This window comes from Vibrio sp. V08_P9A1T1, assembly GCF_963874405.1.
Taxonomy (GTDB): domain Bacteria; phylum Pseudomonadota; class Gammaproteobacteria; order Enterobacterales; family Vibrionaceae; genus Vibrio; species Vibrio anguillarum.
In genome coordinates this window covers 1-57671 of record NZ_CAWNIB010000222.1, presented here as the reverse complement: position 1 = coordinate 57671, position 57671 = coordinate 1, and the positions used below count along the sequence as shown (strand labels likewise).

General features: G+C 45.2%; 51 protein-coding genes and 2 tRNA genes (1 of these 53 running past the window's edge). 36 read left to right on the top strand and 17 right to left on the bottom strand.

What is annotated here, in order from left to right; genetic code table 11:
- From ribBA to pgpA, 5 genes are all read left to right on the top strand, one after another.
- Nucleotides 1-833, top strand: the 3' portion of a protein-coding gene (ribBA, locus tag AACT21_RS09210; protein ID WP_013856195.1) for a bifunctional 3,4-dihydroxy-2-butanone-4-phosphate synthase/GTP cyclohydrolase II. Its footprint begins 277 nt before the window's first position; the window shows 833 of its 1110 coding nt (coding positions 278-1110); the start codon falls outside the window, past its left edge; it ends in the stop codon at nt 831-833.
- A 208-nt stretch (nt 834-1041) separates the two neighbouring features.
- A complete protein-coding gene (gene ribH / locus AACT21_RS09205) occupies nt 1042-1512 on the top strand; it encodes a 6,7-dimethyl-8-ribityllumazine synthase (protein ID WP_026027639.1) in 471 nt (156 codons plus the stop codon).
- On the top strand, nt 1512-1979 hold the full coding sequence (gene nusB / locus AACT21_RS09200) for a transcription antitermination factor NusB (RefSeq protein WP_013856197.1): 468 nt from the start codon (nt 1512-1514) through the stop codon (nt 1977-1979). Before ribH ends, nusB begins: the two co-directional genes overlap by 1 nt.
- Nucleotides 1980-2102: 123 nt before the next feature.
- Nucleotides 2103-3077, top strand: coding sequence for a thiamine-phosphate kinase (gene thiL / locus AACT21_RS09195; protein ID WP_026027917.1), 975 nt, complete (start codon nt 2103-2105; stop codon nt 3075-3077).
- Nucleotides 3074-3577, top strand: coding sequence for a phosphatidylglycerophosphatase A (pgpA, locus tag AACT21_RS09190; RefSeq protein WP_094163821.1), 504 nt, complete (start codon nt 3074-3076; stop codon nt 3575-3577). Before thiL ends, pgpA begins: the two co-directional genes overlap by 4 nt.
- A gap of 144 nt (nt 3578-3721) precedes the next feature.
- Here the strand turns inward: pgpA and AACT21_RS09185 are convergent, their stop codons facing one another.
- The 3 genes from AACT21_RS09185 to map all read right to left on the bottom strand — a co-directional run bounded on the left by AACT21_RS09185 (nt 3722) and on the right by map (nt 7818).
- On the bottom strand, nt 3722-4105 hold the full coding sequence (locus AACT21_RS09185; protein ID WP_026027637.1) for a DUF3461 family protein: 384 nt from the start codon (nt 4103-4105) through the stop codon (nt 3722-3724).
- A gap of 128 nt (nt 4106-4233) precedes the next feature.
- Entirely contained in the window at nt 4234-6858 is a 2625-nt protein-coding gene (gene glnD / locus AACT21_RS09180) for a bifunctional uridylyltransferase/uridylyl-removing protein GlnD (protein ID WP_094163819.1), read from the bottom strand.
- Between the two features lie 117 nt (nt 6859-6975).
- Nucleotides 6976-7818, bottom strand: coding sequence for a type I methionyl aminopeptidase (gene map / locus AACT21_RS09175; protein ID WP_017044011.1), 843 nt, complete (start codon nt 7816-7818; stop codon nt 6976-6978).
- A 384-nt stretch (nt 7819-8202) separates the two neighbouring features.
- Here map and rpsB point away from each other — a divergent pair, with 384 nt between their 5' ends.
- The 21 genes from rpsB (at nt 8203) to AACT21_RS09070 (ending at nt 30755) form a co-directional block, all read left to right on the top strand.
- Nucleotides 8203-8934 carry a 30S ribosomal protein S2 gene (gene rpsB, locus AACT21_RS09170; RefSeq protein WP_013856204.1) on the top strand — a complete coding sequence of 244 codons (732 nt, stop codon included), beginning with the start codon at nt 8203-8205 and terminating at the stop codon, nt 8932-8934.
- 128 nt (nt 8935-9062) lie between these two features.
- Nucleotides 9063-9908: a translation elongation factor Ts gene (tsf, locus tag AACT21_RS09165; RefSeq protein WP_013856205.1), complete on the top strand. Its 846-nt coding sequence runs from the start codon at nt 9063-9065 to the stop codon at nt 9906-9908.
- Nucleotides 9909-10061: 153 nt separating this feature from the next.
- Nucleotides 10062-10793: a UMP kinase gene (gene pyrH / locus AACT21_RS09160; RefSeq protein ID WP_010320123.1), complete on the top strand. Its 732-nt coding sequence runs from the start codon at nt 10062-10064 to the stop codon at nt 10791-10793.
- A 35-nt stretch (nt 10794-10828) separates the two neighbouring features.
- Nucleotides 10829-11386 (top strand): ribosome recycling factor, encoded by a 558-nt coding sequence (gene frr, locus AACT21_RS09155; protein WP_010320122.1) that lies wholly within the window; start codon nt 10829-10831, stop codon nt 11384-11386.
- A 95-nt stretch (nt 11387-11481) separates the two neighbouring features.
- Nucleotides 11482-12237, top strand: coding sequence for an isoprenyl transferase (locus tag AACT21_RS09150; protein WP_094147259.1), 756 nt, complete (start codon nt 11482-11484; stop codon nt 12235-12237).
- A gap of 13 nt (nt 12238-12250) precedes the next feature.
- Nucleotides 12251-13093: a phosphatidate cytidylyltransferase gene (locus AACT21_RS09145; protein WP_094163817.1), complete on the top strand. Its 843-nt coding sequence runs from the start codon at nt 12251-12253 to the stop codon at nt 13091-13093.
- A 48-nt stretch (nt 13094-13141) separates the two neighbouring features.
- Nucleotides 13142-14350 carry a 1-deoxy-D-xylulose-5-phosphate reductoisomerase gene (gene ispC, locus AACT21_RS09140; RefSeq protein ID WP_019282312.1) on the top strand — a complete coding sequence of 403 codons (1209 nt, stop codon included), beginning with the start codon at nt 13142-13144 and terminating at the stop codon, nt 14348-14350.
- Nucleotides 14347-15705, top strand: coding sequence for a sigma E protease regulator RseP (rseP, locus tag AACT21_RS09135; protein WP_094163815.1), 1359 nt, complete (start codon nt 14347-14349; stop codon nt 15703-15705). Before ispC ends, rseP begins: the two co-directional genes overlap by 4 nt.
- Before the next feature lie 48 nt (nt 15706-15753).
- Nucleotides 15754-18186, top strand: a complete 2433-nt coding sequence (gene bamA / locus AACT21_RS09130) for an outer membrane protein assembly factor BamA (RefSeq protein WP_017046601.1) — start codon at nt 15754-15756, stop codon at nt 18184-18186.
- 15 nt (nt 18187-18201) lie between these two features.
- Nucleotides 18202-18711, top strand: a complete 510-nt coding sequence (locus AACT21_RS09125; protein ID WP_013856212.1) for an OmpH family outer membrane protein — start codon at nt 18202-18204, stop codon at nt 18709-18711.
- Nucleotides 18712-18718: 7 nt separating this feature from the next.
- Entirely contained in the window at nt 18719-19750 is a 1032-nt protein-coding gene (gene lpxD, locus AACT21_RS09120; protein WP_017046602.1) for a UDP-3-O-(3-hydroxymyristoyl)glucosamine N-acyltransferase, read from the top strand.
- Nucleotides 19751-19866: 116 nt separating this feature from the next.
- On the top strand, nt 19867-20298 hold the full coding sequence (gene fabZ, locus AACT21_RS09115) for a 3-hydroxyacyl-ACP dehydratase FabZ (protein WP_026027636.1): 432 nt from the start codon (nt 19867-19869) through the stop codon (nt 20296-20298).
- Between the two features lies 1 nt (nt 20299).
- Nucleotides 20300-21088, top strand: coding sequence for an acyl-ACP--UDP-N-acetylglucosamine O-acyltransferase (lpxA, locus tag AACT21_RS09110; RefSeq protein ID WP_094163813.1), 789 nt, complete (start codon nt 20300-20302; stop codon nt 21086-21088).
- A gap of 105 nt (nt 21089-21193) precedes the next feature.
- Nucleotides 21194-22342, top strand: coding sequence for a lipid-A-disaccharide synthase (gene lpxB / locus AACT21_RS09105; RefSeq protein WP_017046603.1), 1149 nt, complete (start codon nt 21194-21196; stop codon nt 22340-22342).
- A gap of 7 nt (nt 22343-22349) precedes the next feature.
- Nucleotides 22350-23000 (top strand): ribonuclease HII, encoded by a 651-nt coding sequence (gene rnhB / locus AACT21_RS09100; RefSeq protein WP_094163811.1) that lies wholly within the window; start codon nt 22350-22352, stop codon nt 22998-23000.
- 81 nt (nt 23001-23081) lie between these two features.
- Nucleotides 23082-26561 (top strand): DNA polymerase III subunit alpha, encoded by a 3480-nt coding sequence (gene dnaE, locus AACT21_RS09095; protein ID WP_094124759.1) that lies wholly within the window; start codon nt 23082-23084, stop codon nt 26559-26561.
- A gap of 47 nt (nt 26562-26608) precedes the next feature.
- Complete coding sequence (gene accA / locus AACT21_RS09090; RefSeq protein ID WP_013856219.1) at nt 26609-27568, top strand: acetyl-CoA carboxylase carboxyl transferase subunit alpha; 960 nt, start codon at nt 26609-26611, stop codon at nt 27566-27568.
- Between the two features lie 132 nt (nt 27569-27700).
- On the top strand, nt 27701-29011 hold the full coding sequence (gene tilS, locus AACT21_RS09085; protein WP_094123766.1) for a tRNA lysidine(34) synthetase TilS: 1311 nt from the start codon (nt 27701-27703) through the stop codon (nt 29009-29011).
- Between the two features lie 60 nt (nt 29012-29071).
- A complete protein-coding gene (locus AACT21_RS09080) occupies nt 29072-29383 on the top strand; it encodes a c-type cytochrome (RefSeq protein ID WP_026027913.1) in 312 nt (103 codons plus the stop codon).
- A 110-nt stretch (nt 29384-29493) separates the two neighbouring features.
- Entirely contained in the window at nt 29494-29832 is a 339-nt protein-coding gene (glnB, locus tag AACT21_RS09075; RefSeq protein WP_026027912.1) for a nitrogen regulatory protein P-II, read from the top strand.
- An 80-nt stretch (nt 29833-29912) separates the two neighbouring features.
- Nucleotides 29913-30755, top strand: a complete 843-nt coding sequence (locus tag AACT21_RS09070) for an endonuclease/exonuclease/phosphatase family protein (protein ID WP_176430186.1) — start codon at nt 29913-29915, stop codon at nt 30753-30755.
- A gap of 7 nt (nt 30756-30762) precedes the next feature.
- Here AACT21_RS09070 and AACT21_RS09065 read toward each other — a convergent pair whose 3' ends face one another.
- From AACT21_RS09065 to gloB, 3 genes are all read right to left on the bottom strand, one after another.
- Nucleotides 30763-31449 (bottom strand): YIP1 family protein, encoded by a 687-nt coding sequence (locus AACT21_RS09065; protein ID WP_013856224.1) that lies wholly within the window; start codon nt 31447-31449, stop codon nt 30763-30765.
- Nucleotides 31446-33017, bottom strand: coding sequence for a lytic transglycosylase (locus AACT21_RS09060; protein ID WP_094163807.1), 1572 nt, complete (start codon nt 33015-33017; stop codon nt 31446-31448). The genes AACT21_RS09065 and AACT21_RS09060 overlap by 4 nt, the downstream gene beginning before the upstream one ends.
- A 72-nt stretch (nt 33018-33089) precedes the next feature.
- A complete protein-coding gene (gloB, locus tag AACT21_RS09055; RefSeq protein ID WP_094163805.1) occupies nt 33090-33848 on the bottom strand; it encodes a hydroxyacylglutathione hydrolase in 759 nt (252 codons plus the stop codon).
- Between the two features lie 36 nt (nt 33849-33884).
- On the opposite strand from gloB, the gene AACT21_RS09050 reads away from it, so the two are divergent.
- Nucleotides 33885-34649 carry a methyltransferase domain-containing protein gene (locus tag AACT21_RS09050; RefSeq protein ID WP_013856227.1) on the top strand — a complete coding sequence of 255 codons (765 nt, stop codon included), beginning with the start codon at nt 33885-33887 and terminating at the stop codon, nt 34647-34649.
- Here the strand turns inward: AACT21_RS09050 and rnhA are convergent.
- Nucleotides 34634-35101: a ribonuclease HI gene (gene rnhA, locus AACT21_RS09045; RefSeq protein WP_013856228.1), complete on the bottom strand. Its 468-nt coding sequence runs from the start codon at nt 35099-35101 to the stop codon at nt 34634-34636. The genes AACT21_RS09050 and rnhA overlap by 16 nt on opposite strands.
- Before the next feature lie 56 nt (nt 35102-35157).
- Here rnhA and dnaQ point away from each other — a divergent pair, with 56 nt between their 5' ends.
- Nucleotides 35158-35901, top strand: a complete 744-nt coding sequence (dnaQ, locus tag AACT21_RS09040) for a DNA polymerase III subunit epsilon (RefSeq protein ID WP_013856229.1) — start codon at nt 35158-35160, stop codon at nt 35899-35901.
- Nucleotides 35902-35909: 8 nt separating this feature from the next.
- Nucleotides 35910-37160 carry a TIGR03503 family protein gene (locus AACT21_RS09035; protein ID WP_176430185.1) on the top strand — a complete coding sequence of 417 codons (1251 nt, stop codon included), beginning with the start codon at nt 35910-35912 and terminating at the stop codon, nt 37158-37160.
- 93 nt (nt 37161-37253) lie between these two features.
- Here AACT21_RS09035 and fadE read toward each other — a convergent pair whose 3' ends face one another.
- Nucleotides 37254-39698, bottom strand: a complete 2445-nt coding sequence (fadE, locus tag AACT21_RS09030; RefSeq protein ID WP_017046613.1) for an acyl-CoA dehydrogenase FadE — start codon at nt 39696-39698, stop codon at nt 37254-37256.
- Nucleotides 39699-40045: 347 nt separating this feature from the next.
- Here fadE and lpcA point away from each other — a divergent pair, with 347 nt between their 5' ends.
- On the top strand, nt 40046-40621 hold the full coding sequence (gene lpcA, locus AACT21_RS09025; protein WP_010320095.1) for a D-sedoheptulose 7-phosphate isomerase: 576 nt from the start codon (nt 40046-40048) through the stop codon (nt 40619-40621).
- A 63-nt stretch (nt 40622-40684) separates the two neighbouring features.
- Complete coding sequence (locus AACT21_RS09020) at nt 40685-41518, top strand: class II glutamine amidotransferase (RefSeq protein WP_010320094.1); 834 nt, start codon at nt 40685-40687, stop codon at nt 41516-41518.
- 110 nt (nt 41519-41628) lie between these two features.
- Here AACT21_RS09020 and purN read toward each other — a convergent pair whose 3' ends face one another.
- Together purN and purM are read right to left on the bottom strand one after the other, a co-directional pair.
- Nucleotides 41629-42270 (bottom strand): phosphoribosylglycinamide formyltransferase, encoded by a 642-nt coding sequence (gene purN, locus AACT21_RS09015; RefSeq protein WP_017047307.1) that lies wholly within the window; start codon nt 42268-42270, stop codon nt 41629-41631.
- Between the two features lie 3 nt (nt 42271-42273).
- Nucleotides 42274-43314 carry a phosphoribosylformylglycinamidine cyclo-ligase gene (gene purM, locus AACT21_RS09010; RefSeq protein ID WP_094145423.1) on the bottom strand — a complete coding sequence of 347 codons (1041 nt, stop codon included), beginning with the start codon at nt 43312-43314 and terminating at the stop codon, nt 42274-42276.
- A 168-nt stretch (nt 43315-43482) separates the two neighbouring features.
- Between purM and upp the strand changes: the two genes are divergently transcribed.
- Nucleotides 43483-44109 carry a uracil phosphoribosyltransferase gene (upp, locus tag AACT21_RS09005; RefSeq protein ID WP_026027908.1) on the top strand — a complete coding sequence of 209 codons (627 nt, stop codon included), beginning with the start codon at nt 43483-43485 and terminating at the stop codon, nt 44107-44109.
- Nucleotides 44110-44247: 138 nt separating this feature from the next.
- Here the strand turns inward: upp and rluF are convergent, their stop codons facing one another.
- Together rluF and AACT21_RS08995 are read right to left on the bottom strand one after the other, a co-directional pair.
- Nucleotides 44248-45225: a 23S rRNA pseudouridine(2604) synthase RluF gene (rluF, locus tag AACT21_RS09000; protein ID WP_094163800.1), complete on the bottom strand. Its 978-nt coding sequence runs from the start codon at nt 45223-45225 to the stop codon at nt 44248-44250.
- Between the two features lie 389 nt (nt 45226-45614).
- Nucleotides 45615-45755, bottom strand: a complete 141-nt coding sequence (locus AACT21_RS08995) for a DUF3149 domain-containing protein (RefSeq protein WP_010319399.1) — start codon at nt 45753-45755, stop codon at nt 45615-45617.
- Nucleotides 45756-46030: 275 nt separating this feature from the next.
- On the opposite strand from AACT21_RS08995, the gene AACT21_RS08990 reads away from it, so the two are divergent.
- A tRNA-Pro gene (locus AACT21_RS08990) sits at nt 46031-46107 on the top strand.
- A 935-nt stretch (nt 46108-47042) separates the two neighbouring features.
- Nucleotides 47043-49694 (top strand): beta-N-acetylhexosaminidase, encoded by a 2652-nt coding sequence (locus AACT21_RS08985; protein WP_094163796.1) that lies wholly within the window; start codon nt 47043-47045, stop codon nt 49692-49694.
- Nucleotides 49695-49760: 66 nt separating this feature from the next.
- Here the strand turns inward: AACT21_RS08985 and AACT21_RS08980 are convergent, their stop codons facing one another.
- Complete coding sequence (locus AACT21_RS08980; protein ID WP_013856238.1) at nt 49761-50210, bottom strand: DUF411 domain-containing protein; 450 nt, start codon at nt 50208-50210, stop codon at nt 49761-49763.
- A 13-nt stretch (nt 50211-50223) separates the two neighbouring features.
- Nucleotides 50224-52749, bottom strand: coding sequence for a heavy metal translocating P-type ATPase (locus AACT21_RS08975; RefSeq protein WP_176430184.1), 2526 nt, complete (start codon nt 52747-52749; stop codon nt 50224-50226).
- Nucleotides 52750-52987: 238 nt separating this feature from the next.
- Between AACT21_RS08975 and gltX the strand changes: the two genes are divergently transcribed.
- Nucleotides 52988-54415 (top strand): glutamate--tRNA ligase, encoded by a 1428-nt coding sequence (gltX, locus tag AACT21_RS08970; RefSeq protein ID WP_013856240.1) that lies wholly within the window; start codon nt 52988-52990, stop codon nt 54413-54415.
- Between the two features lie 260 nt (nt 54416-54675).
- On the top strand, nt 54676-55662 hold the full coding sequence (locus AACT21_RS08965; protein WP_176430183.1) for an OmpA family protein: 987 nt from the start codon (nt 54676-54678) through the stop codon (nt 55660-55662).
- Nucleotides 55663-55766: 104 nt separating this feature from the next.
- On the opposite strand, the gene AACT21_RS08960 is transcribed toward AACT21_RS08965, so the two are convergent.
- From AACT21_RS08960 to AACT21_RS08950, 3 genes are all read right to left on the bottom strand, one after another.
- A complete protein-coding gene (locus AACT21_RS08960; RefSeq protein WP_029189872.1) occupies nt 55767-56273 on the bottom strand; it encodes a Fe3+-citrate ABC transporter substrate-binding protein in 507 nt (168 codons plus the stop codon).
- Between the two features lie 165 nt (nt 56274-56438).
- Nucleotides 56439-56515, bottom strand: a tRNA-Arg gene (locus AACT21_RS08955).
- Between the two features lie 54 nt (nt 56516-56569).
- Nucleotides 56570-57661: a flagellar assembly protein FlgT gene (locus AACT21_RS08950; RefSeq protein WP_094163823.1), complete on the bottom strand. Its 1092-nt coding sequence runs from the start codon at nt 57659-57661 to the stop codon at nt 56570-56572.
- Nucleotides 57662-57671 lie beyond the last annotated feature (10 nt).

Below are 57671 nucleotides of genomic sequence, written 5' to 3'. Positions count from 1 at the left end.
AAGGCGTAACTACCGGCATTTCAGCGGCCGATCGCGCCGTGACGGTACAAGCTGCGGTGGCGAAAGAGGCGAAAGCTTCAGACTTAGTGCAACCTGGTCACATTTTCCCACTAGCTGCACAAGAGGGGGGCGTTTTAACTCGCGCTGGGCATACGGAAGCCGGTTGTGATTTGGCGCGCCTCGCTGGGTTAGAGCCCGCGTCTGTGATCGTCGAAATTTTAAATGATGATGGCACCATGGCGCGTCGCCCTGATCTTGAAGTGTTTGCCGAGCAACATGGTTTAAAACTCGGTACGATTGCTGATCTGATTGAATACCGTAACAATACTGAGACGACCATTGAGCGTGTTGCACAGTGCAAGTTGCCGACAGAATACGGTGAATTTGAACTGATCACTTACCGCGACGTGATTGATAATCAGATCCACTACGCATTGCAAAAAGGCACATTGGATGGTCAAGCGCCATTGGTGCGAGTTCATCTGCACGATACCTTTACCGATTTGCTGCGCAGTGATCGCAATGCTGAACGCAGTTGGACTTTAGATAAAGCGATGCAGCGTATCGGCCAAGAGGGCGGCGTATTGGTCATTTTAGGTAATGAAGAGTCGAGCGACTTATTGATCCACCGCGTTAAAATGTTTGAGCAACAAGACAAAGGCCAAGCGCCTACTTTAGCGAAAAAACAAGGCACTTCACGCCGTGTGGGGATTGGTTCACAAATTCTGGCGGATTTAGGTGTTCGTGATATGCGTTTACTCTCTTCAGCCAATAAAAAGTATCACGCTTTAGGCGGTTTCGGCTTGAATGTGACTGAGTATGTTTGCCAATAATGTCATCTCGTTTTAGCGCTTAGAACCTAAGGTCACATTTAAAAATACACCGTAATAAAACCAATAAAGGAAGCCCAACGCTTCCTTTATTATTTCGCTGATTAGCCGCTTGGTTTGCCGTCTAAGCCGAATTTCCATTAGATATTGCTCACAAAATTGTGCTAGAATCCGGCGATTCTCACTTGTGTATATAGTTAAAGGAAGGCTTATGAAAGTGATCGAGGGTGGTTTCCCCGCACCAAATGCAAAAATTGCTATCGTTATTTCTCGTTTCAACAGTTTTATTAACGAAAGCCTGCTTTCTGGTGCAATCGATACTTTAAAGCGTCACGGACAAGTTAGCGATGACAATATTACTGTTGTTCGCTGCCCTGGTGCTGTCGAATTACCTCTTACTGCTCAACGCGTAGCAAAAACGGGTAAATACGACGCTATCGTGTCTCTTGGCACTGTGATTCGTGGTGGTACGCCACACTTTGATTATGTGTGCAGTGAATGCAATAAAGGTTTGGCGCAAGTGTCTCTGGAATACAGCCTTCCAGTGGCATTTGGTGTTCTAACTGTTGATACCATCGATCAAGCCATTGAACGCGCGGGAACCAAGGCTGGTAACAAAGGTGCAGAAGCTGCACTAAGCGCGCTTGAGATGATTAACGTTCTTTCAGAAATCGATTCCTAATGGGGGCCAGTGTGAAACCAGCCGCACGTCGTAATGCACGTCAATTTGCGCTACAAGCAATTTATTCTTGGCAAATTACAAAAGAAAATGTTGCCACTATCGAAGAGCAATTCCTCTCGGGTGGTAAGTATGATGAAGAAGAGCATCATGCTGCTGAGCCAGCGTTAGCGGCTCCAGAAACCGACGTTGCATATTTCCGTGATCTACTCACGGGTGTAGTGCTAAGCCACACAGAGCTAGATAGCAAATTGCGTCCTTTCGTGTCTCGTCCAATGCAAGACTTAGACATGATGGAATTGGCGTTACTTCGTTTAGCCATGTACGAAATGACTCGTCGCGATGATGTGCCATATAAAGTGGTCATCAATGAGGCGATTGAGTTAGCAAAGGTATTTGCTGCTGAAGATAGCCATAAATTTGTGAATGGCGTGCTTGATAAAGCCGCCCCACATGTACGCAAAAAATAATAAGTCGTTTTAAAATAAAAGGTCAGCATTCGCTGACCTTTTTTATGACGGATCTTTCTCCGCGAAAGCCCTAAGCGATGAGAAATGATGTACATAATAAAAACTCAGGGCAGGGAATTTTTTATGTTCGGTGAATTCAATTTAATCGATACCTATTTCTCTAACCGTCAGTCACAACGTAAAGATGTCTCTCTTGCTCTAGGAGATGATTGTGCATTGGTCAAAGCACCAGAAAATGTTCGGATCGCCATCAGTACCGACACCTTAGTCGCAGGCACTCATTTTTTAACCGATGCGAATCCGGCTTGGGTGGCTCATAAAGCATTGTCATCTAACATCAGTGATTTGGCTGCGATGGGGGCAACGCCTGCTTGGGTATCGCTCGCACTCACTCTACCTAGTGTCGATGAAGCATGGCTAAAACCCTTTTGTGATGCTTTTTTCGAACTTGCGAATTACTACAATATTCAGCTAATTGGTGGGGATACAACCAAAGGACCATTGAGCATTACCTTGACAGTACAAGGTTTTGTGCCACAAGAATTGGCGCTGCTGCGCAGTGGAGCCAAAGTGGGAGATTGGGTTTACGTCACTGGTGAACTCGGTGATAGCCAAGCAGGGCTCGATGTGATTCTTGACCCAAGCTTACGCCATAAACCTTTTGCCCAAGAGCTTGAAAAGCGTCACTATCTCTCAACGCCAAGAATTCTTGCTGGCCAAGCATTGCTTCATTTGGCTTCTTCTGCAATTGATATTTCCGATGGTTTGGTGTCTGATCTCAAGCATATTTTGCATCGTTCAAATGTTGGGGTGAGTTTAGATGTTGGTGCGTTGCCTATTTCGCAAGAGCTGTTGCAGTTTGTGGGCGAGAGACAAATAGCCCAGCAATATGCACTAACCAGCGGTGAAGAGTATGAGTTGTGTTTCACTGTTCCAGAGCATAACCGAGGTTCCATCGAAAGTGCGCTTGCTCATTGCGGTTGTAAGGTGAGTTGCATTGGCCAAATTCGCCCGCAGGGTATTTTTGAGCTTCAGCATCAAGGAAAAAAACTCAATTGGCAGTTAAGCGGCTATGATCATTTTAAGGTGAACGGATGACAAACCCTATCGCATTAATCTCATTAAAGAACCCTTGGCATCTTTTGGCCACGGGTTTTGGCAGTGGCCTATCGCCTATCGTGCCCGGCACAATGGGAACGCTTGCCTCAGTGCCTTTTTATTTACTGTTAGTACAGCTACCTCTCACTGTATATTGTGCTGTGGTTGTGCTGGCTTGCTTGGTGGGCGTGAAAATTTGCCAAGTGACTTCTGACGACATGAAAGTGCATGACCACGGTTCGATTGTGTGGGATGAATTTGCCGGTTTTTGGATAACAATGCTAGTCGTGCCAGTGCTTGAACTGCCTAGTTTAGATTGGAAATGGCTGGTGGCTGGATTCGTGCTGTTTCGCTTTTTCGATATGCTCAAACCGTGGCCGATCAGTTGGTTAGATAAACGAGTGCATGGTGGTTTGGGGATTATGCTCGATGATATCGTGGCAGGTGTTGTATCCGCGATTGCGCTGTATTGGGTCGGCTTTTGGGCGGGTTGGTTATAACATTGTCAGCGTTCAATATTGATTGACGGCTTAGACTTAGCAACAAAAAAGGTTCCTTTGGGAACCTTTTTTGTCAGTGAAGAGTTATCTGAAACAGGGTTATTCGATGCTCTGGGTATCTAAAGTTACTTTACCGTCTTGAGACTATTTTAGCTTCTCTAAGTCAGCTTCAATTTCAGCGATTTTGCTCGTGACCACTTTTTCCAAATGGCGCAAGTCAGTCAATATTTTTTGCTTCAGATCGAGATCACTCATAGGAACCGGCTTAGTGATTTTATTTAGTTCATCAATCACCAAGGTTAAATTACGGTTGATCTCCGTCACCTCTTTGTATTGATGGCTGCCGCTATCGACCAATACATTTTTTACTTGTCGAGGGTATTTAAATTTCACGCTTTTAGCGAACAGCTCGCCTTTCTGCTTATGAAAGTAAATCTTCAACACATCTTTATGGGCTTCTTGACGAAGTGAATAGCGCTCAATCTGTTTAGGATCTTGAATGCCTAAACCGGTGAGGTAGGGATACATAGGCAACCTCTATTGTATTTTGTGACACATCAATGAACCATTTCAATGTAGCAGTCCATGCTCGCCCGAGATAGTTCATCGTGATATCAATGGTTCAAGTTGTGGACCAGATCGCTTTCCTTTTCCGTTTAATTTGGCGCGAGTTCAGAAACATTTTTAATCAGCATTTCACGTAACGTGCACTCTTCTTCTTCACTCAATTTTCCGCCTTGCGAACCGGTGAGAATAAACAAGTCTTCTGCTCGTTCGCCAATGGTGGTGATTTTTGCACCATGCAGGTTAATGTTTAAGTCAGCAAATGTGGCTCCGACCGTTGCCAGCAGTCCCGGAGTATCAAGTGCGACTAATTCCATTAAGGTTCGTTTATTGCTTTTGGTGGGTAAAAAATCGACTTTAGTTTTGACTTTAAAATGTTGCAAGTTACGTGGTGTGCGGCGCAATTTCAGTTTGTTCTGCCAACCCGTTTCTAGCCCACTGAGTAGGTGTTTGATCAACGATGGGTGACACTCTTCGTCAATTGCATGGCCGTTTTGATCCAGTACCATGAAGGTATCAAGGACGTAGCCATCTTTACTCGACATGATCTGCGCATCATGAACATTGAGATTTCGACGGTCCAGTTCAGCAACCACAGTCGCAAAGAGGGCGGGTTGATCTTTAGTGTAAACAAACAATTCAGTGCCGCCACGAGTGGCTTTTTTGCTCATTAGGATCAGCGGTTGGCTTGGGTCGCTATGTTTGAGTAGGTGCTCACAATGCCAAGCGATCTGCTTGTGAGTGTGACGCAAAAAGTAATCCGCTTTAAAGCGTTGCCAAAGCACTTCAATTTCGCGTGCGCTGTAGCCTTCTTTACGAAGCAATGCGGATGCCATTTGTTGGTTGTGGCGAATGCGATCGCGCACATCTACCGGGTTTTCAAGCCCACGCCTAAGTGCCCGCTGTGTTGAGTGATATAGCTCTGCCAGCAAGGTGCGTTTCCAACTGTTCCAAAGCTCAGGGTTGGTAGCGCAGATGTCGGCGACAGTCAGGCAAACAAGATGTTCGAGATACTCTTCATCGCGCACTTTTTTGGCAAATTCGGTAATGACATCTGGGTCGTAAATGTCGCGTCTTTGCGCCGTTACCGACATCAAGAGGTGGTTTTGTACCAGCCAAGAGACTAATTTTGCTTCAGGTTTTGATAAACCGTGTTCAATACAAAAATCATAGGCTTCTACCGCACCGATTTCAGAGTGATCGCCGCCACGCCCTTTGGCAATGTCGTGAAAAATAGCGGCCAGAATCAGCATCTCCTTTTTCTGGAGACGCGGGTAGACTTCGCAACAGATGGGGTGTTTATCGTGATTTTGTGCGTAGCTAAAGGTATTGATGTGTTTGAGAAGACGAATGCAGTGTTCATCGACCGTATAAACATGGAATAGGTCGAACTGCATTTGTCCAACAATTTGGCTCCATTGGGGAAGATAAGCGGCGAGCACGCCTAATTTATGCATCAGGCTGAATGCACGATGTAGTGCGTTAGGGTGACGTACCAATGCCATGAATTTTTCACGCGCTTCGGGAATGGTGTGCAGGAATTTATTGAGCCGCCTTCTGGCTGTACGCAACTGGCGCATGGTTGTGGGTGCGACGCTTTCGATGCTGGAATCATTGGCGATATGAATAAACATATCTAAGATCGTTTCAGGGCGAGCTTGGAAAAGCGCGGGTTTGCGAGCTTCTATTAAGTTGCCACGACGTTGAAAATCATCATCTAAAATTTCTGCCACGGCTTCTTCGCCGTTATTGAGTATGGCTTGATCAAACAGACGCAGGAGCATTTTGTTGAGTTCCGCAACACGACGTAGCGTACGGTAGAACTCTTTCATCATCATCTCGACTGCGCGATTCCCTTCACCCGTAAAGCCCAGATGTTCTGCCACTTGAGCTTGATGAGCAAAAATAAGCCGATTGTCATAGCGTTTTAATTCAATGTGCAGCGCAAAGCGCACGCGCCATAAAAAGTCTTGGCACTCTACTAGCTCACGATATTCAGCATCAGTTAAAAAACCAAAACGACTCATTTCAAGCAGTGATGTTGCACCAAAGTGGCGTCTAGCCACCCAGCTTAAAGTATGAATGTCCCTTAAGCCTCCAGGAGTCGATTTGATATCGGGTTCAAGGTTATAAGTGGTGTCATGGTAACGAGCGTGTCGGTCGCGCTGCTCTTGAATTTTGGCGCGGTAAAAGGTTTCGCTTGGCCAAAATGATTCGGAATGAATCAACATCTTGAGTTTATAAAATGTCTCTTCGCTGCCACATAATAACCGAGCTTCTTGTAAGTTTGTCGCGACGGTTAAATCTTCACGGCCAATCTCAGCGCACTGCTGCACGGTACGCACGGCATGGCCCACTTCTAAACGCAAATCCCACAACAGGGTAATGAATTCGCTAATTTTACTGCCGAGTTCAGCGGGTAAAGTATGATTGGAGACGACCAGAATATCGATATCCGAAAGAGGATGAAGTTCACCGCGGCCATAGCCTCCGACGGCCACTAAACTGATGTCTGGAACCTGCGAAAATGAATAATGTTCCCATAACCTGTAGAGCAGTTGGTCCATATATTCAGAGCGGCCTAATACTAGGTCGTTGACCGGATGGTGGTGCAAAAATTGATGTTTCTGATGCTGAGTGAACTGTTCAAGTTGTTGTTTAAGCTCGCCGATAGTGAGTTGTGTGTCAGTAAAGGTGAGGGGAGACTGAAAAGGCATAACGGCAATCCATGCTGGTGATATGTCACAACGTAGACTGACTGTATCAAATCACTGCAGATAAAAAAATATCCCTGCAAGAGGGATATTAATTGATAAGGTTTTGGTTCGATGTAATTAGGCGTTATGCATCAGACGCGGAATGGTTTCTTCTTCACGCAGCGTCAGCACTTCACAGCCAGTGGCGGTAACCAAAATGGTGTGTTCCCACTGCGCTGAGTTTTTGCCATCGGCAGTGTAAACCGTCCAATTGTCTTCATCATCAAGGCGGCAACCAAATTTACCCGCATTAATCATTGGCTCGATAGTGAAAATCATCCCTTCACGCAGTACGGTTCTGTCGCCGTTTTTATAGTGAACCACTTGTGGTTCTTCATGAAATTGAGCGCCAATACCGTGGCCGCAATAATCTTTCACAATCGAAAATTTAAGACGTGGGTTATTTTTATTATTGGTTTTAATGTGTTTTTCGATCGCAGTACCAATTTCACCCAATTGAACTCCGGGTTTGACCTTCTTCATGCCGATATAAAGACACTCTTGCGCAACAAGACATAGGCGCTTATCTGCTGGCGACACTTCACCGACAAAGAACATCTTTGAGGTATCACCGTGGTAGCCATCTTTAATAACCGTGATATCAATGTTCAGAATATCACCCTCTTTCAGTACCGCTGGACGCTGTAATTGCCCATACTGCGTATCTTGAGTTGCCGGAATGCCGTGACAAACAATGTGATTGATAGAGGTACAGATCGATTTAGGAAAACCGTGGTAATTCAATGGTGCTGGAATAGCTTGCTGTACTTCAGTGATGTACTTGTGGCAGATCTGGTCAAGTTCTTCAGTGGTGATGCCCACTTTTACATGCGGTTCAATCATCTCAAGGACATCGGCAGCCAGTTTACCCGCGACGCGCATTTTGGCTATTTCTTCAGCAGTTTTGATTTTTACAGACATCGGCTTTCTCTATGCATTAATTCTTAAGCACTTAACTGTGCGAATGGGCGTTATTCTAGCAGTGCATGGATGAATCGCAAGGGATCCCTGTCGGTAAGTAAGAATTGTTTGCATAACTACAGCTTACCTAAGCCATGATGTGTCGTATTTTTTTCTAGCCAGAGAAGGGCTAAATATGGTATAAAGCGCGCCGGAATCGAAGTGCGTTTTCTTCTGAAATGACGAAGCCCACCTTCCTTTCTAAACACATTATCTTTAAATCACACACATTCCGACACGTGTTCCGGGGTGCTCCAACAATAAAACTATCGGCAACAACCGAATAGATGTTAGGGGTCGGATACATGGGGAGTGTGGAGGCCTAACCCCATAGAGGATTTTTAAATGGCAACTGTATCAATGCGCGACATGCTAAAAGCTGGTGTTCACTTCGGTCACCAGACTCGTTACTGGAACCCAAAAATGAAGCCATTCATTTTTGGTGCTCGTAGCCGTGTTCACATCATCAACTTAGAAAAAACTGTTCCTATGTTCAACGAAGCTCTAGCTGAGCTACAAAAAGTTGGCGAGAAAAAAGGTAAAGTTCTTTTCGTTGGTACTAAACGCGCAGCATCTGAAGCTGTTAAAGAAGCGGCTATCGCAAGCAACCAATTCTACGTTAACAACCGCTGGTTGGGCGGCATGCTAACTAACTGGAAAACTGTTCGTCAGTCAATCAAGCGTCTAAAAGAGCTTGAAATTCAAGCAACAGATGGCACTTTTGATAAGCTAACTAAGAAAGAAGCTCTAATGCGTACTCGTGAAATGGAGAAGCTAGAGAAATCTCTTGGTGGTATCAAAGATATGGGCGGTCTACCTGACGCACTATTCGTTATCGATGCAGATCACGAGCACATTGCAGTTAAAGAAGCAAACAACCTAGGTATCCCAGTTTACGCTGTTGTTGATACTAACTCTAACCCAGATGGCGTTGACTACATTATCCCTGGTAACGACGACGCAATCCGTGCAATCCAGCTTTACCTAAATGCTGTTGCAGAAACGGTTAACGAAGGTCGTAACAAAGATGCAGCTGCACTTGCTGCTGCAAAAGACGGTTTCGTAGAAGCAGAATAATAGCGGCTCTGAGTCACACTTGATTATATGTGTCACACGATTGATGCATTGAACAAGTTATAGTTAGCATCAGGGGCCAAACAATCGGCCCCTGATTTTTACCACCAGAATCAACTGAGGAATAGAGAATGGCAACTGTAACTGCTGCTCTAGTAAAAGAACTGCGCGAGCGTACTGGCGCAGGTATGATGGAATGTAAAAAAGCGCTTGTAGAAGCAAACGCTGACATCGAACTAGCAATTGAAAACATGCGCAAAAGCGGCGCAGCTAAAGCAGCGAAAAAAGCAGGTAACATCGCAGCTGAAGGTACTATCCTAATTAAAGAAGCTGATGGTTTTGCAGCACTTCTAGAAGTGAACTGCCAAACTGACTTCGTAGCAAAAGATTCAAGCTTCCTAGCGTTCGCTAACGAAGTTCTAGCGGTTGCACTTGCTGAGCGTCTAGATATCGCAGCACTTCAAGCTAAATTTGAAGAAGCACGTATTGCTCTTGTTGCTAAAATTGGTGAAAACATCACTATCCGTCGCGTTCATTACATCGAAGGCGCTAAAGTAGGTTCATACCGCCATGGCGACCGTATCGGTGTTGTGGTTGCTGGTGAAGCGGATGAAGAGACCATCAAACACGTAGCAATGCACGTTGCTGCTGCAAAACCTGAGTACGTGAACCCTGAAGATGTACCAGCAGAAGTTGTGGCTAAAGAGCGTGAAATCCAAATCGAAATCGCAATGCAATCTGGCAAGCCAGCAGCAATTGCTGAGAAAATGGTTGAAGGCCGCATGACTAAGTTCACAGGTGAAGTATCACTTACTGGTCAAGCGTTCATCATGGATCCTTCTCAAACTGTTGGCGCAATGCTGAAAGCTAAAGGCGCAACCGTTACTAACTTCGTACGTCTAGAAGTTGGTGAAGGTATTGAGAAAGCTCAAGAACTTAGCTTCGCTGAAGAAGTTGCAATGGTTCAAAAAGGTTAATCCTAGCGATTTTGCCTAAGAAAGAGACCGTAGCCAAGGCTGCGGTCTTTTTACGAATGGCATATTGAGACTAATTGTGATGATTTAGAATTCAGTATTCAGTTTTAAATCATGACTGTTAATTAACAACTCTCTATTTGGAAGGTAAGCTCCATGACTACGAACCCTAAACCAGCCTATCAACGTATCCTGTTAAAACTTAGCGGTGAAGCGCTACAAGGCGAAGAAGGTTTTGGTATTGATCCTGCGGTGTTAGATCGCATGGCACAGGAAGTAAAAGAACTGGTTGAACTGGGTGTTCAAGTGGGTGTTGTCATCGGCGGCGGTAACTTATTCCGTGGCGCAGGTCTTGCTGAAGCGGGCATGAACCGTGTTGTGGGCGACCACATGGGAATGCTGGCAACCGTAATGAATGGTTTGGCGATGCGTGATGCTTTGCACCGTGCTTATGTGAATGCACGGGTGATGTCTGCCATTCCTCTTAAAGGTGTGTGTGACGATTACAATTGGGCCGATGCTATCAGCCAACTACGTCAAGGCCGTGTTGTGATCTTCTCTGCGGGTACTGGTAACCCATTCTTTACAACTGATTCTGCTGCCTGTTTGCGCGGTATTGAAATTGAAGCGGATGTGGTTCTAAAAGCGACAAAAGTAGATGGCGTATTTAGTGCAGACCCAGTGGCAAACCCAGACGCAGAACTGTATGATAAGCTGTCTTATACAACCGTGCTTGAAAAAGAGCTAAAAGTGATGGACTTGGCCGCGTTTACGCTAGCGCGTGACCATAAAATGCCAATCCGCGTATTTAATATGAACAAACCGGGCGCACTACGTCGCGTGGTAATGGGTGAAGCGGAAGGTACACTAATTAGCACCGCTGACTAATCACTCCAAAACAAAAAAACAAGTAGGTGATATTTGTGATTAACGAAATCAAGAAAGACGCTCAAGAGCGTATGGATAAGAGCGTAGATGCCCTGAAAAACAACCTTTCTAAGGTACGTACTGGTCGCGCTCACCCAAGTTTACTCTCCGGCATTTCTGTCGATTACTATGGTGCTTCGACACCGCTGAATCAAATCGCTAACGTTGTAGCTGAAGATGCACGTACTCTCGCGATCACTGTTTTTGATAAAGAGTTGACGCCAAAAGTTGAAAAAGCGATTTTGATGTCTGATTTGGGTCTAAACCCAATGTCTGCAGGTACGGTTATTCGTGTACCACTGCCACCACTGACCGAAGAACGTCGCCGTAATTTGGTGAAAATTGTTCGTGGTGAAGCCGAAGGTGGTCGCGTTGCGGTTCGCAACATTCGTCGTGATGCCAATGGCGACTTAAAAGCTCTACTGAAAGATAAAGAAATCTCTGAAGACGAAGATCATAAAGCGCAAGAAGAGATTCAAAAACTTACCGATGTAGCGATTAAGAGAATTGATGAAGTTCTTGCTGCAAAAGAAAAAGAGTTAATGGAAGTTTAATTCGCTCTTTTTAGCCTTTCTAAAACGCTGTGCTCACAGTGCAGCGTTTTTTTATGCTATTTTGCCCTATCAGTTTGGTAATCAATTAATTTCTTATGCAAAACTCATCCCTCTCATCTGATGTATTACCCCAACACATCGCAATTATTATGGACGGAAATGGCCGTTGGGCTAAAGCACAAGGTAAACCTCGTGTATTTGGCCATAAGAATGGTGTAGCAGCGGTCCGAAGAACGATTTCTACTGCAGCGAAATTGGGTATTAAAGCCGTTACTTTGTTTGCCTTTAGCAGTGAAAATTGGCGGCGTCCGGAAGCTGAAGTGGGCGTGTTGATGGAGTTATTTATTACTGTGCTATCCACAGAAGTAAAAAAGCTGCATAAGAACAATCTGCGTCTTAGGGTCATTGGTGATAAAACACGTTTTAGCTCACGCTTACAAACAAAAATCGCTCAGGCAGAAGAGTTAACCTCATCAAACAGTGGCATGGTCGTTAATATCGCCGCAAACTATGGCGGAAAATGGGATATCACAGAAGCAATGCGCTCTATCGCGCTCAAAGTGGCGAGCGGTGAGCTTTCTCCTGATCAGATTGACGAGACGCTGATTACACAGTCGCTAACGATGTCTGATATTCCTGAAGTGGATTTGCTCATTCGTACCAGCGGTGAATGTCGTATTAGTAATTTTATGTTGTGGCAATTGGCCTATGCAGAGATGTACTTTACGCCGATTTACTGGCCTGAGTTTGGTGAAGAAAGTTTAATTGAAGCAGTGACTTGGTTTGTTAACCGTGAACGCCGTTTTGGCTGCACAGGGGAACAGGTTAAGGCATTGATGGAACAGAAATAAAGGATCCATTAGTTTGAAGCAACGAATTATCACGGCGCTCATATTAGCTCCACTGGTGATGCTGGGCATTTTTGAACTGCCACTCCCCCTATTTATGGCCATTTTGGCCCTTGTGGCGCTCGTCGGTGTATGGGAATGGACGCAGTTTATCGATTCGACATCTAGGTATCTGGCGCTGTTGCCAGCCATTATTATTGGTGGAGCAAGTTACCTACTAATTTCCCCTGATGCCGTTAGCCTAGCCAGCATGAACTCGAATCACTATGTGATATTAAGTGTTGGGGTGGCTTGGTGGCTGTTTTCTAGCTTTTTAGCCATTACCTATCCTAAATCCCGTCCATGGTGGGAAAAATCCAATCTACTTAGGCACCTTTTTGGTGTGCTTACACTACTTCCTTTTTTCTGGAGCGTACTATTTTTACGCGCAGAAGCCTTTTTGAGTGAGCCATACCACGGTGCTAAGTTGGTGCTATTTGTCTGCTTAATTGTTTGGGCTGCAGACAGTGGCGCTTATTTTGCGGGCAAAAGTTTTGGTAAGCACAAAATGGCACCAGCAGTCAGTCCAAATAAAACCATTGAAGGGTTGATTGGTGGCATTATTACGGCATTGATTGTGGCGTGGTTTACTGCTGATTGGTTTGATATCCGGTTTACAAACACGCTGTCGATGGTCGGTATTACATTAGCGACTGTGATTATCTCTGTGCTCGGTGATCTGGTCGAAAGTATGTTTAAGCGCGTTTCAGGAATTAAAGACAGCAGTAATATTATTCCTGGGCATGGCGGCGTTTTGGATCGTATCGATAGCCTGACGGCTGCATTTCCTGTTTTTGCTCTACTGTATTTCATTTTCTAATGCTTGGGTTAAGCTGTCTTACCCCAATCTTAATTCACGGTTGTTGCTATGCGTAAGTTAACGATTCTCGGGGCCACAGGTTCAATTGGGGCAAGCACATTAAAAGTCGTGGCTCAAAATCCCGAACACTTTTCCGTTGTGGCTTTAGCCGCGGGAAATAATGTCAATAAAATGCGTGAGCTATGCCAGCGTTGGCAGCCAGTTTATGCGGTAATGGCAAACCAAAAGGCGGCGGATGAGCTTTTAGCTCAATTGCAGTCATTGAACTTAAAAACAACCGTATTATTTGGTGAAGACGCCATGTGCCACGTCGCCGCATTAGATGAGGTGGATACGGTGATGGCGGCGATTGTTGGTGCAGCAGGTTTGTTACCAACCATGGCCGCGGTAAAGGCGGGCAAGCGTGTTTTGTTGGCAAACAAAGAAGCCTTGGTGATGTCTGGCCAATTGTTTATTGATGCGGTCGAAAAACACGGTGCGGAATTGCTCCCTGTCGATAGCGAACATAACGCGATTTTTCAATGCTTACCCCCTGAAATACAAGGCTCTTTGGGTCGCTGTGATTTACAAGAACATGGTGTGCAACATATTCTGCTCACGGGTTCTGGCGGCCCTTTTCGCTATAGTGATTTATCCACGTTAGCTGATGTTTCACCACAGCAAGCGATTGCTCATCCTAACTGGTCGATGGGGCCGAAAATTTCGGTTGATTCCGCTACCATGATGAACAAAGGTTTGGAATATATTGAAGCTAAGTGGTTGTTTAATGCATCGAAACAGCAATTAAAAGTGTTAATCCACCCACAATCGGTGATCCACTCTATGGTGCAGTACCGCGATGGTTCGGTGCTTGCGCAAATGGGGGAACCCGATATGTCCACGCCAATTGCTTTAACTCTCTCTTATCCAGAACGCATTACTGCGGGTGTTCCGGCACTGGATTTTACCAAATTAAGTAATTTGAGTTTTATGGATGTGGACTACGAGCGTTATCCTTGTTTGGGATTGGCGATTGATGCTTGCTATCAAGGGCAACATGCCACCACCTCTTTAAATGCAGCCAACGAAATAGCTGTTGAAGCTTTTTTAAATAAGCAAATTCGTTTTACCGATATCGCACAAGTTAATGAACGTGTATTGTCAAAAGTGTGTGCAGCACATACTCAGTTACATTGCTATGACTTGGAAAGCTTGTTAGAGCTCGATAGAATGGCGCGCACTATTGCCCAGCAAATCATACAAGAGCATTTATTATGAGTGGTATTTTGTGGAATTTCGTCTCTTTCATCATTGCGTTAGGTATATTGGTTGCTGTGCATGAATTTGGTCATTTTTGGGTAGCACGTCGCTGCGGAATTAAAGTCGAAAAATTTTCCATTGGCTTTGGTAAATCACTTTGGAGCCGAGTAGCCAAAGATGGCACCGAGTACAACCTCTCAATGATTCCTCTCGGCGGCTACGTTAAAATGCTCGATAGCCGTGTTGATGATGTTCCAGCTGAATTAAAACCCTTAGCTTTTGACCAAAAACCATTGTGGAAACGTGTCGCTGTCGTGAGTGCTGGGCCTGCTTTTAACTTTTTCTTCGCCATTTTTGCCTATTGGCTCGTGTTCTTAATTGGTGTCCCAGCGGTAAAACCTGTGATTGGCGAAATTGCTCCGCAATCGATCGCCGCTCAAGCGGGTTTAGAGCCAGGAATGCAGATCAAAGCAGTCTCAGGAGTGAATACCTTAGATTGGGAATCGGTCAATATGGGGCTGATTAGCCATATTGGTGATGAACAATTAACGCTCACCGTCGGAACCAATAATGAAATTGGTGTGGATGAAATCAAAACATTAGATATCCGTTCTTGGAACTTTAACCCAGAAACAGAGTCTGCTATGGGAGCGTTAGGTTTTAAACCATTTGTTCCTGAAATATCGCTGACGCTAACCAATGTTTCTCAAGGCAGCGCCGGAGAGAAGGCCGGGTTAGAAGTTGGCGACACCTTGATCGAAGCCAACGGTGCGAAGATAAACCATTGGCAGCAAGTTGTGGAGTTGATACAAAGCCATCCCAATCAGCCAGTTTCATTGGTTGTTGTGCGTGATGAACAACGCTTGACTATCGAGCTTACGCCTGACGTTCGTGAGTTACCGCAAGGCAAAACGATAGGTTTTGCGGGAATCGCTCCTAAAGTCGCAGAATGGCCGGAAAGTTATCGATTTGAGCTGCAATATGGTGTATTTGAATCAGTCGGAAAAGCGGTTGAAAAAACACAGCAAGTGATCAACTTAACCGTCAGCATGTTGAAAAAACTGGTGGTCGGTGATGTGGGGTTGAATAATCTGAGTGGGCCAATTTCGATTGCCAAAGGAGCTGGAACTACCGCTGACTATGGTTTGGTCTATTTCTTGGGTTTTCTGGCTCTGATTAGTGTCAACTTAGGCATTATCAATCTAGTACCACTGCCAATGTTAGATGGCGGACACTTACTGTTTTTTGCAATTGAAGCCGTTATTCGTCGTCCTGTCCCAGAGAAGATTCAAGAAATGGGATACCGAATTGGTGGGGCGATCATCTTTTCTTTGATGGCTGTGGCAATATTTAATGATTTTAGTCGCCTGTGATTTGTAACCATTAGGCAGAAGTTGTAGCAAGGAATAACAAGAATAAATATGGCAATGAAACAGATCCTTTTCGCGACACTATTGGCAACCAGCCTCTCAGCACATAGTGCCGAGAATTTCGTAGTGCAGGATATTCAAATTGAAGGGCTTCAACGCGTTGCGCTCGGCGCCGCATTGCTTAAAATGCCCGTTCGAATTGGCGATACCGTTGATGCACAAGATGTCGCGGATATTATCAAAGCACTTTACACTTCGGGCAACTTTGAAGACATCAAAGTATTACGAGACAACAACGTTCTGATCGTTCAGGTTAAAGAACGTCCAACCATTGCAAGTGTTTCCTTCTCTGGAAATAAAGCGATCAAAGAAGAGCAGTTGCAGCAGAATCTTGATGCATCCAATATCCGCATCGGTGAGGCGCTTGATCGTACGACCTTGAGCAACATTGAAAAGGGGTTGGAAGATTTTTACTACAGCGTGGGTAAGTACAACGCGACCGTAAAAGCGGTGGTGACACCTTTACCTCGCAACCGTGCTGACCTTAAATTTGTGTTCAGTGAAGGGGTTTCTGCGAAAATCCAGCAAATCAACTTTATTGGCAATGAAGTGTTTAGTGACCAAGATTTACTGTCACGCTTCAATTTGAATGTCGATGTGGCGTGGTGGAATTTCCTCTCTGATGATAAATACCAAAAGCAGGTCTTAGCCGCTGATATTGAAGCTTTGCGCTCTTTCTACCTCGACCGTGGCTACTTAAAGTTTCAAGTCGATTCCACACAAGTTGCTATTTCTCCTGATAAAAAAGGCGTTTATATCACTTTAGGCATTAGCGAAGGTCAGCCTTATAAAATCAAAGACGTTAAATTCCGCGGAGAGCTGATTGGCAAAGAGGCTGAATTTACCGCTTTGATCCCGTTTGAAGCCGAGGAAACCTATAACGGCTCACTGGTGACCAAGCTTGAAGAAGATGTAAAACGAGTATTGGGTGAAGCTGGCTATGCTTATCCTCAAGTTCGAACCATCCCAGAATTTAATGATGAAACGCAAGAAGTTTCCTTGGTTGTTCATGTGGAAGCGGGTAAGCGTATCTATGTCCGTGATATTCGCTTTGTCGGTAATAACTCAACCAAAGATGAAGTTTTGCGCCGCGAAATGCGTCAAATGGAAGGCAGTTGGCTGAGCTCTAAAGCGATTGATACGGGTAAGAGCCGTTTGAACCGTCTTGGCTTCTTTGAAACAGTGGATGTGCAAACCGTACGTGTACCTGGTAGTGAAGACCAAGTCGATCTGGTGTACAACGTGAAAGAGGCCAACTCAGGTAGTGTTAACTTTGGTGTCGGTTATGGTACAGAATCAGGCGTGAGTTTTCAGGTTGGTTTACAACAAGACAACTTCATTGGTTCAGGTAATCGAGTTGGCATCAATGCCATGATGAACGACTATCAAAAGAACATCAGTTTAGATTACCGTGATCCCTATTGGAACCTTGATGGTGTCAGTTTGGGTGGTAAGATTTTCTATAACCAGTTTGAGGCTTCTGAAGCTGGTATTGTTGATTATACCAATGAAAGTTACGGCACAAGTTTAACGTGGGGTTTCCCATTTGACGAATTAAACCGTTTTGACCTCGGTATCGGTTATACGCACAACAAGATCGGTAATATCGATGAGTATGTGCAAGTTAGTCAATTCTTACAGTCTCAAGCGAGTAACCGTAGCGATGATGGCAGTTTGATCACCAATGACTTTGACGTCAACATCTCATGGACGCGCAATAATTTAAACCGAACCATTTTCCCAACGGCGGGGAATCACCAACGCGCTTTCTACAAGATGACCGTGCCGGGTTCAGACGTAAAGTATTTCAAAGCGCAGTACGATGTCCGCCAGTATTTCCCATTAACCAAAAAACATGAGTTTTCACTCTTGCTAAGAGGACGCTTAGGGTATGGTAATGGTTACGGGAAAACGGATGGTAACGATAACTTGTTCCCATTCTATGAAAACTATTATGCAGGTGGTTTTACCACTTTGCGTGGTTTTGGATCTAACTCGGCTGGACCGAAAGCGATTTATAACGATGCGACAGGCTGTAATGGCAATAATGGTGGCAACAACCGCTGCTATAGCGCAACAGATGACTCTGTCGGTGGTAACGCGGTCGCGCTGGCCAGCGTAGAGCTGATTGTACCGACGCCATTTGCCTCTGATGAAACTCGTAGCCAAATTCGCACCAGCATCTTCTTCGATATGGCCAGCGTTTGGGATACAGAGTTCGATTACAAAGATGGGAAACTCGGTTATGGTGATCAGTATTATTACGATTACTCAGATCCAATGAATTACCGTTCCTCTTATGGTGCGGCACTACAGTGGATGTCACCTATGGGGCCATTGGTATTTTCAATTGCCAAACCTATTAAAATTTATGAAGGTGATAATGAAGAGTTCTTCACTTTCACGATCGGCAGAACATTCTAATTAGAGGAAAGTATTTTGAAAAAAGCGATTCAAGCGGCAGGATTGGGCCTAGTTGTACTGAGTTCATCATTTTTTGCGCAAGCCGCTGAGGCGGCGCAGAAAGTAGGTTACATTAATACCGCGCAAGTATTCCAAGCATTACCTCAACGAGAAGTTGTGCTGCAAAAATTACAAGAAGAGTTTAAAGATAAAGGGGCAGAGCTACAGTCAATTCAAGCTGAAGCAAAAACCAAAATTGAAAAACTTAAACGTGATGGCGAACTGCTAGGTCAAGATGAGATCGAGAAGCTGCGTATTGAAATTGGTCAATTAGACAGCAAGTACAAAATCAAAGCGCAAGCGTTAGAGCAAGCCTCAGCGCGTCGTGAGAGTGAAGAGAAGCAAAAACTCTTCATGGTGATTCAAGACGCTGTGAAGAAAGTTGCGGAAAAAGAAGGTTATGACATCGTTGTTGACGTGCAAGCTATGCAATATGGTAAGCCGGACTACAACCTATCAGAGAAAGTAATTAAACAACTAAAATAATATTATTATGGCAAAACTGACTTTAGCCGAATTGGCAACCATCACCGGGGGAGAGCTGTTTGGTGATGGCTCTGCGACAGTTTCCGCTGTCGCACCTATGGATAAGGCGCAGGAAGGTTACGTAACTTTCCTCTCTAATCCCAAATATAACAAACACCTTGGTCAATGCCGCGCAACGGTGATTATGGTCAAGGCTAGTGAACGTGAATTGTGTACAACCAATGTATTGGTCGTCGCTGATCCATACGTTGCTTTTGCAAAGGTGGCGCAAGCGCTGGACACGACACCGCGACCTGCGAGTGATATCAGCTCTTCTGCGGTCGTTGCACCGGATGCCCAGCTAGGGCAGAACGTTTCTATTGGTGCAAACGCGGTCATTGAGACGGGCGTGCAACTGGGCGATAACGTCTCCATTGGTGCCGGCTGTTTCATCGGTAAAAACGCCAAAATTGGCGCTAACACCCAGTTGTGGGCAAATGTCAGCGTTTACCACGAAGTGGAAATTGGCTCGGCGTGCCTTATTCAGTCAGGTGCCGTGATTGGTTCTGATGGTTTTGGCTATGCCAATGAGAAAGGTGAGTGGATTAAAATTCCGCAAATTGGCACAGTCCGGATCGGTAATCGAGTTGAAATCGGTGCCTGCACGACAATTGATCGTGGCGCATTAGATGACACGATTATTGAAGATAACGTCATTCTCGATAACCAATTACAGATAGCACATAACGTCTGTATTGGCTATGGCACTGCAATTGCTGGCGGTACCATCATTGCTGGCAGCACCCACATAGGTAAATATTGCATTATTGGTGGCGGTGCGGTGATCAATGGCCATATCGAGATTGTCGATGGGGTCACTATTACTGGCATGGGGATGGTGATGCGTAGCATCACCGAGAAAGGCATGTTCTCTTCTGGTATTCCGTTGCAACCGAACAAAGAATGGCGTAAAACTGCCGCTCGCGTTCACCGTATCGAAGATATGCACAAGCGACTTAAAGCACTTGAAAAGTACTTAGAGCAGGAAGCGGAATCCTAATTCTACTTTTTCCCGATTAGGCTCGCCAATTGCGAGTCTTTTTCGTCTATAATGCCAAATAATTTTTGAAAGTTTTACTGTATAGGAATATGACTTTGACGACTGAAACGAAAACGATGCACATCACTGAAATTCAGAGGCTGCTTCCTCACCGTTACCCATTTCTGTTGATTGACCGTGTAATTGACTTTGAAGAAGGCAAATACCTTGTTGGCTTGAAAAATGTGTCAGTTAATGAACCTCAGTTCACTGGTCATTTTCCGCAGTTACCTATTTTTCCAGGTGTACTGATTTTAGAAGCAATGGCACAAGCAACGGGCCTATTAGCATTCAAAACCTTTGGTGCACCGAAAGATAACGAATTGTATTACTTTGCTAGTATTGATAATGCGAAGTTTCGTAAACCTGTAGGCCCTGGTGACCAACTGATCATCGAAGTGCAGTTCATTAAAGAGCGTCGTGGTATTGCGTTGTTTAATGGCGTAGCGAAAGTTGATGGTGAGGTTGTGTGTTCAGCTGAAATGAAATGTGCTCGTAGAGAGTTTTAATATGATTCATAAAACTGCACAAATCCACCCAAGTGCGGTGGTTGAAGATGGCGCTATCATCGGAGCTAACGTCACTGTTGGTCCATTTACTTACATCACCTCTGGGGTAAGCATTGGCCAAGGTACGGAAGTGATGTCGCATGTGGTCATCAAAGGAAACACCGTCATTGGTGAAGAGAACCGTATTTTCCCTCACGCCGTCATTGGCGAAGAGAACCAAGATAAGAAGTATGGTGGTGAAGATACGCGAGTTGTCATTGGTGATCGCAATGTTATTCGTGAAGCGGTGCAAATTCACCGTGGTACTATGCAAGATAAAACACAAACAGTTGTTGGCAACGACAACCTATTGTGTGTGAATGCCCATATTGCGCACGATGTGATTGTTGGTAATCATACGCACATTGGTAACAACGCAATTCTTGGCGGCCATGTGACGGTCGGTGACTATGCCGGTGTTATGGCGTTGTCGGCGATTCATCCTTTCTGTAGCGTTGGTGCTTATGCCTATATCGGTGGTTGTTCTGCTGTTGTGCAAGATGTCCCTGCTTACGTGTTAGCACAAGGTAACCATGCTTCACCATTTGGCCTTAACCTTGTTGGTTTGAAGCGAAATGGTTTTGAAAAAGCCGAAATTCGCGCGCTACAAAAAGCGTATAAAGAGATTTACCGATCAGGTAAAACGCAAGCAGAGGTCTTACCTATATTGGTTGAGATGGCGAAAGAGTACCCATCGATTCAGCGTTTTACTGATTTACTAGAAAAAACTGAGCGTGGCATTATTCGTTAGTTCGCCACTGAGTTTTGATTAATATCCGAAGATCGCTACTTGTTTAGCGATCTTTTGTCTTTTTGACGCCGCATAACGGCTGAGCGGATTCTGTTAGGAAACGATATGCACTCACATGAAAATCCCCTAAGAATCGGTATTGTTGCCGGAGAGCTTTCTGGCGATACATTAGGAGAAGGCTTCATTCAAGCCATCAAGCAGCAATACCCCAATGCACAATTTGTCGGTATTGGCGGCCCTAAAATGATTGCTCAAGGTTGTGAATCTTTATTTGATATGGAAGAGCTAGCCGTGATGGGGCTGGTTGAGGTGCTTGGCCGCTTACCGCGTTTACTGAAAGTTAAAGCGCAGTTGGTGAAGTATTTTAAAGCCAATCCGCCGGATGTGTTTGTTGGTATTGATGCACCAGATTTTAATTTACGACTAGAGCTTGATCTCAAAAAAGCGGGCATCAAAACCGTCCACTACGTGAGCCCATCTGTATGGGCATGGCGTCCCAAACGTATTTTTAAAATCGATGCGGCGACCGATTTAGTGTTGGCATTTCTTCCGTTTGAAAAAGCGTTTTACGACAAGTATCAGGTTGCGTGCGAATTTGTCGGCCATACACTGGCCGATGCCATTCCACTGCAACCCGATAAAATCGCCGCTCGTGAACTGTTGAAATTAGAGACAGATAAACAGTGGCTGGCTGTGCTACCCGGTAGCCGAGGGGGAGAAGTCGGTTTAATTGCCAAGCCATTTATTGAAACATGTCGACAAATCAAACAGAAATACCCTGATATTGGTTTTGTTGTAGCTGCCGTCAATCCCAAACGTAAACAGCAGTTTGAAACCATTTGGCAGGAGATCGCCCCTGAGCTCGATTTTGTTATTATTGAAGACACCGCGCGTAATGTCATCACGGCTGCAGATGCTGTGCTGCTTGCCTCTGGCACAGTCGCACTGGAATGCATGTTGCTCAAACGGCCGATGGTGGTGGGATACAAAGTGAACTGGCTCACCGGATGGTTGGTTCAGAAGCTTGCGATAACCGAATTTGTTTCACTGCCCAATATTTTAGCCGGAGAAGAACTGGTTCCTGAGTTCATTCTTGATGAATGCGACCCGCAACATCTGTTTCCTGCGGTCGATAGCATGCTCAGCCGTGATAATTCCTCTTTAATTGAACGTTTTACTGAAATGCATCACTGGATCCGCAAAGGTGCGGATCAACAAGCCGCCAAAGCGGTTTTAAGCTTGATTAACCATTAACCAAACCATTAAGCGATTGAAAAATAACGAGAGGAAAATAGACAAGATGGCAGAACAAACACTGACTCCTTTTGAATACCCTAAGGGCTATGTTTTGATTGCAGGAGTGGATGAAGTTGGTCGAGGTCCATTAGTGGGCGACGTAGTGACTGCCGCAGTAATCTTGGATCCGAATAATCCGATTGAAGGTTTAGCCGACTCGAAAAAGTTATCAGAAAAAAAACGCCTAGCGCTTTTTCCTGAAATTCAACAAAAGGCGCTCGCTTGGTCTGTTGGCCGCTGTTCACCAGCTGAAATTGATGAGCTTAATATTCTTCAAGCGACTATGGTGGCGATGCAACGCGCGATTGCAGGTCTAGCGATTCAACCTGATTTGGCTTTAATTGATGGCAACCGTGTCCCACAATTACCGATGCATGGTATCGCAGTCGTCAAGGGTGATATGCGTGTGGCGCAAATCAGCGCCGCCTCAATCATTGCTAAAGTGGTACGCGATAAAGAGATGGAAGCGCTCGATAAATTGTACCCACAATTTGGCTTTGCTCAACATAAGGGCTATCCAACTAAAGCGCATTTTGCCGCGATCGAACAACATGGCGTCATCGCAGAGCACCGTAAAAGCTTTAAGCCAGTGAAACGCGTGCTGGGAATTGACTAATTGCGGGTGTCAGCCACGAGCAGATTCGCGTAGAATAACCGCCAAATCTTGTACCAAACCTAGCATCTAGGATTTTATTGCATGCCAGAACCAAAGTTTGTCCACCTTCGTGTCCACAGCGACTTTTCTATGATCGATGGCTTGTCCAAAGTGCCACCGCTTGTGAAAAAAGTGGCCGAGATGGGGATGCCTGCCGTAGCGTTGACCGACTTCACGAACTTATGTGGTTTGGTCAAATTTTATGGTACCGCTCATAACTGTGGGGTAAAGCCGATTATCGGTGCAGATTTTGTCATGCAATCCGAGGAGTTTGGTGATGAGCTCACCAAGCTGACGGTTCTAGCGAGTGATAATGTTGGTTACAAAAATCTGACCTTACTGATCTCCGATGCTTATCTACGCGGTCATGTGCAACACCTACCTGTGATTGATAAAGCGTGGCTAGTGAAATATGCCGAAGGCTTGATTGTGCTTTCGGGTGGAAAAAGTGGTGAAATAGGCAAAGCACTGCTTAAAGGTAATCAGGCGTTAGTCGATAAATGTGTCGAGTTTTATCAAACTCATTTTGTCGATCGTTTTTACCTTGAATTGACTCGCACAGGGCGAGCCGACGAAGAGAGCTATCTGCACTTTGCTCTAGAATTAGCTGAAAATAACGATCTGCCCGTCGTTGCAACCAATGAAGTGGTGTTTCTCAGCGAAGAGTTTTTTGAAGCGCATGAAATTCGAGTAGCGATTCATGATGGCTACACCATGGAAGATCCTCGTCGGCCAAAAAATTACAGCCCACAGCAATATTTGCGCTCCGAAGCGGAAATGTGTGAGCTGTTTGCCGACATTCCTGAAGCGCTGCAAAACAGTGTTGAGATTGCCAAACGGTGTAATGTTACCGTCCGTTTGGGGGAATATTTCTTGCCCGCCTTCCCAACGGAAGGAATGAAAGAAACCGAATACTTGGTGATGAAATCACAAGAAGGCCTTGAAGAGCGTCTTGAATTTCTGTTCCCCGATCCTGATGTTCGCGCACAACGTCGCCCTGAATATGATGAACGGCTGCAAATTGAGCTCGAAGTAATTAATAACATGGGATTCCCCGGTTATTTCTTGATTGTGATGGAGTTCATCCAGTGGTCAAAAGATAACGATATTCCGGTGGGACCGGGACGCGGATCGGGTGCGGGTTCATTGGTGGCTTACGCGCTCAAAATTACCGATTTAGATCCACTACAATATGATTTACTTTTCGAACGTTTCTTGAACCCAGAACGGGTCTCAATGCCCGATTTTGACGTCGATTTCTGTATGGATAAACGTGACCAAGTTATTGATCACGTTGCTGAAATGTATGGTCGTGATGCGGTATCACAGATCATCACCTTTGGTACTATGGCTGCCAAAGCGGTCATTCGTGACGTGGGACGCGTGCTTGGTCATCCGTTTGGATTTGTCGACCGCATTTCAAAGCTTATTCCACTAGATCCAGGAATGACACTCGAAAAGGCGTTTAAGGCTGAACCCGCGTTACCTGAGCTGTACAACAATGACGAAGACGTCAAAGAGCTGATTGATAAGTGCCGAATTCTAGAAGGTTGCACGCGTAACGCTGGTAAGCATGCGGGTGGGGTGGTGATCTCCCCAACCACAATTACCGACTTTTCGCCGATTTATGCGGATGCTGAAGGGCATTTCCCCGTTACTCAATTTGATAAGAACGATGTTGAAACCGCAGGCTTAGTCAAGTTTGACTTCTTAGGTCTACGTACCTTAACCATTATCGATTGGGCACTAGGGCTGATTAACCCGCGCTTACAACGAGAAGGCAAAGAGCCCGTTCGTATTGAAGCTATCCCGTTAGAAGACCCAGTTTCATTTCGTGTATTGCAAAATTCTGAAACCACCGCGGTATTCCAGTTAGAATCGCGCGGCATGAAAGATCTGATCAAACGTCTCCAGCCAGACTGCTTCGAAGATATCATTGCACTAGTGGCCCTGTTTCGCCCTGGGCCTTTGCAATCGGGTATGGTGGATAACTTTATCGACCGTAAACATGGCCGAGAGGCGATCTCCTACCCAGATGAAAAATGGCAACATGAGTCATTAAAAGAAATTCTAGACCCAACCTACGGCATCATCTTGTACCAAGAGCAAGTGATGCAGATCGCCCAAGTCCTAGCCGGATACACACTGGGCGGCGCGGATATGCTACGCCGTGCGATGGGTAAGAAAAAGCCAGAAGAGATGGCCAAGCAGCGGGCGATTTTTGAAGAAGGTTCGATAAAAAACGGCGTGGATGGCGAATTGTCGATGAAAATCTTCGACTTAGTAGAAAAATTCGCCGGTTACGGGTTTAACAAATCGCACTCTGCGGCTTATGCTCTGGTTTCTTATCAAACCTTATGGTTAAAAACCCACTACCCAGCCGAATTTATGGCGGCAGTAATGACGGCCGACATGGACAACACCGAAAAGGTGGTTGGCTTAGTGGATGAATGTTTACGCATGAATCTTAAAGTGTTACCACCGGATATTAACGCCGGCTTGTACCGCTTTAACGTCGATGAAAATGGCGCGATTGTCTATGGTATTGGCGCGATCAAAGGTGTGGGTGAAGGGCCGATTGAAGCGATTTTAGAAGCGCGCACAGCAGGCGGCTATTTTAAAGATTTGTTTGATTTTTGCGCCAGAATTGATCTGAAAAAAGTCAATAAGCGTGTGATTGAAAAGCTTATTTATGCGGGTGCTTTGGATCGTTTAGGCCCACACCGTGCTGCCATGATGGCCTCATTAAATGATGCTGTGAAAGCGGCCAGCCAATTCCACCAAGCTGAAGCCTTTGGTCAGGTTGATATGTTTGGTGTATTGACTGATGCGCCAGAAGAAGTAGAACATAAATATACGCAAGTCCCCGAGTGGCCTGAGAAAGTTTGGCTTGAAGGTGAGCGCGATACATTGGGCCTTTATTTGACCGGGCATCCAATAAACGCACATATTAAGGAACTTGCGAAGTACACCAGTTGTCGACTAAAAGATGCCACACCAACGCGACGCGATCAATCCGTCACTTTAGCGGGGTTAGTGATTGCTGCTAAAGTCATGACCACCAAGCGTGGTACGCGGATTGGCATCATGACGTTAGATGATCGTTCAGGACGTATGGAAGTGATGTTATTCTCTGATGCGTTAGAGCGGTATGCAGAGCTGTTAGAAAAAGATAGAATTTTAGTGATTTCTGGACAGGTCAGCTTTGATGACTTCAATGGTGGCCTTAAAATGTCGGCGCGCGAAGTCATGGACTTGGGCAGTGCGCGTGAAAAATATGCCCGTGGCTTGTCGATATCGATTGAACAATCACAGATAGACAGCCAGTTTTTTGAGCGCTTTAGTCAGATCTTAGAGCCTCACCGAGCAGGGACTATACCTGTCAATGTATACTACCAACGCGCAGAGGCGAGAGTGCGACTCACTCTTGGTACGCAGTGGCGTGTAACCCCAAGTGATACATTGTTAGACGAATTGAAACAGCTACTTGGCAAAGATCAGGTAGAACTCGAATTTAACTAAAATTTGGCGTCAAATATGTTGAACGCTGAGTATAAAAGGATCGGTAGATGAGCCTAAATTTTCTAGAATTTGAAAAACCAATTGCTGAACTTGAGGCTAAAATTCAGGCGCTACGCGACGTGTCTCGCCATGGTGGTGATAAGTCCGTTGATCTCGACAAAGAGATCGAACAGCTAGAAAAGAAAAGCTTAGAGCTTAAGAAGAAAATCTTTGGTGATTTAGGGGCATGGCAAGTAGCTCAATTGGCACGCCATCCACAACGCCCTTACACGCTTGATTACATCAACCATGTCTTTACTGAGTTTGACGAGTTGGCTGGTGATCGCGCTTTTGCTGATGACAAAGCGATTGTCGGCGGCATTGCTCGTTTAGAAGGACGTCCGGTGATGGTGATTGGTCACCAAAAAGGACGTGAAACGAGAGAGAAAGTAAGACGTAACTTCGGAATGCCAAAACCAGAAGGCTATCGCAAAGCGCTACGTTTGATGAAAATGGCTGAACGTTTTGGCATGCCTATTATTACCTTCATTGATACCGCAGGTGCTTATCCTGGTGTTGGCGCTGAAGAACGTGGCCAATCTGAAGCGATTGCTACAAACCTAAAAGTGATGTCAGGCTTGAAAGTGCCTGTAATTTGTAATGTTGTTGGTGAAGGTGGCTCTGGTGGTGCTTTGGCGATTGGCGTGGGTGACTACGTGAACATGCTGCAATATTCCACTTACGCGGTAATTTCGCCAGAAGGGTGTGCTTCAATCTTGTGGCGAGATTCAGATAAAGCGCCGCAAGCGGCTGAAGCGATGGGCTTAGTCGCTCCTCGCTTAAAAGAGCTTGAGCTGATTGATGAAATTATCGAAGAACCATTAGGTGGCGCGCATCGCGATCCAATACAAATGGCCGCCAACATGAAAGCAACACTGCTAAAACAGCTTGCTGATTTAGAGCCGCTGAATGAAGAAGCATTATTGGCTCGTCGTTATCAACGTTTGATGAACTACGGCTACTGCTAAACAGCAGAGCGAACAATAAATAAAAAGGGTTGGATTCTGTCCAGCCCTTTTTTATCAGCCCGATTTCAGGACTGGTTTGCTTGGCGCGTTTCAAGGTAAACTGGCATCAATTCCTCTTAGCACTGAAAACCCATGTCTGAACTTTATTCGCTATTTTCACACGTTATCAATCGTCATCGCTTAGCAAGCAGCCAATTAGTCTTGGGTTTTAGTGGTGGCATGGACTCGCGGGTGATGCTTGAACTATTGGCGCAATATCGTGACGAAACCTCCTGTGAGTGCTGTGCTGTTTATGTTCATCATGGATTAAGTCAACATGCCGATGAGTGGGCCAAACAGTGCCAGCGCTGGGCCCAACACGCCGCGATCCCTTTTTTTATTGAACGGGTGCAACTCGATACCGCTAGCGGTGAAAGTGTGGAGTCATTGGCGCGTACGGCGCGTTACCAAGTTTTAGCGAAATACATTAACACTGACGATTTGTTGCTAACTGGACAGCATAGCGATGATCAGATCGAGACATTTTTGCTCGCGTTAAAGCGTGGTAGTGGACCCAAAGGACTCTCTTCGATGGCACAAGCGATGCCATTTGGCGCGGGGAAAATCGTCCGTCCTTTGCTTGCGGCGACTCGCGTACAGATCGAAAGCTTTGCCGTAACCCAGAATTTGGATTGGGTCGAGGACGAAAGCAACCAAGATACCCGTTTTGATCGTAATTTTATCCGCCATCACATCACGCCAGTTCTTACGCAGCGCTGGCCGCATATTCACCAAGCGGTTGCTCGTAGTGCGACATTGTGTGCTCAGCAGCAGGTGTTGCTTGAAGAGCTGCTACAAGAGGCAATGCAAGAGGCAAAAATGCCTGATGGTAGTTTATCAATTACCGCGCTTTCTCATCGCAGCGAATTAGCACGCTATCAATTGCTAAGAATGTGGCTTGCTCAATTGGGGGAGCCAATGCCGACTCAAGAACATTTGGCGATGATTTGGCAACAAGTGGCGTCTGCGCGTATTGATGCGAATCCTCGGCTTAAACTAGGGCAAAGTGAGATCCGCCGCTTTGACCAAAAGCTATATTGCATCCAAACTTATCAAGACATTTCAGATTGGCAGGCGATGATTGTGCCCGATCAATCATTAACCTTGCCTGATGGACTAGGTAATCTGACGTTATCGTCTCATGGTGCTAGCAAGGGAATAGCCTTGCCTGATGATTGCCATCAATTAAGCGTTACGTTTAATCCTGAAGGGCTGGCAGCATGCCCTGTCGGACGAGTGGGAAGTCGAAAGCTAAAAAAATTGTTTCAAGAGTATGGCGTGCCGAGTTGGCTACGACGAAGAACGCCAATATTGATGCATCGGAATCAAGTGGTTGCGATTGCAAATTTATTTGTTGATCGTGACTTCAGTGGGCAAGATTGTGAACTCATCTGGGACAAATGAACGCTTTTCATGCAAAATTCGTATAAAACATACAATGAATATGGACATAAAGGTGGAGCAATGAAAAAAGTCGCGATTGGAATAGTTATGGGTTTTACGTTGTTAGCGGGAAGCGCGTTTGCTGGAGACCCAGCCGCAGGGCAAGCCAAAGCGGCTATCTGCGCGGCGTGTCACGGCGCAGACGGGATTGCCCTTATTCCGGGATATCCAAATCTAAAAGGGCAAAATGAGCAATACCTTATCTCATCAGTTAAAGCCTACAAGAATAAAGAGCGTAATGGTGGTTTAGCCGTCGTAATGCAAGCGCAAGCGGCAATGCTCAGTGATGCCGATATTGAAAACTTAGCGGCCTATTTCGCAAGTCTTAAGTAAATGACAGTGAACGGGTTTCAATCAGCCCAAGCGTTGCTTGGGCTTTTTATTGATTGTTTTTTTTTGCTAGCAGATAATGCCACCAATTGACGAAAGTGTAAGGGATGAACATGAAAAAAATCGAAGCCATTATTAAGCCATTTAAACTTGATGACGTCCGCGAAGCGTTAGCTGAAGTTGGGATCACGGGTATGACTGTTTCTGAAGTAAAAGGATTTGGTCGTCAGAAAGGGCATACTGAATTGTACCGTGGCGCTGAGTACATGGTGGATTTCTTACCTAAAGTGAAGCTTGAAATTGTGGTGACTGACGATGTCGCTGATCGCTGCGTTGACACCATTATTGATACGGCGCAAACGGGAAAAATTGGTGATGGTAAAATTTTTATTACCAATATTGAACGAGTGGTACGAATTCGTACCGGTGAAGAAGACGAAGACGCTATTTAGCCGTACACCGAGAAGAAGGGAGCCAATGGCTCCTTTTTTGTCTCTTTATTAATGCATCCCTACCAATTTTGTTGAACGTTATGAAAAGAAAATATCTGCTTGTTTTGCCGCTGTTGCTGATTACCGCGGCTGTGGTTAGTTTTTTCTCTATTTTTACTATTCCTTCAACGCCGCAATTGTTGACTATTGATGGGAAAAACGCTTCATCTCCACTGATTTGTTACGATAATCCAAACGCTCGCGCAATTGATGTGCGTGGTCAGCTTAATGTACTGGTTTGGAATATCTATAAACAAAATAGAGCAACATGGCAAAGTGAGCTGGATAAATTCAGTCAAGATGCCCAATTGGTGTTGCTACAAGAAGCGAGCATGACCTTGTCATTGAAAGAGTGGATCAGCCAAAAGCAGTGGGGGGGGACGCAAGCGGATGCTTTTCGTATTTTTGGTGAATCAGCCGGAGTGTTAAATCTTGGCAGGCAGATGCCAGTATTAGCGTGTGCTTACACCGAATTAGAGCCTTGGTTGCGCTTACCCAAATCGGCGATTTACGCCCTGTATCGTTTAAGTGATGGTCAGACTCTGGCGGTTGTAAACCTGCATGCAGTGAACTTTACCTATGGAACGCAAGAGTATACCAATCAGCTGGAAGCGTTACTCGTTCAATTAAAAACACATCAAGGGCCGGTGATTGTCGGTGGCGATTTTAATAGCTGGAGTCAAGCAAGAATGGACACATTAACCACTGCATTAAATCGTGTGGGTTTGAAGGAAGTGTTGTTCGAACCCGATCACCGTGTTCAGTTTGTGACGGGCTTGGTGCTTGATCATCTTTTTTATCGTGGTTTAACACTGCTCAATGCAAAAGCGCCCGTAACGGACGCTTCTGATCATAACCCACTATTGGCGAGTTTTAGTTTATAACCACTTTCTAACTGATGGCGATGTACAGCGCCCAAATCAGGTAATAGCCAATCCAAGGCAGCGCCGAAATCACCAGAGCTTGGCCGCGTTCCAGCTCTGTCCATGCGCCCACCGCCGCGTAGCCAAGTACGATGTACCAAGGCAAAAGCAGTGGGAAGGAGCTGGCAAATTGAGACCAATCATTAGTCAGTGGCAACTTAATTAGGCCATTTAAACTATTAAGGTCAGCAGCGTAAGTCATCACGTGGCCATGTTTGAGTAATAAGCTCGCGTAACTGGCGAGATCGCCCAACACGGCTGGGAAAGTGATGACAGCACTTGCGGCAAACCAACGCCAGAAACCGTGCTGATGTTGGCTCTGCTTGGTCGCCAAATTGAACCACAATGCCAACATGAAAATCGTTAGCGTGCGGCCTACCACATCACTGATAATTTCGCTTGCCATCAAGGTGTTGGCATCTAACATTTCAAGCTGAGCGGGGTTGATCATAGCCAACTGCGCCGAGAGCCCAGCTTTTAACCATTCAAGGTTAACCACGTCAAAATAAGCCCCCCAAAATAGAAAGGGACTCAGGATTAAAAAGAGATAAGGTTGCCAACCCCACATGCCGCGTTGATAAAGGGCTAAAAAACAAGACGTGGGGGAACGGAAAATATCCACCAACATGATTAACGGGTTACTGGAAGGATTCATACACTGACCTTAGTGACATCGACGTAGAGCTTGAGTTTTTGACCCGGCTTTAAGTACTTTTGGTTTGCAAGCTCGTTCCATTTTACAATGTCGAGGCTTTTGACTTTAAACTTATTAGCGATGGCGCTGAGTGTATCGCCGCTACGCACTTGATAAAAGACAGTGCGAATGATGGCGCCCTCACTGCTATTTTTCCAAATGACCAGTTTTTGGCCAATCTTCAACGTGTCTCTTGGCCCCATACCGTTCCATTTTGCTAAGGACTGATGGGAAACATTGTGCTGTTTGGCAATGCTCCATAAGCTATCACCTTTGGCTACCGTATGAGACAGCTTATACTGACCACGGGCCATCGCTTGCGTTTTTGCCAAGCGGTTACTGGCACTGAGTGCGTATGCTTTTTCGTCTTTTACGGATGTTGGGATCATTAAATACTGCCCAACGCGAATGACGTTGCCATTGAGATTGTTGGCCGTCTGAATCACTTTGCTGGTGGTATTGTGCTGTTGAGCAATCACACTCAAGCTATCGCCGGATTTTACCTTGTAGCGTACTAACTTCATCCCCTTACCGCGATTCTCTTCAACTTTCTGAGCAAAGCGTTCCACTTTATCTACTGGGATAAGCAGTTGATGAGGTCCCGTCGGCGAGGTCGCCCATTGATTGTAAGCTGGGTTGTAACTTTGCAACTCTTTCACGCTCATTCCGGCGTAATTGGCGGCAATGGCAAGATCAAGCTGTTCTTGAGGGTCGACTAACGTTAACACTGGTTTGTTAGCAATCTCTGGGATTTCAATGCCATATTTTTCTTGATTGGCAACAATATCGGCCAGTGCGAGTAATTTAGGGACGTAGCCTGTGGTTTCATCGGGTAAATCGAGTGAGAAAAAGTCGGTTGGTTTACCAGCCTTGTGATTTTTACGAATCGCGCTAGAGATCCGCCCACCACCGCTATTATAGGCGGCAATCGCATGGCTCCAATCACCATCAAAACGCTTATTTAATGCAGTGAGATAATCCAAAGCCGCATCGGTGGCGGCGTCTACATCTCGTCTTCCGTCATACCAAAAATTTTGCTCTAGGCCATACATCTCTCCCGTGCTCGGCACAAATTGCCACAGCCCCGCAGCGCTACCGTGTGAGTAGGCAAAGGCATCAAACGAGCTTTCAACAATAGGTAAGAGTGCTAACTCAAGTGGTAAGCCGCGCTGCTCAATTTTCTCAGTGATAAGGTAAAGAAATGGCTTTGCTCGCTCGGCAACAGTTTGTAGGTGATTAGGGTGTTTAAGATACCAAGTTCGATAATAATTCACTGATTTATGATCTGGGATATCCATCGACAACTGCATTGCGATGCGCTGCCATACGTCCGCTTGCTCTTGTGGCGTGATCACTTTCGGCGTTGTATTTTTTGCAGATGACGACTTTTGTTTAGCCATCTCTTTTTGTGTCTGAATCTGAGGGCTATTTGCCTCTTTGGCATTTGGCGCTGTTGTTTGGTCTGTTGGCTGAGTGATTTGGCACCCCGCTAACAAGAGCACCATCACCCAGCTAAATTGAAATCGCATCTATCTCAGCCCTTTGACTTAATGGCTGCTGATAATACTTGGCACTTTATTGCTATGACAAGCAGCAAATCGTCAAAATTCGTTCTTCCACTCACGTAACGCGGTAAAAATTGATAGAGGATCGGTTTGTTGAGTACGATTCGCGACGGATTTCATCACACTCTCTTGCTGGGTCCGCAAAAATGGATTGATCCATTTTTCTTGGCGGATCGTGGTCGGTAATGTCGATTTCTGCTGGGCTCGGAGCCGGTTGACGGTATCTCGATACTGTTGAAGTTGGTCATTATCGGGCTCAACGGCTAAAGCAAATGCGACGTTACTTGCGGTATATTCGTGCGCGCAATAGACCTCAGTCTCTTCTGGCAATGCGGCAAGTTTACACAGTGACGTAAACATTTGCTCCATTGTGCCCTCAAAAACACGGCCACACCCTGCGGAGAACAGTACATCGCCACAAAACAGTTTATTGTCACCGACATAGCCAATGTGACCTTTTGTGTGTCCGGCGAGAGCAAGCACCATAAAGATTTCATCGAATAGTTCTAGCTGATCGCCAGCTTCAACCGCGTGCGTTAAGGTAGGAATAGGCTCATGAGCGGGACCAACAACGTTAATGCTGGGAAACTGACGAACCAGTTCTGCAACACCACCAATGTGATCATGGTGATGGTGGGTAATTAATATTGCTTCGAGCGTTAATTGATGCTTCGAGAGGTACTCAAGTACTGGTGCTGCATCACCGGGATCGACCACAGCACAACGCTGATCGCTATTTTGGATCAGCCAGATGTAATTATCATTAAATGCGGGTATGCTTTTGATCTGTAACATGAGTATCTCCAATCACCGAGGTGAAATAGGTTATCGATGAAGCCAGCGCGTAGCGAAAAAAAATTAGATAAGCCTCATTCTTGGTCCCAACTTAAAAATGGCCAGTGGGTTAGTGATTCTATTCAGACTCGGCTTGATGAATGGTGCTCTAAATTATTTGGCTATCATATGCTTAAGCTCGGTGGTTTGAGTTGTGAGCTTGCCAGTTGCAACTGCAATATTCAACACCAAGTTCATCTTGATATTGAAAACCCACTCCATACGGTGATTGCCGATAGCTACGAACTGCCTTTTCTTGAAAAGAGTTTTGATGTGGCTATTTTAGCGCACCAACTGGATTATTGTGGCGATCCGCACCGTATCTTACGCGAAGTTGATCGCGTGATGATGGATGATGGCTACATCATTATTACGGGGTTTAATCCAATCAGTTTTACGGGGATCGCAAGTTTGATGCCTTGGCGAAAACATAACTTACCTTGGAGCGGTCGTATGTTTACCGCTAACCGGATTAAGGATTGGCTGAGTGTCTTGAACTATCAAGTGATTGACTGTGACCAATATGCCCTTTTTCCGATGCAAAAATATCAACCCATGTGGGCGTGGTTGGAAAATGGTATTGGCGACTGGGCCGCTCCATTTGGTAGCCTGTATTTCATCGTAGCGCGCAAACGTACTTATCCCTTGAAACCGATTAAACCTCATTGGCGTTTTAAACGGCGTCTTTCGCCAGTTAGCCTGAACTACCGTTTATCAACTCAGAACCAAGATAAGGCCTGTGACCCTTATTCGGATGCTTGATACCCAATATCGTCTTCGGTTGGGTTTTCTGCTGCATTGCGTGCTAATTCATCGCACATTTCATTTTCACGATGACCCGCATGGCCTTTCACCCAGCGCCAGTCAATGGTGTGGCGGGCGCTTTCTTTATCAAGTGCTTGCCATAAATCGGCATTCTTCACTGGTTTTTTATCCGATGTTTTCCAACCGCGTTTTTTCCAGTTGTGGATCCACTGAGTAATACCTTGACGAACGTATTGGCTGTCTGTGGTGAGAATAACATTACATGGCTCTTTCAGTGTTTGCAGTGCAACCACGGCCGCTAACATTTCCATTCGGTTGTTAGTGGTGAGTCGGTAGCCTTTGGCTAACGTTTTTTCCGTTTCTTTGTAACGAAGGACAACCCCATAACCGCCAGGGCCAGGATTACCTAAGCAAGATCCATCCGTGAAAATTTCCACCTGTTTTGTCATGATTTGATACTATTAGGTTACGCACATTATTGGCATAGTCTGACATACATATCCTTATGAATACTAGCAGCAATTCCCAATCCCAACGTATCGTCGTTCTCGATACGGAAACCACGGGTATGAACCGTGAAGGCGGCCCTCACTATGAAGGACACCGCATTGTTGAAATCGGTGCCGTTGAAATTATCAACCGCAAGCTGACAGGCCGCCACTTCCATGTCTACCTGAAACCCGATCGTGAGATTCAGTTAGAAGCGATCGAAATCCACGGTATTACCGATGAGTTTTTGATGGACAAACCGCAATATCGCGATGTGCATCAAGAGTTTTTAGATTTCATCAAGGGGGCTGAGCTGGTGGCACACAACGCTCCCTTCGACGTCGGTTTTATGGATTACGAGTTTCGCAAGCTCGACGCTAAAATCGGTAAGACGGAGCAGTATTGCAAAGTGACCGATACGCTTGCTATGGCAAAGCGTATTTTCCCCGGCAAACGCAACAATTTGGATATACTTTGTGATCGTTATGGTATCGATAACTCACATCGTACCTTGCACGGTGCATTGCTCGATGCGGAGATATTAGCGGACGTTTATCTGCTGATGACTGGCGGGCAAACCTCGTTACAGTTCAGTGCCGGAACGCGCAGTGATGGCAGTGTGGGAGGAGAGTCAATAAAACGAGCTGTCGCAGGTCGGAAAAAGCTAAAGGTTTTGCAGGCTTGTGCCGATGAATTACAAGCACACCAAGAAAGATTGGATCTAGTCGAAAAGAGCGGAAGCTGTCTTTGGCGTCAGTAGGAGAAAATATGTTGAGGATAATGGCAGCAGTGATTACGCTGATGTGGAGTACAGGCGTTTTTGCGGTGAATTCCTCCTCGATGTCGCTGCTCGACAATCGTTTCCGTGTGGATCCAACCATTTCACAAATTACTTTTGTTGTGTATCGCGAAAAGTCATCCCAACCCGTGGTGCTTGTGCGGCCTGATGGTAAGAAATATTACGCTTGGCAACATAGCGATAATGTGCGTTGGTATCAAGAACCTACAATGGATATTATTTCAATTGATAAGCCAATGCCTGGCCCTTGGCAGGCCATAGGCAAGGTTTCCTCACAAAATAGCATCAAGCTTATTTCTCATCTGCAACTTGATACTGATCTGTTTCCTACGCGCTTATACCTTGGTGAAGTGATAAAATTTACCGCGCGATTAACCTCCGACGGTAAGCCTTTATTGTTGAGAGACTTTCTCGATAGAGTCAACTTAAAAGTGACCTTTACTAAATACGTTGAAAATGAAGAAGATCTGATTAAAGAAGCGCGTCCATTACCGGAAGTGATTGGTGAATTTGCCGATGATGGACGTGGTTTAGATGAACAGCCAGGTGATGGCATTTTCACTGTAGCGCTGCCCATCACTCCAATGCCGGGTAAGTATCGCGTTAGGATCACCTCTGGCAACGGCGTGTTTTTACGCGCCCAAGAGCAAGAGGTGCTGGTTTACCCAGCTCCAGTATCAACCACCTTTATCCAATCTCGTGTTGATGGTGCGCCACATCAAATTGTTTTTTCGGGTGAGCAAGGAATGATAGCCCCAGGCTCCATCGTTGCCCATGTCGAACATGCGAATATTTATGATGATATCTTTATTACTGAGGGGCAGTCAGAAAAAGAGGCGCTAAAGTTAAGTTTAGAAATTCCATACAATGGAAACAACGGTAACTATCGTTGGTCTGGAAAGTTGTATGCGACAGAGCTTGCCAGCCAGCGTCCACTTTACTTCCCGCTTGCTGAGCATACTTACAGCGTGGTTGATGATGTCAACATTGAGGAGACTCGCCGCTTACAGATTGAAGAAGAAATCCAGCAGCGTAAGCTTGAACAAGAGCAGTTGATTATTCAGATGAGAGAGGAAGCAACGAGCCGCAGTATTATGTTCATTGTTATTGGTAATATTGGTGCGATATTGATTGGGCTTTTGGCGTGGTTTGTGATGCGTAAGATTAAAGCGAAAAAGGCGTTGCAACCCGAATTACAGTTGAATATGCCGAAGAAATAACAAGGGATGTTGCCGAGTTGGCAACCTCTTGATTCTGTATTCCAGTCATAAAAAAGGGCGTTTAAAACGCCCTTTGACATTCAATAGATTGACTTACGCAACATCATTCATTGCCGGATATTGAGGCTTTGCGGCCAGTTCCTGTGGCGCAAAATCATCGACATTAATGGTATACAAACGATGAGCCTCAGCTTCCGTTAATAGCTGTGCTTCTTGTTCGGTTAGAATTTTTTGTTGTAAGCCAATGGCGGCCACTTCATCTAAACGCAAGAATGGACGGCGTTGATTGGTGACGCTGCACACTTTATCGAACAAAGGCTCTGCACGTAAAATGATTTCCAGTGCTTGTTCAATCTTACCCGCCGCATTATGCGCCGTTGGGGCGAGATATTGGTTGCGACCAATGCGTGAACGAGTTTCACTCGGTGTTTGCAGGATCTGCGCAACTTGGCTATCTAATTTATCACTAGGTGCTTTGCGTACTCGACCAATCGGCATCAACAATATACGAAGTACCTTACCAATCGCTTTATTCGGGAAGTTGGCTAAGAATTCATCAATGGCGACTTCCGTCTGCTTCAAACTGTCTTGCAGACCCCAATGAACCAAAGGAAGATCCTCCACGGGACGACCATCATTTTCAAAACGCTTAAGTGTGGCAGAACTGAGGTAGAGTTGGCTCAAAATATCGCCAAGGCGTGCTGACAAACGCTCTTTACGTTTGAGAGAGCCTCCCAATACAGCCATCGAAATATCAGAAAGCAGTGCTAAGTTAGCGCTGTAACGGTTTAGTTGTTGATAGTAGCGTTTGGTTGCATCATTAGTCGGTGCAGATGAACCCAAACCATCGGTAACACCAAACCAAATACTGCGCACAAGATTACTCATGGTGAAGCTGACGTGACCTGCAAGAGCGGCGTCAAATTTCTCAACGGCATCAGAATCTTGTGAATAAGCGGCGTTCATTTCTTCTAAAACATAAGGATGACAACGGATAGCGCCTTGACCAAAGATGATCATTGAGCGAGTCAGAATATTGGCCCCTTCGACGGTTACGGCAATCGGTGCACCTTGGTAGCTGCGAGCTAAAAAGTTAGCAGGACCAATACAAATGCCTTTCCCGCCCACGATATCCATTGCATCAATAATGCTGCGTTGACCACGGTGGGTACAGTGGTATTTGACTATAGCGGAAATGACCGAGGGTTTTTCGCCCAGATCAATACCAGCTACGGTTAAATTGCTCGCCGCATCCATCACATAAGCGTTACCACCTAAACGTGCTAATGGCTCTTCGACACCTTCCATATGGCCAATTGGTTGCTTAAATTGACGACGAATCCGAGCGTAAGCTCCTGTTGCTAGCGCCGCAGTTTTAATTCCGCCCGTCGAGTTAGAAGGTAACGTAATGCCACGTCCAACCGATAAACACTCTACAAGCATACGCCAGCCTTGTCCTGCCATGCTTGGTCCGCCAATAATGAAATCAAGCGGCACAAATAAGTCGTTAGCACGTGTCGGACCATTTTGGAATGGAACGTTCAATGGCATGTGGCGATTGCCAATTTCAACTCCTTTTAAGTGGGTTGGGATGAGCGCACAAGTGATGCCAAGCTCTGTTTTATCCCCAAGTAAGCCGTCAGGATCGCGCAGTTTGAATGCTAGGCCTAATACGGTTGCAACCGGGGCGAGCGTGATGTAGCGCTTGTTCCACGTTAGGCGCATCCCTAACACTTCTTTTCCTTCCCATTTCCCTTTACATACCACGCCAAAATCAGGAATTGAACCTGCATCGGAACCTGCTTCTGGGCTGGTTAATGCAAAGCAGGGAATCTCTTTACCTTCCGCTAAACGTGGCAGGTAATGGTTTTTCTGATCTTCAGTACCATAATGTTGTAAAAGTTCGCCCGGGCCTAAAGAGTTCGGTACACCAACGGTGGATGAAAGCACTCCAGATACACCCGTTAGCTTTTGTAGCACAATGGATTGTGCATAAGCTGAAAACTCCAAGCCGCCGTATTGTTTTTTAATGATCATGGCGAAGAATTTATGATCTTTTAAATATTGCCAAACCTCAGGAGGTAAGTCGGCTAATTCATGCGTAACTTGATAATCGCTAACCATGGCACACACTTCGTTGACTGGTCCATCAATAAAGGCTTGCTCTTGTGCACTTAATGTCGGCGCTGCAATTTTGTGTAGTTTGTTCCAGTTCGGTTTGCCTTTAAACAGTTCAGCTTCCCACCAAACGGTTCCTGCATCTAATGCCTCTTTTTCGGTTTGTGACATTGCTGGCAGCACTTTTTTGAACAGTGTTAATGCTTTTTCGCTAATCACGCTTTGACGGATAGAGGGAACGGCTAATAAAGCGATAGCCGCTAAATACAGCAACCATCCAATCACCCCGGTGTAATCCAGCAGGGTAAGAACCACCATGGTTACCGTTAGCGCAACTAATGCGCTAAAAAGTGACATTCTGTGGTAGAGGCACACACCGAACACGGTGAGAAAACCAAGTATAGAGAGCAAGATGTCCATAATTTCATTCCTTTGAGACTGTATTCACGCCATTGCGGCTGATTTTTGTCAGTGCATTGGGAAGTGTTGTTAGTCGTCTCGTTTGTGTAAGTGGTCTAACCAGTGCTAAGTGTAATCAAATTATTAACGAAATGTAAAACCTTGTATTGTTCAAAAAGTGATCCATGTAGGGCAAAACCTCAAAATAAACAACCCATAGAGGGCTTTCTGGAGTGGGAAGCGGGAGAAAACAACAATTCTTGAAGTCGAACTATCGACAGAAAGGATGGTTTGGGTAAACTCAAGCCTGTTACTGGCTCTTGATTGATGGAGCCTATCGGTAAACAGATTAAAAAGAGAATATATCTATGTACCAGGATTTAATTAAAAGTGAATTGACCGAAGCGGCTGACGTGCTAAACAAATTTCTTAATGATGAGCATAACATCGCTCAAATTGAGGCCGCCGCAAAACTGATTGCCGACTCATTTAAGCAAGGCGGGAAAGTGCTCTCTTGCGGTAATGGCGGTTCCCACTGTGATGCAATGCACTTTGCTGAAGAGCTAACGGGGCGCTATCGCGAGAATCGTCCGGGTTATCCTGGTATTGCTATTTCAGATCCAAGCCACTTGTCTTGCGTTAGCAATGATTTTGGTTACGATTTTGTATTCTCTCGCTATGTGGAAGCGGTGGGTTCAAAAGGCGATGTCCTGTTTGGCCTATCGACTTCTGGTAATTCGGGGAACATTTTGAAAGCGATTGAAGCGGCCCAAGCCAAAGGGATGAAGACCATTGCACTGACCGGTAAAGATGGTGGGAAAATGGCAGGTTTAGCGGATATCGAGATTCGTGTCCCGCACTTCGGCTACGCGGATCGTATCCAAGAAATCCATATCAAGATCATCCACATCGTTATCCAACTGATTGAAAAAGAGATGGCGTAAGAAGTTCCACATCGTTCTTTTCTTTTAATGTGTTTGTGGTTGCAAAAGGGAGTGCATTAAACCATGTGTGAATTGCTCGGTATGAGTGCCAATGTGCCGACTGATATTTGCTTTAGTTTTACTGGGTTGATTCAGCGTGGCGGCAACACGGGGCCGCATCGTGATGGTTGGGGAATCACTTTCTATGAAGGGAAGGGGTTTCGTACCTTTAAAGATCCTAACCCTAGCTTTCAGTCAAAAATTGCAGAGCTTGTGCAGAGTTACCCTATAAAAAGTCGGGCAGTGGTTAGCCATATTCGTCAAGCAAATCGGGGTGGGGTGAATTTGGAAAATACTCACCCATTCACTCGAGAATTGTGGGGGAGATATTGGACGTTCGCTCACAATGGACAATTGGCTGATCATCAGCAGCTAGAAACTGGGCGCTATCGCCCTGTTGGTGAAACCGATAGCGAGCAAGCTTTCTGTTGGTTGTTAAAGCAGTTAGAAGCGCGTTATCCTGAACCGCCTCAAGATATGCTCAGCATGTTTCAATTCGTTGCGAAGTGTTGCGATCAACTTAAGCAGCAAGGTGTGTTTAATATGCTACTTTCTGACGGTGAGTTTGTGGTGACCTATTGCACGAATCATCTGTACTGGATTACTCGACGCGCCCCCTTTGGGAAAGCAAGTTTACTTGATGAAGATGTCGAGATTAACTTCCAAGAAGAAACAACGCCTGATGATGTTGTGTCAGTGATTGCGACTCAGCCACTGACGGGAAATGAAACTTGGCAACGAATGAAGCCAGGCGAATATGCGATTTTCCATTATGGCGAATACGTTGATGGCAATGCGCAGTCCTTAGCTGACATTCCGTTTGCCGCGGCAAAGCCAGGCTGCCAAGCACCCATTTAAGTTTTTTATTCTTAAGCTTGTCTATTTACTGCTGTTTGAATTGTATTTGAGATGACAATAAAAAAGGTTGCTGTTGAGGCAACCTTTTTCGCACTATTTAGAGATACGATTTATTCATCGAAAGCATAACCATGCATGCCAAGTAATTGGCCATCTAAATAGGCTTTACCTTCACGCATTTCCAAGCGTCCTTCAACGAACCATTGTGCCACTAGTGGGTAAATTCGATACTCTTGAGCTTGGACACGTTGAGTCAAAATCTCAACGGTATCTTCATCAAAAATAGGCACTTTTGCTTGTAGAATGACTGGGCCACCATCAAGTTGTTCAGTCACAAAATGCACACTGGTGCCATGCTCTTCATCACCTGCGTGAATCGCGCGTTGGTAGGTATTCAACCCAGGATATTTAGGAAGTAAAGAAGGATGAATATTGAGCATCCGTCCTAAATAGTGACGCACAAACTCACCACTCAGAATACGCATGTAGCCAGCAAGAATGATTAAGTCAGGCGCGTATTGGTCAATTTTCTCCATCAATACCGCATCAAACGCATCTCGCGTGTCAAAGGCATTTGGGTCAATATGCACCGCCGCCGCACCTGCTTTTTTAGCTCGTTCTAAGCCATAAGCAGTTGCTTTGTTTGAAAAAACAGCCGTTACTTTGCCATCTTTAATTTTCGTTTCACACGCATCAAGGATAGCCTGTAAGTTGGTGCCATTTCCTGAAACTAAAACAACAATACTTTTCATCAGTTATTTGATCTCTACTTGCTCTTCATCGAGTTGAGCTTCAGCAATATGACCGATAACCCACGCATTTTCGCCTTCCGCTTGCAGTAATTGAACAGCCGTTTGTGCTTGATCCATTGGAAGCGCAACAATCAGTCCGACACCACAGTTAAATGTGCGGTACATTTCGTGAGTGGTTACATTCCCTTTTTCTTGCAGCCATTGGAAAATAATTGGCCATTCCCAGCTATTGCCGTCAATCACCGCTTTCGTCCCTTGTGGAAGAACGCGAGGAATGTTTTCCCAGAAACCACCGCCAGTAATGTGTGAAATGGCGTGAATATCGTGCTCGGCGATCATTTTAAGCGCTGATTTGATGTAAATCTTGGTTGGTGTCAGTAAGTGCTCACCAATCGTTTTGCCAGCCAAGTCTTCATTTTTGTCGGCACCTGATACTTCCAGGATCTTGCGAACTAATGAATAGCCGTTTGAGTGAGGGCCGCTAGAGCCAACCGCAATCAGAGCATCACCTGCTGCTACTTTTGAGCCATCGATGATCTCTTCTTTTTCAACCACACCGACACAAAAGCCAGCGACATCGTAATCTTCACCTTCGTACATACCCGGCATTTCAGCGGTTTCACCACCGATTAAAGCGCAACCTGCTTGCACACAACCATCGGCAATACCCGACACCACATCAGCAGCTGTATCTACATCCAATTTGCCCGTGGCGTAGTAGTCCAGAAAGAAAAGCGGTTCAGCACCTTGAACAATCAAATCGTTAACACACATTGCAACCAAGTCAATGCCAATGGTGTCGTGCTTATTCATATCCAATGCGAGGCGAAGTTTTGTGCCAACTCCATCGGTGCCAGAGACTAAAACAGGATGTTTATATTTGGTTGGTAGCTCGCAAAGCGCGCCAAAACCACCAATGCCACCCATAACTTCAGGGCGACGAGTGCGTTTGACGGCGCCTTTAATTCGTTCAACAAGTGCATTGCCTGCATCAATATCTACGCCAGCATCTTTGTAACTAAGAGAAGTGTTATTACCGCTCACGGGGAAGTCCTCGGTCATAAGTTGGATATGAAAACGGCGCTATTCTAACAGGGCTTAAAACAAAAAGGAAAACGTTTGCGTCAGTTTTTTTGTTTATAATTGGCACTGAAATTAGCATAAAAAGTGTGTACAATTCGAAGGTTTGTTTAAATGTCGTCGGAGATGAAAATGAAAGTTGTTGAAGTTAAACACCCTCTAGTTAAGCATAAACTTGGGTTAATGAGGGAAGGGGATATCAGCACTAAGCGTTTTCGTGAGTTAGCTACAGAAGTGGGTAGCCTACTAACTTATGAAGCAACCTCAGACTTTGAAACAGAAAAAGTGACGATTGAAGGCTGGAATGGCCCAGTTGAAATTGATCAAGTCAAAGGTAAAAAAGTAACGGTAGTACCTATTTTGCGTGCTGGTCTTGGCATGATGGACGGCGTTTTAGAGCACATTCCAAGTGCGCGGATTAGTGTTGTTGGCATCTATCGTGATGAAGAAACACTTGAGCCTGTCCCTTATTTCAACAAACTCGCTTCTAATATTGAGGAGCGAATTGCGCTTGTGGTTGACCCAATGCTGGCAACTGGCGGTTCCATGATTGCGACGATCGATTTGCTCAAGGAGCGCGGCTGTAACCAATTTAAAATTCTCGTTTTAGTTGCAGCGCCTGAAGGCATCGCGGCGTTAGAAAAAGCGCACCCTGATGTTGAGCTCTATACGGCGGCAATTGATGAGAAATTGAATGATAAAGGTTATATCGTTCCTGGTCTTGGCGATGCTGGTGATAAGATTTTTGGTACGAAATAAGCGTTAATTTTATGCTGTCTTAAAGGAGAAACGAAAGTTTCTCCTTTTTTATAGTTGCTTCGATTTTTTATCGTTGCTTCAGTGATGCGTCATTACGGTCATTTTATTGCTCTACAGAATTAACGCATTGTTCGATGATTATTTTTTAAGGCTTAACGTACTGCTTTTTCTGTGGCTATTAGCTGGTGCACCTTGTGATGAATTTGTGGGTCGGCGCGGTGCTCTTTTTGTATTTGGAGCATGGCGAAACTCATCGGCATTGCGTCCTTGGAACGTTTTTGGCTTTTGATTTCTGCGTGCCGTCGAGGTTTGATTTTGCTCACGACTATCAAACAGTTTTGCATCGGTAGCTTTGCGAATACGCTTACCCGTCACATCAAGCTTGGACGCGCCTTCCGTACCGCAAGAACTCTCACACATTGCTAATATTTCAGCGACTTCCTCGTCGCTTAAATAACGCCATTCACCATTAGGGATACCGTCTAGGCTGATGTTCATAATACGAACTCGGCGTAGTTTAAACACTTCGTAACCTAAGGCCTCACACATACGACGAATTTGACGGTTTAACCCTTGTGTTAACACAATTCTAAAGGAGAACTTCGTTTCTTGGGTTACTTTGCAAGGCAGTGTCACCGTATCAAGAATCTCCACACCAGAGGCCATCTTATGTAGAAATTCGTCAGTGATGGGTCTATCTACTCGAACGACGTACTCTTTTTCATGGTTATTACCAGCACGTAATATCTTATTGACTATGTCACCATCGTTAGTCAGAAAGATCAGTCCATCTGATGGTTTATCTAATCGACCTATCGGGAAAATACGTTTGTGGTGGCCAATAAAATCAACAATGTTACCTGGAATATCGCGCTCTGTTGTGCAGGTGATTCCAGTCGGTTTATTAAGGGCAATGTATATCGGTTTTTCTTTTGATTTTAATGGCTTACCATCAATACACACCTCATCGTTTGGCGTGACTTTAGTGCCCATTTCCGGCAATAGTCCATTGATGGTTACTCGGCCTTGTTCAATTAACTTATCGGCCTCTCGACGAGAACAAAAACCAGTTTCACTGATGTATTTGTTTAAACGGATGGTGGCTTGTTGTGACATAGGTTGCTCTTACGTTTCCCAACGGCGGTGAATAAAAAGAAAGCAACACTCTGAGTGTTGCCTATTAACGTTGCGATATTTTAGCAGTTAATATTAATTAACCAAGGCGTTTTTAATGACACTCATGGTTTCCAGCCTTTCCCCATCACTTTTCCTCAACAAGATATAGACGGCATTGACGCCTTTATTTATGCGTTGAGGGAATGTTTTTATTTGTATGAGAAAATGGAAACTATTTTGAGACAGGTGTCTTATCGAACCGTTCTTGAGTAGCGAATGATACCATTCATCAAGAAGATAGAGTTATTAACGCGATAAAAAACCGGGGCAGACAGATAATCCACCCCGGTGCATAGCGTCACACTATTTTTCAATAGGTGCTAAGCGATCTAGTGAGGAGATTTGTCATTCATCACTTTATAAATGAAGAAACCGCCATAAAACAGCATAAGACCAAAAGCACCAAAGATTACTATCATTGAAGATAGTCCCACAGCATTACCAAATAGGAGATCAAGCCAAAAGTCCATGTTTCCTCCAAAGTTTCGAAGACACAGCCAAGTTAAAGTTTGCTCTGTTTGCTGACACTGATCTGGATCAATTATGTTGCATAGGTTAACTTGATGTTTCTATTGGTGTGTAATTAGTCACGTTTTTATGTGTATTTGATGGTGATTTAGCCAATGAGTTTGTTATTTGATGGAAATAAGATTAAAGGCTTGCGTCTTAGTTTTAGATGAGTAATATACGCATCCGTTCTAGGCAAAAAGCTCGGAACTGCTCGCTAAGTGCAGAGCAAAAATTTCGGTGAATAGCGCAGCTTGGTAGCGCATCTGGTTTGGGACCAGAGGGTCGGGGGTTCGAATCCCTCTTCACCGACCATACTTAAAAGCCTCGCAGTAATGCGGGGCTTTGTTATATCTGGAAGCGGTGAGTTTTTTCGTTACCAAAGAGAAAGGGGTTCGCCTCTTTCATTATCTGGCTCTTCACCGACCACATTAAAAGCCTCGCAGTAATGCGAGGCTTTGTTACATTTGGAAGCGGTAAGTTTTCGTTACCAAATAGAAAGGGGTTCGCCTCTTTCACTATCTGGCTCTTCACCGACCACATTAAAGGCCTCGCAGTAATGCGGGGCTTTGTTGCATCTGGAAACGGTAAGTTTTCGTTACCAAAGAGAAAAGGGTTCGCCTCTTTCACTATCTGGCTCTTCACCGACCACATTAAAGGCCTCGCAGTAATGCGGGGCTTTGTTGCATCTGGATGTGATCACTTTCATTACCAAAGATAAAGGGTTTTCCTCCTTCACTATCAGGCTCTTTCACTGTCCACCCTTCTCCGAGCAAATTCAACTATTGAAAATAGCAGTCAATATTCCACGATAATAAATAGCATTAGGATGTGTAAAAAACGTCACTTTAGCGCATTTTGACGTTTGATGAGTCATTACAATTTATGACCTATATCACGATTTAACCTGCCAAATCCCTTTAATGAACTTCTCGCCTTGTCGTGAGTAGTGATCTCTATTCATAAATTCATTTTTGTTATGCATTTTTATGTGATCTTTCTCAAGTTAAACTCGTCAAATAATAAATTACGGTTTTGACGTCAAGTTTAATCTATTGATTTTAAATGGTTTTGTTTTGATTGTATTTTAGAGGATTTGAACTGGATCACTTCGTGTAGCTAATTATTTTACGCTTAGAAATAACTCCTTGTATGGTGAATGCCTTAGGTCACAAGCCTTTATGCTTGTTGCTGTTTTGAGTCCTTTTAACAGGATATTGGGTTTTTATTTTAAAGGTAAGGTGAGTCAAATGTTGAAACCTAGTTTGATTGCTGTTTCGGTTATCGCCACATTATCAGGTTGCTCTTTGTTGCAATCACCAGAGCAGAAAGTAGTCGATGCGCTGGCGGAAAATTTGGATATTCATTACACCGTATTAACGAATCACGGGGCAGATGAAGGATTGGCATGTCAGGCTCTCGAAGCGGAATGGGCATCGTGTAATAAAGTGAACATGACCTTGGTTAACCAAGGTGAAGCCGTGAATTCAAAGCAGTGGGCTATCTATTTCCACAGCATTCGACTGATTCTGGATGTTGAAAATGATCAATTCAAAATTACTCGTTTAACGGGTGATTTACATAAGCTTGAACCTACTGATAAATTTGATGGTTTTGCTGCGGGCGAAGAGGTTGTTTTGCCTCTGGTCGCTGAATATTGGCAGTTGTTTGAAACGGACTTTATGCCGCGTGCATTCGTTGCGGCGCCCAATACAGAGCCTAAACTTATTGTATCTCTCAATACAGAGGACACGTCGTCATTTGTGCGTGGGCTTGAGGGCGACAATATAAAACGCACCACCAGCGATAATAATGTGTTTGCCACGGCCATCAGCCGATTTGAGAGAAATAGCGATGTATCACTGCAAGATGTATCAACGGCTCTGTTACCAACGCCTCTAAAAACAACGCTTGGTCAAGGTGTTGTTGACATTACTCGTGGCCTTAAGCTTGATGTGAAGGACTTTGCGACGGATCAGTTTTCAGCATTGCAGGCGCGTGCTAAAACGATTGGGCTGAAGCTTGATGGAGAGTTGGCGGTTGGTGTTGCGATTACACCGAGCGAATTTTCTGACCAGATGGCGACATCGGGTGCTTATGAGTTGGAGATTGCACCGAATGCTATCTCTATTCGTGCATTTGATGAGGCGGGAGCTTTCTACGCCGTTCAATCTATTTTGGGTTTAGTGGATAGCCAGAATGTCACAGCGCTGCCAGCGATCCGCATCGAAGATGCTCCACGTTTTGATTACCGTGGTGTGATGGTGGATGTCGCACGTAACTTCCATTCTAAGCAAGCGATTTTGGCCACGTTAGATCAAATGGCGGCTTATAAGATGAATAAATTACATCTTCATTTGACCGATGATGAAGGTTGGCGTTTAGAAATTCCGGGCTTACCTGAATTGACCGACATTGGTGGACAGCGCTGCTTTGATTTAGATGAGAAAAACTGCTTGCTGCCACAGCTTGGCTCCGGTCCAAATTCTGATAACTTTGGCTCTGGTTATTTTAGTCGAGCTGATTACATTGAAATCCTCAAGCACGCTAAAGCGCGCAATATTGAAGTGATTCCTGAAATTGATATGCCAGCCCATGCTCGCTCTGCGGTTGTTTCAATGGAGGCTCGTTTTGATCGTTTGAGCCAAGAGGGGAAAACCGAACAGGCTAGCCAGTATCGCTTGATGGATCCTCAAGACAGCTCCAATGTTACGACGGTTCAGTTTTATGATAAGCAGAGTTTTATTAACCCTTGTTTAGACTCGTCTAAACGCTTTGTGGACAAAGTGATCACTGAAGTGGCCTTGATGCACAGTGAGGCGGGCATGCCTTTATCGACTTGGCATTTTGGTGGCGATGAGGCGAAAAACATCAAATTAGGCGCGGGTTTCCAAGATATTAATGCGACGGAAAAAGTCAGTTGGAAAGGTAACTTAGATCTTTCACAACAAGATAAACCATTTGCGAAATCGCCACAGTGCCAAGCATTAGTCAGCCAAGGAGTAGTAAGTGACTTTGCTCATTTACCGAGTTATTTTGCTGAGCAAGTATCGGAAATTGTCGCCGATAAAGGGATTGAGAATTTCCAAGCATGGCAAGATGGCTTGAAATACAGCGAGGGAGAATCTGCTTTTGCCACGCGCAATACACGTGTGAACTTTTGGGATGTCCTCTATTGGGGCGGTACAAACTCTGTTTATGAATGGGCAAAACAAGGTTACGACGTAATTGTTTCTAACCCTGATTATGTCTACATGGATATGCCTTATGAAGCGGATCCTAAAGAGCGCGGTTATTACTGGGCCACCCGTGCGACCGATACACGCAAAATGTTTGGTTTTGCACCGGAAAATATGCCGCAAAACGCTGAAACTTCATTAGATCGTGATGGTAATGGTTTTGTCGGTAAAGGAGAGGTGACGTCGAAACCATTCTACGGCTTGTCAGCTCAATTGTGGTCAGAAACGGTTCGTAGTGATGAGCAGTATGAATATATGGTTTTCCCCCGAGTGTTGGCGGCTGCCGAGCGTGCTTGGCATAAAGCGGAGTGGGAGAACGACTATAAAGTAGGGGTTGAATACTCTCAGCAAACGAATTTAGTCAATAAGTCTGCACTGAATCAAGATTGGACTCGTTTTGCTAATATTGTTGGGCAACGTGAGCTGGCGAAACTGGAAAAAGCTGGCATTGATTATCGCCTGCCAATTCCCGGAGCTAAGATTGAAGCGGGTACATTGTCGATGAATTCGTCATTCCCAGGCGTTGAGCTGCAATATTCATTAGATGGTCAACAATGGTTTACTTACTCGAGCATCGAACAACCGAAGGTGTCCGGTGAGGTCTGGATCCGTTCTATCTCTGCTTCAGGCGAGCAAGTCAGCCGAGTAACTAGTGTTAAATAACTCGTAGCCATATCAATGCACCCAAATGAAAGCCTCCGCATCTGTCGGAGGCTTTATTACATAAAATCAATTACCTTCGTGGTGAGCAAACTCAAACACCTGACCTTGCTCGTTAAAAGCAAAAACCGAATAGGCTTCTTTCTTATCACCAGATTCCATACCTGGAGAACCGATTGGCATGCCGGGCACGGCTAACCCTTTGGCATTTTTCGGTGGATTAGCGAGAAAGGCTTGAATGTCTGTGGCTGGAATGTGACCTTCGAAAACATAGCCGTCGATAACGGCTGTATGGCAAGAGGCGAGCTTGGGTGTAATGCCCAATTGTTGTTTTATCGCCGTCATATCTTCTTGCAATTGCTCGTTAACCTTAAATCCTGCTTGTTGCATGTGAGTGGACCACTCAGTACAGCAGCCACAATAAGGGGATTTGTAATTGGTCACCTCGGTCACCGTGGCGAATGCGGAGTAGCTCATAAGAGACAAGGTGCTAAGCATAGCGGCTGTGATCATTTTCATTTTTATCTAACCTCTAAGAGTGAAAAGGGGATTTAAATAGACGCAAGCGGTTAGCGTTGCTCACGACTGTGATTGAGGACAAAGCCATTGCCGCTCCTGCAACTACAGGGCTAAGTAAAAAGCCAAAAGCGGGATAAAGCACACCAGCGGCAATGGGAATGCCGAAGGTGTTATAAATAAACGCGCCCAATAGGTTCTGCTTCATGTTTTTTACTGTCGCTTTAGAAAGAGCGATAGCATTGACTACGGCAAGCGGTGAGGAGTTGAGCAATGTCATTTGCGCACTCTCTATTGCGACATCACTGCCACTGCCCATTGCGATACCAATATCGGCTTGCGCAAGGGCTGGCGCATCATTAATACCATCACCGACCATGGCGACGATTTGGCCTTTCTCTTGTAACTGCACGATTTTTTGTGCTTTTTGATCCGGAAGTACTTGAGCGATCACTTGCTGTATGCCTAGTTGTTTGGCGATTGCAGTGGCCACGCTTTGGTTATCTCCGGTTAGCATCACGGTACGAATGTTCATTTTGTTCAGTGTGCTGATAGCTTGTGCAGCGTTAGGTTTGATTGGATCAGCAATTGCGATGAGACCTTTGAGTTCACCGTTAATGGCAACCGCGACCGGCGTCCACGCTTGTTCTGCGTAGTGTTCAATGGTCGTTTGTGCTTGAGTAAGAGGAACGCCCAGTGACTCAAGGTGCGATAAAGAGGCAACGACGACGGAATCACCGCCAATATTTGCCATTAGCCCTTTGCCTCTTAGGTTGGTAAATTGCTCGACTTCGGCGCTGGTTGATACCAGCGGTTGCGCATAATGGCAGATAGCCTTGCCAAGAGGATGTTCAGAGCGCAGTTCCAAAGCGTAAACAAGGGTTAACAATTTGCTATCTTCAATTCCCCACGTGACTAAGTTCTGAACAGTTGGTTTACCTTGAGTGAGCGTACCTGTCTTATCAAATACTACAGTGGTGATTTTGCTTGCCGATTGCAATACATTGGCATCTCTGATCAAAATACCCATTTCAGCGGCTTTACCAACTCCTACCGTAACCGAGAGTGGAGTAGCTAAACCCAAGGCACAAGGGCAAGCAATGATCAATACTGTTGTCGCAACCACTAGCATATAACTGGCCTTAGGTTCAGGGCCTACAAAGTACCAAATCAGAGCAGAAAACAGGGCAATCATAACCACTGTCGGTACAAAAATAGCGGATATCTGATCTGCCAGTTTGGCGATGGCTGGTTTACTGCTTTGCGCCTGACGAACCATTTGGATGATGCGCGAGAGCATGGTTTGCGCCCCTACGCCGGTGGCTTCGATGACTAAGCTGCCATCATGATTGATGGTGCCTGCCGCAATGGCATCGCCTGCCACTTTTAGGACGGGGATCGGCTCGCCAGTGAGCATGGATTCATCAACATAAGATTCACCGCTGAGGACTTTGCCGTCTATCGGCACTTTTTCTCCCGGTTTTATGCGCAGTTGCATACCAAGTTGTACTAATTCAACCGCAATCTGTTGATCGCCTTGCGCCGTGATGCGTGTTGCTTGTTGTGGTTGCAAGTTAATTAAGGCTTGCAAGGATTGGGTTGTCTTCGCTTTGGCTTTCGCCTCAATGTAGTGGCCCAGTGAAATCAAACCGATAATCATCGCGCTGGCTTCAAAGTAAACATGACGCGAGGCGACGGGAAACCAAGTTGGGTAAATCACTACCAACATTGAATAGGCCCAAGCCGCTCCGGTTCCTAGGGCGACTAAGCTATCCATGGTAGCGCGCTTATGGGTTAACGCAAGCCAAGCATGGCTAAAAAAGTGGCGGCCAGCGGTGGCCAATAGAGCCAAACACACAATGCCGATAACGCCCCAGTATATTTGTTGCTGAGTGGTCACAATCATCATGCTGCCACCAAGAAGGCCCCAGAGCATTAACGGAATACCCATTATTAAACCTAGTAATGCATTGGTTTTATGTTGCTTTTGTAAATCAAGTGATTGCTGTTTTTGTTTTTCTTGTTGTTGGGCAGGGTCATCGACTCGCTCTGCACGGTAGCCTGCATGAGTAATGGCATTGAGCAATTGCCGTTCAAGGTCAGCGATATCCGCTTGCGAGAGCACTAAGGCGCTTTGTTCCGCTAAATTGATTTGCGCTTTTTGTACACCGTTAACGCTTAGAAGTGCTTTTTCCACCGAAGAGACACAGCTTGCGCAAGTCATTCCTTGGATCAGTAAGTGGGTACTAACCAAACCCGTTATTGAGGCTTCTGTCTCTTGTGCGAGTAGCTGTGTATCGCTAACCAAGGTTGTGGGTTGCGATGAGGGCAGAGGATCGCTGTTCGTGCTGAGCAAGGCTTGATAGCCTAAGGATTCGATAGCGGCGATGAGTTCACTTAAAGAGGCCGAAGTGCTCAGTTCGATGAATGTGGGTGACAGCTGGTGGATTTGTACCTCAAATTCTTGCTTGAGATGCTGCTCAAGTTTCTTCGCGCAACCCATGCATTTCAGCCCTGATAAAGGCAATTGAAAGCGTTTCATTGATAAATTCCCCGTAAACCAACTCAATAGCTAGAAGCATAAACCTTACCTTTAGGGTAAGGTCAAGTTCCACTAAAGGAAAGTTAAGCGAATTTTAAGCGTTATTCTTGAGCGCAGAAAAACGAAAGGCAATCGAGGATTGTAGATTTAGCCGTCAGTGGTAAAATGTCGCCACTTTTTATCCTGGTACTTGCAGTGGACATGTTCTCCGCTGTCTTTTTATCCCTAAGGAAATCAAATGACGGTTAAAACTCGTTTTGCTCCTAGCCCGACAGGCTATCTTCACGTTGGTGGTGCGCGTACTGCACTTTACTCTTGGCTTTATGCAAAAAGCCAAGGTGGTGAGTTTGTTTTGCGTATTGAAGACACCGACCTAGAGCGCTCGACGCAAGAAGCCGTAGACGCGATTCTTGAAGGTATGACTTGGCTAGGTTTGAATTGGGATGAAGGCCCATATTTCCAAACTAAACATTTTGATCGTTATAATGAAGTTGTCGATAAGCTGCTTGCTGAAGATAAAGCCTACAAATGTTACGCCTCTAAAGAGCTGTTAGATGAAGTTCGTGCCGAGCAAGAAGCGAACAAAGAGATGCCGCGCTACGATGCTGATCACCCAAAAATCAAAGCGGTTAACGACGCCGCAAAAGAAGGGGATCCGTGTGTTATCCGTTTCCGTAATCCTAAAGAAGGCAGCGTAATTTTTGACGACCAGATCCGCGGTCGTATCGAAATCTCCAACAGCCAGATGGATGATCTGATCATTCGCCGTACTGATGGCTCACCCACCTATAACTTCTGTGTGGTGGTGGATGACTGGGATATGGGGATTACTCATGTCGTTCGTGGCGAAGATCACATCAACAACACACCTCGTCAAATCAACATTTACGAAGCGTTAGGTGCTCCTGTACCTGTGTTTGCGCACTGCGCAATGATCTTAGGTGACGACGGCGCGAAGCTATCTAAACGTCATGGCGCTGTTTCTGTAATGCAGTATCGCGATGAAGGTTATCTGCCTGAAGCATTGAATAACTATTTAGTTCGTCTAGGTTGGTCTCATGGCGACCAAGAAATTTTCTCGCGTGAAGAGATGATTCAGTTCTTCAGTTTAAATGCTATTAGCAAATCGGCATCTGCATTTAATACTGATAAGTTGTTGTGGCTGAACAATCACTACATCAAAACATCAGAGCCTGAATATGTTGCAAAACACCTTGAATGGCACTTTGAGCAACAAGGCATCAATAAAGACAACGGCCCAGCATTAGCTGAGATCGTTAAACTGGTTGGTGAACGCTGCAATACCTTGGTTGAACTTGCTGCTCAATCTCGTTACTTCTTTGAAGATTTTGCTGAGTTTGATGCTGATGCGGCGAAAAAACACTTGCGCGGTGTGGCGAAAGAGCCGCTAGCACTTGCTTTAAGCAAATTAGAAGCATTGAGTGACTGGACAACGGAAAACCTGCACGCTGTCATCGCTCAAGTGTGTGAAGAGCTTGAAATCGGTATGGGTAAAATAGGCATGCCGCTGCGCGTTGCTGTCACTGGCGGTGGTCAATCGCCATCGGTTGATGCTGTCATGCAACTGATCGGCAAAGAGCGTGTCATTGCTCGTATCAATATGGCATTAGCCTTTATTGCTGAGCGTGAAGCGAACGCTCAATAAGTCAATCATACGAACAACGCTTTGAACCGCAGCTTATGCTGCGGTTTTTCTTTATATCGGCTTTGTTAAATCCTTTGGTGTAGAGCACTGACAATATTTCACAAAACGATGACAGAGAATAAACTAATGCGCTATTTAAGCTTTCTTTACATACAGTATAGTGGTTCCGAGTTATGTAGGTATGTGTGTAGGCGAAAAGTAAACCGTTTTTTGGGTACCGCAACCGCATTATGATAACGATAAATAGGAAAGGAAAAAGTATGAAAAAGTTAGCAGCAGCAGTTTCAATGGCGCTTGTTTTTGCATCTTCTGCCGCAATGGCTGAAGTATACGTAGGTGCTAAAGTTGGTAAATCTTGGCTTGATGACGCTTGTCGTGCTGGAGATGTGTGTGAAGATGAATCTTCTACCGTCGGTGCTTACCTTGGTTACCAAGCGTTTAATTGGCTTTCATTAGAGGCCGGTTACGATTACTTGGGCAAATTTAGTGGTGCGGGGCTGAATGATGAAAAAGTAACGGCCATTACACTCGCACCGAAAGTCAGCCTTCCTTTGACTGATGCCATTGCCTTATATGCTAAAGTCGGCGGTGCTTATGTTGACTATGGCAATAAAGATGATTACTCATATTTAGGTGCCGCTGGTATTGAGTTCAACACCGATAATAACGTCACTTTACGTTTGGAATATCAAAGCCTCACCGATATTAATAACGATCTTGTCCGAGCGGCAGGTAACTCGGCTACCTTAGGTGTTTCGTATAAATTTGGTGGAAGTAAAGCAGAACCTGCGCCAGTCATCGTGCAAGAGGTGTTTGTTGAAGAAGTTGCACAGCCAGTGGTTGAGCCAGTCGTTATTCCCCAAGAACCTGAAACGGTTGTTAAGCATGTGCCATTTCAACGTTTGGACAGCAGTAGCTTTGCCCATAACAGTACTAAGCTAACAGCAGAGAGTACTAACCAGCTCGATAAACTAGTGAAATATTTGCAAACTTACCCACAAGCCGATGCTGAAATTATTGGTCATACTGACTCAACTGGCGCTGCGGCTTACAACCAGAAACTATCAGAAAAACGCGCACAAGTTGTTGCTGATGTTGTGATTGCTAAAGGTGTGGATGCGAACCGTCTTACCGTAAAAGGTGAAGGGGAAAATAGCCCAATCGCATCGAACGATACAGTCGAAGGTCGAAAGCAAAATCGTCGTGTTGATATCGTTATTCCAAGCTTTGATTATGAAGTGAAATAATAACGCTTAAGTATTAGAAAATAGAGAAAGCCCGTGAAAAACGCGGGCTTTCTTCTTGTAAAACAATGTATTTGAGCCTCTAACCGCTCCGGTATCACGCCACGTTATTTCAAATCAATACTATTCAATCGGCCCATGTAGACAAGAATATCCAAGTCTTCTTTATAAGCCTCTAATAGCGCCTTTTTCGTCTTGGTATAAGCGGCAAGCTTGCCATGCTTGTTGATCGAACAAACGACGCTTTGAAATATACAGTTACCTTTTTCATCATAGTGTCTCCAAGCCGCGATATAACAAGGATCCCGAGCTTCCGGGTTATCGAGCGTTGGTCTGGGTTTGTATATGATTTTAGGTTCTAAACTGTGTGGTAGACGAGTCATCAAATAGGGATCTTTGAGCAGACGACGCCAATGTTTGCCCCACATCTCTGAACCTAATTCATTACGCAGCTTTATCGCCTTTTTAAGCCCCTTTTTCTCACCAATACGTATGTAGCCGACAGAACGGTGCAATACCGTATCGTCCGGCGTATGGATATGAATTTTATAGGCGGTCTTTGCTTTAGAGATAAAGCGGTGACCAGTATTCGTGATTAGATTACTCTTTTTCATGATCTTATCTATCGATAAATCTGTTAATACTAATTCTAGATTATTTGACATAGAACTTACAGTAATCACTGTATATGAATAGTAGTGGCTCAAATCAATATTAGGTCAATTTTTCGTCAGAAAAAAAAGCCTCAGCACCAGTTGGGTGTTGAGGCTTTATCAAAATGGCGCTCCCGACAGGAGTCGAACCTGTGGCCTGCCCCTTAGGAGGGGGCCGCTCTATCCTACTGAGCTACGGGAGCAAGGAGGGCTAGTTTACTCAATAATTTTGTGAAGTTAACTAGTTAAAACGAAAATTAAAGCTGTTTGTGCATAACATCGCCAATTTGTATGCTAGAGGCGAGATTTTCTTGATCAACACTCAGCTCTGCTTCGTTTTCATAGACGCGAGTAACCGTAAGGGTAATATCACTTTGAGTCACTTTATTTCGTGGTAGCCCTTTCTGATCAATGAATGAACCTGTATGCCACAACTGCAATTGGTCACCGGTTTTAACGCCATGCACACGTCCTAAATCTATCGTGATGGTATTACCATATTTAGCCACAACCTCGGGGAGAGTTATTTTACATGAAAGCTCCGATTCAAGATCGAGCATGATATTTCGGCTGACGCGCAGCATCATGCTGCCAAAGGTTGAAGCCCAAAAACGAGCACTGCGCGTATCTATCTGACTGGTTTTGGCGAAGGGCCATTTAGCGACTTCTCTATAATGTCTAGTCATGACTTCTTGGCCTGTTTTGCCATCAAACACTTGGATTTGCATAGCAAATTGACGGTTAATCACATCATCGGCGAGTAATTTTTGCTCTATCGTGGCAGTTAAATCGGTGATGGTTCCCCCCAAAATGTACTGTGCCCCCGTGTCCTCTGCAATCATGGTTAAGCGTTCTGGGTGCTGTTTTTCAATTGCATAATCTGTGGTGCCAACCGACACAAAACTGCGAGATTCTTGATCGAGTTGGCGGTTGAGTACCTGTGCAAAATCATCTCCCACACTGTAAATTTGCCCCATAACCGCCTGTTGTGGCGATGCAAGATCAATGTTACCCACTAAAAACGTTTTCTTATATTGGCTAACGTGGCAACCTGTTGCCGAAGGATAAATATCAATTCGAGCTTTAACATACATCACTCCCCGACGTGTTTTATTCTCTTCAACTAACACATAGCGTACTTCATGGTTAGTAAACTGGTACTCTTTACGGTCTGATTCCAGCAGTGGTCGCAAGTTACTGATACTACCGATGTCTGCCCCGGCAAAGTTTACCGCCTTATAGATGGCATCTTCCAATGCATTGAGGCGAGCGACTTCCTCTGAGGAAACAATGGCTGACGATCCGGTCACTTCATACCAAGCAGCATTAACGGCCTGAGAAAAGGTAATGGTGCAACAT

Bases quoted from the DNA above. Each gene is read 5' to 3' on its own strand.
- AACT21_RS09070 (WP_176430186.1), top strand. From the start codon at position 29,913: ATGAAAAGAAAATATCTGCTTGTTTTGCCGCTGTTGCTGATTACCGCG.
- AACT21_RS09185 (WP_026027637.1), bottom strand. From the start codon at position 4,105: ATGTATCCCTACCTCACCGGTTTAGGCATTCAAGATCCTAAACAGATT.
- rluF (WP_094163800.1), bottom strand. From the start codon at position 45,225: ATGTCACAACAAGCCACCATCCGTTTAAACAAATACATCAGTGAAACT.
- AACT21_RS08960 (WP_029189872.1), bottom strand. From the start codon at position 56,273: ATGAAAAAGAGTAATCTAATCACGAATACTGGTCACCGCTTTATCTCT.
- ribH (WP_026027639.1), top strand. From the start codon at position 1,042: ATGAAAGTGATCGAGGGTGGTTTCCCCGCACCAAATGCAAAAATTGCT.
- map (WP_017044011.1), bottom strand. From the start codon at position 7,818: ATGTCTGTAAAAATCAAAACTGCTGAAGAAATAGCCAAAATGCGCGTC.
- AACT21_RS08985 (WP_094163796.1), top strand. From the start codon at position 47,043: ATGTTGAAACCTAGTTTGATTGCTGTTTCGGTTATCGCCACATTATCA.
- dnaE (WP_094124759.1), top strand. From the start codon at position 23,082: ATGCCAGAACCAAAGTTTGTCCACCTTCGTGTCCACAGCGACTTTTCT.
- AACT21_RS09035 (WP_176430185.1), top strand. From the start codon at position 35,910: ATGTTGAGGATAATGGCAGCAGTGATTACGCTGATGTGGAGTACAGGC.
- lpxD (WP_017046602.1), top strand. From the start codon at position 18,719: ATGGCAAAACTGACTTTAGCCGAATTGGCAACCATCACCGGGGGAGAG.
- rseP (WP_094163815.1), top strand. From the start codon at position 14,347: ATGAGTGGTATTTTGTGGAATTTCGTCTCTTTCATCATTGCGTTAGGT.
- tsf (WP_013856205.1), top strand. From the start codon at position 9,063: ATGGCAACTGTAACTGCTGCTCTAGTAAAAGAACTGCGCGAGCGTACT.
- glnB (WP_026027912.1), top strand. From the start codon at position 29,494: ATGAAAAAAATCGAAGCCATTATTAAGCCATTTAAACTTGATGACGTC.
- gloB (WP_094163805.1), bottom strand. From the start codon at position 33,848: ATGTTACAGATCAAAAGCATACCCGCATTTAATGATAATTACATCTGG.
- glnD (WP_094163819.1), bottom strand. From the start codon at position 6,858: ATGCCTTTTCAGTCTCCCCTCACCTTTACTGACACACAACTCACTATC.
- lpcA (WP_010320095.1), top strand. From the start codon at position 40,046: ATGTACCAGGATTTAATTAAAAGTGAATTGACCGAAGCGGCTGACGTG.
- nusB (WP_013856197.1), top strand. From the start codon at position 1,512: ATGGGGGCCAGTGTGAAACCAGCCGCACGTCGTAATGCACGTCAATTT.
- AACT21_RS09080 (WP_026027913.1), top strand. From the start codon at position 29,072: ATGAAAAAAGTCGCGATTGGAATAGTTATGGGTTTTACGTTGTTAGCG.
- AACT21_RS08995 (WP_010319399.1), bottom strand. From the start codon at position 45,755: ATGGACTTTTGGCTTGATCTCCTATTTGGTAATGCTGTGGGACTATCT.
- AACT21_RS08965 (WP_176430183.1), top strand. From the start codon at position 54,676: ATGAAAAAGTTAGCAGCAGCAGTTTCAATGGCGCTTGTTTTTGCATCT.
- pyrH (WP_010320123.1), top strand. From the start codon at position 10,062: ATGACTACGAACCCTAAACCAGCCTATCAACGTATCCTGTTAAAACTT.
- lpxB (WP_017046603.1), top strand. From the start codon at position 21,194: ATGCACTCACATGAAAATCCCCTAAGAATCGGTATTGTTGCCGGAGAG.
- fabZ (WP_026027636.1), top strand. From the start codon at position 19,867: ATGCACATCACTGAAATTCAGAGGCTGCTTCCTCACCGTTACCCATTT.
- upp (WP_026027908.1), top strand. From the start codon at position 43,483: ATGAAAGTTGTTGAAGTTAAACACCCTCTAGTTAAGCATAAACTTGGG.
- rpsB (WP_013856204.1), top strand. From the start codon at position 8,203: ATGGCAACTGTATCAATGCGCGACATGCTAAAAGCTGGTGTTCACTTC.
- purN (WP_017047307.1), bottom strand. From the start codon at position 42,270: ATGAAAAGTATTGTTGTTTTAGTTTCAGGAAATGGCACCAACTTACAG.
- accA (WP_013856219.1), top strand. From the start codon at position 26,609: ATGAGCCTAAATTTTCTAGAATTTGAAAAACCAATTGCTGAACTTGAG.
- rnhA (WP_013856228.1), bottom strand. From the start codon at position 35,101: ATGACAAAACAGGTGGAAATTTTCACGGATGGATCTTGCTTAGGTAAT.
- AACT21_RS08980 (WP_013856238.1), bottom strand. From the start codon at position 50,210: ATGAAAATGATCACAGCCGCTATGCTTAGCACCTTGTCTCTTATGAGC.
- AACT21_RS09060 (WP_094163807.1), bottom strand. From the start codon at position 33,017: ATGCGATTTCAATTTAGCTGGGTGATGGTGCTCTTGTTAGCGGGGTGC.
- dnaQ (WP_013856229.1), top strand. From the start codon at position 35,158: ATGAATACTAGCAGCAATTCCCAATCCCAACGTATCGTCGTTCTCGAT.
- gltX (WP_013856240.1), top strand. From the start codon at position 52,988: ATGACGGTTAAAACTCGTTTTGCTCCTAGCCCGACAGGCTATCTTCAC.
- thiL (WP_026027917.1), top strand. From the start codon at position 2,103: ATGTTCGGTGAATTCAATTTAATCGATACCTATTTCTCTAACCGTCAG.
- tilS (WP_094123766.1), top strand. From the start codon at position 27,701: ATGTCTGAACTTTATTCGCTATTTTCACACGTTATCAATCGTCATCGC.
- fadE (WP_017046613.1), bottom strand. From the start codon at position 39,698: ATGGACATCTTGCTCTCTATACTTGGTTTTCTCACCGTGTTCGGTGTG.
- AACT21_RS09150 (WP_094147259.1), top strand. From the start codon at position 11,482: ATGCAAAACTCATCCCTCTCATCTGATGTATTACCCCAACACATCGCA.
- ispC (WP_019282312.1), top strand. From the start codon at position 13,142: ATGCGTAAGTTAACGATTCTCGGGGCCACAGGTTCAATTGGGGCAAGC.
- pgpA (WP_094163821.1), top strand. From the start codon at position 3,074: ATGACAAACCCTATCGCATTAATCTCATTAAAGAACCCTTGGCATCTT.
- AACT21_RS09050 (WP_013856227.1), top strand. From the start codon at position 33,885: ATGAAGCCAGCGCGTAGCGAAAAAAAATTAGATAAGCCTCATTCTTGG.
- bamA (WP_017046601.1), top strand. From the start codon at position 15,754: ATGGCAATGAAACAGATCCTTTTCGCGACACTATTGGCAACCAGCCTC.
- AACT21_RS09020 (WP_010320094.1), top strand. From the start codon at position 40,685: ATGTGTGAATTGCTCGGTATGAGTGCCAATGTGCCGACTGATATTTGC.
- AACT21_RS08975 (WP_176430184.1), bottom strand. From the start codon at position 52,749: ATGAAACGCTTTCAATTGCCTTTATCAGGGCTGAAATGCATGGGTTGC.
- AACT21_RS09065 (WP_013856224.1), bottom strand. From the start codon at position 31,449: ATGAATCCTTCCAGTAACCCGTTAATCATGTTGGTGGATATTTTCCGT.
- lpxA (WP_094163813.1), top strand. From the start codon at position 20,300: ATGATTCATAAAACTGCACAAATCCACCCAAGTGCGGTGGTTGAAGAT.